Raw genomic sequence first — 55,910 nt, forward strand, 5'->3', positions numbered from 1 at the left:
TGCAACGCCCATGCGCGCCGGGCCAAGCTGCAACGCCCGTGCGCGCCGGGAGCCCCGTAGAGCCGGGTTCTACCCGGCTGCCGTTCGCCCGGATGCATGCACCCTGCCCCCCGCCCGGGCAGACCCCGGCGCTACGGTCGCAGGTGTTTGTAGAGGGTGGTGCGCGATACGCCCAACTGGCGCGCGGCCGCGCTGACGTTGCCGTGGTGGGTCGCCACCGCCTCGCGCATGGCCTGGATGCTGTGGGCGCGCAGCGTGCGGTCGCCCGCCGGATGGATATCTGCCTCCACGCGCAGGCTGGCGCGTGCCGCCAGCGGCGCGCGCAGGTACTGCACATGCACCGCAGTGTCCTCGTCCAGGCGTACCCGGTACGGCGCGCCCGCCTGCAGCAGACGACGCCGCTGGTGCACGCTGGCGCCGGCAAACAGACCCTCCAGCGTCAGCAGCGGCAACGGGCCGCGCCGGGGCAGCCCGAACAGACGCCGTGCCACGCGGTTGGCGGCCCGGATCCGTCCATCCTCCTGTACGGCCAACAGCCCCTGCAGCGGCGAATGCAACCAGCGTGCGTCGTGCTGCACGGCCAGCAGATGGCAGGCGCGCTGTGCCTGCATCAGCCGGTTCTCGGCCGACAACGCTGCCTGGCGGAAGTAACCATGCAGCAGCTCCGCGTCGCGCTCGCCGGTCCCGGTGATGTCCAGCGCGCCCAGCACTTCGCCGTCGAGTCCGTGCAACGGCACGCTCAGACAGAACACGGCGGCAAAGCGGTCCAGATAGTGTTCATTGCCGCGCACCAGCGCCGGCGCATCCTCGGCCAGGCTGCATGACGGCGCGGTGGTGCCGATGTCGCACTCGCGAAGCTGGCGCCCCACCTGGATGGGCCGCAGGACCGGCACGTCGGCCAGGCCATGCTCGCGCTGGGCGATCACCCTGCCCTCGGCATTGACGCAGAACAGTGTCCACTGCCGTCCGCCGAACGCGGCCCAGAGACGATCCAGCTCCTCGCGCACGCAGCGCGCCAGGCGGCGATCGGCCGGGGCATCCAGGCGCCCGGCGTGGCGGGCCAGCGGCGCGTAATGCGGTTCCTGCCGCGGCTGTACGCCTGCCAGCCGCGAGCGCTCCCAGGAACGCTGGAGCGGCGGTGCCAGCAGGGCGCCGGCCAGTGCACCGCCGTCTGCGAAGCGCTGGCGCGCCGCCGCCAATGCCTGCTGCTGTTCCCGCTGCATGCCGCCCATCGGTCGATCTCCTACCCGGACCGTGAGCGTACACCCGCCACGCTGACTGACACCGCCGTCGCGGCCCCTGGCGGCCGCGACGGACCGTTTCATCCACCGAGGGTCAGGATCGGCTTGAGCGTGATGCCGCGGGTGCTGTCTTCGGCGGCCTGATTGATCTGATCCAGGGGATAGAACCTCACCAGCCTGTCGAACGGAAACCGCCCCTGCTGGTACAGCTGCACCAGTTGCGGGATGAACACTTTCGGCACGCTGTCGCCCTCCACGATGCCGCGGATGCTGCGGCCGCCGAGCAGCAGATTGTTGACGTCGAACTCGGCCTTGGTGCCCAGCTTGGGCGCGCCCACCACCCCGATCACGCCGAGGCTGCCGAGTGCCTCGATGCCCTGCGCGAGCACCTCGGGACGGCCGGTGGATTCGAGCGCGAAGTCGGCGCCACCGCCGGTGATCGCACGCACGGCCTCGACCACGTCCACCTCGCGGCTGTTGATGACATGGGTGGCGCCCAGTTCCGTGGCCAGCGCCAGCCGCGAAGGCACCACATCGATGGCGATGATGGTGGTCGCGCCGGCAACGCGCGCGGCCATCACCGCACTCAGGCCCACCGCCCCGGCACCGAAGCTGGCGAAGCTGCTGCCCGCGCCGACCCGGAGCGAATTGATCACCGCGCCGGCACCGGTCTGGATGCCGCAGCCCAGCGGCCCGAGCAGTTCGATCGGTGCATCGTCGGGCACCTTGATCGCATTGTTCTCGCGGCTCAATGCATAGGTGGCAAACGAGGACTGCGCGAAGAAGTGGTCGTGCAGCGGGTTGCCGTCGGGATCCTGGATCGCGGTGCTGCCATCCAGCGCACCGCCGCCGAAGTTCAGGCCGAAGAAGTCGCGGCAGTACGCGCCGTGGCCGCCACTGCACGGATTGCAGTGGCCACACGCGCCGTAGGTCAGCACCACGTGGTCGCCAACCTTGAGCTCCTTGACCCCGGGGCCCAGCGCTTCGACCACGCCCGCTCCTTCATGGCCGAGCACGGCCGGCAGCGGTACCGGGTAGTACTGGTCACGCACGATCAGGTCGGTATGACACAGGCCGGTGGCGACCACGCGGACCAGCACCTCGTCGTCCTGCGGCCCGCGGATGCGCGCCTTCTCGATCGTGAAAGGCTGTTCTTTTTCGCGCACCACGGCCACGGTGATGTCGCGCAGTTCTGCTGTTGCGGTCATGACATTGTCCTCGTTCAGATCGGATAGGCGGGCGCTTCGCCCTTGACGGTCAGCCACTGCCACTGGGTGAACTCGTCGATGTTGGACGGCCCGCCGATGCTGGTGCCGTTGCCGGACGCACCGACGCCACCGAACGGATTGATCACCTCATCGTTCACGGTCTGGTCGTTGATGTGCAGCAGGCCGGTACGCAGCCGTTCGCCCAGCTTCAGCGCGCGGCCGACGTTGCTCGACAGAACCGCCATCGACAGGCCGTACTCGCTGTCGTTGGCCAGCTCCACCGCTTCCTCGTCGGTATCGAACGGCACCACCACCGCCACCGGCGCGAAGATCTCCTCGTGGAACGCCGGGTTGTCGCGGCCCACATCGCTGAGGACAGTCGGTTCGAAGAACAGGTCGCGGTAACCGCCACCGGTGGCCAGCGTGGCGCCGGCCGCCTGCGCCTCGGCGACCACGCGCGCGGCATGGTCGCGCTGCTGCGCGCTGATCAGCGGCCCGATCGCCACGTCGCCGGTGGCCGGATCGCCCACCTTCAGCGAGCGTGCCTTGGCCACCAGCTTATCCAGGAACCGGGCATGGATGCTGCGCTGGACCAGCACCCGTCCGGTGGCCATGCAGATCTGTCCCTGGTGCAGGTACACGCCCCAGGCGGTGTTGGCGATGGCCAGGTCGATGTCGGCATCGTCGAGCACGATCAGCGAGTTCTTGCCGCCCAGCTCCAGCGACACTTTCTTCAGATGCCGGCCGGCCGCTTCGCCGACCTTGCGCCCGGCGCCGGTGGACCCGGTGAACTGGATCATGGCGATGTTGGGATCGCGGGTCAGCGCCGCACCGGCCGCACCATCCCCGGGCAGTACATGCAGCAGGCCCGCCGGCAATCCGGCCAGTTCGAACAGCCGCGCAATCACGAAGCCGCCGCAGACCGCCGTGCGCGGGTCGGGTTTGAGGACCACCGCATTGCCCAGCGCGAGGGCCGGCGCCACCGCGCGCATCGCCAGGTACAACGGAAAATTGAACGGCGCGATCACGCCCACCACGCCGAGCGGGCGGCGGCGGGCCAGGTTCAGCCGGCCCGGTTCGGACGGCAGCACCTCGCCGATGCTGCGCGAGGGCAGCGCGGCCGCTTCGTGCAGCGCCTTGACGTTGACCTTGGCCTCGAAGCCGGCTTTCAGCCGGGTCGATCCGCTTTCGCGGACCAGCCAGTCCACAATCGCGTCGGTGTGCTGCTCGGCCAGCTGCGCGGCGCGCCGCAGGACCTGCGCACGCGTCTCATACGGGGCGCTGGCCCAGTCACGCTGCGCCTGGGCCGCGGTGGCGGCGGCGGCGGCAATGCCGGCCGGGTCGGTCATTCCGATCGATCCCAGGGGGGCTCCGGTGGCCGGTTCGATCACGTCCTGGGTGCTGGCACCGGCACGCCAGGTGCCGTCGAACAGCGTGCCGGACCACAGGGAGGTGGGCAGGAACTGCGGTGTATCGCTCATCTGTTGACTCCTTTTGACGAAGAACGACCCCAGGGCCGCCTTCTGCACATGGTTCACCCAGGCATTGGATACCCGCCATCGCGTACTGCCTATCGGCCATCGGCGGGAAATCGGCAACCCACTGCCTGCAAAGGGATTTCCAGCATGCACACTGTCCAGTCAATGGACAGTGGTGTCGTTGCCGACGCGCGCACCACACGCCCCCCGCCGGGCCGGGGCCGTACAATCGCCTGCCCAGCCAGCGACACCGCCCGCCATGAACGATGACTCCTTCACCGACGCCACCGCCCCGGACGGCCCCGACGTCATCGCCGAAACCCGCACCTGGCTGGAGCAGATCGTCATCGGCCTGAACCTGTGCCCCTTCGCCAAGGCCGTGTACGTGAAGAACCAGGTGCGCTTCGTGCTCAGCGACGCAACCACGCCCGAGGCGCTGGTCGAGCAGCTGGCCGAGGAACTGGTGCTGCTGCGCGATACGCCCGCCGAGCAGATCGACACCACGCTGATCGTGCACCCGGACGTCCTCACCGACTTCCTGGACTACAACGACTTCCTCGACAACGCCGATGCGGCCATCGAGGCGCTCGATCTGCAGGGCATCCTGCAGGTGGCCAGTTTCCATCCGCAGTACCAGTTCGCCGGTGTCGCCCCGGATGATGTGAGCAACTACACCAACCGCGCGCCCTACCCGACCCTGCACCTGCTCCGCGAGGACAGCGTGGAGCGTGCAGTGGCGGCGTTCCCCGATCCGGACGTGATCGTCGAGCGCAACATCGAGACCCTCGACAAGCTCGGCGTGGAAGGCTGGACCCGCCTGCTCGGGCGCAAGGACACTCCGCCGTGCCACTGACCCCGGCAATTGCCGATTGGCCTGCACTGCCGCTGCGCGACCGCGTGGTGGTGGTGACCGGTGGCGCGCAGGGGGTAGGCCGCGGCATCGCGCAGGCCGTGCTCGGGGCTGGCGGCAGCGTGATGATCGCCGACCTCGACGCCGACGCCGGCAAGGCCTGCCTGAAGGAATGGGCGCTGCCCGGACGCGCCGCGTTCCAACGCACCGACGTTGCCCGCGAGCGCAGCGTGCAGGCGCTGATCAACGCCACGCTCAAACGCTTCGGCCGCCTCGACGGGCTGGTCAACAATGCCGGCATCGCCAGCGCGCATGGCACGCCGTTGGACGCGATGACGCTCACCGAGTGGCAGCGCCGGCTGTCCAGCCTGCATGGCGCGTTCCTGTGCAGCAAGCATGCGCTGCCCGCGCTGCGCGCGTCGTCGACGGATACGCAGACCGGCGCCATCATCAACATTGCGTCCACCCGCGCCTGGCAGTCCGAGGCGGACAGCGAGGCCTATGCGGCCGCCAAAGGTGGGCTGGTCGCCTTCACCCATGCGCTGGCCATCAGTGAAGGCCCGCAGGTGCGCGTGAACAGCATCAGCCCCGGCTGGATCACCACCGAAGCGTGGCAGGCACCGGCCCGACGCCGTGCGCCCAAGCTGTCGCGCCGGGACCATGCCCAGCACGCGGTCGGCCGCGTCGGCCAACCCGACGACATCGGTGCGTTGGCCGTGTTTCTGCTGTCATCACTGTCCGGCTTCATCACCGGACAGGACCACATCGTCGATGGCGGCATGACCCGGACCATGCTTTACACGTAAGGCCCGGCACATCACGGTTACGCCATGCCGTTGTGCCGCAGCAACGCCGCCACATCCGGCGCGCGCCCGCGGAAGGCGGCGAAATTCTCCGCCGCGCTGCGGCTGCCACCGCGCGACAGCACTTCCTCAAGGAACCGCCGGCCGGTTTCGGCGGTCCGGTCCGGCGCTTCCTCGAAGGCGGCATACGCATCGGCGCTGAGCACTTCGGCCCACTTGTAACTGTAATAGCCGGCCGCATACCCGCCGGCGAAGATGTGGCTGAACTGATGCGGGAAGCGGCTCCATGCGGGCGGCCGGTTGACGGCCACTTCGTCGCGCACCCGCTCCAGCAGCGCGATGACGCTGTCCTGGGTGGGATCGAACTCGCTGTGCAGCTGCATGTCGAACAGCGCGAATTCCAACTGGCGCACAGTGAACATGCCGCTCTGGAAATTGCGCGCGGCCAGCATGCGGTCGAACAACGCGCGCGGCAGCGGCTCGCCCGTGTCGACGTGCGCGGTCATCGCCTGCACCCGGTTCCATTCCCAGCAGAAGTTCTCCATGAACTGGCTGGGCAGTTCCACCGCATCCCACTCCACGCCGTTGATGCCGGCCACGGCAAGCTCATCGACGCGGGTCAGCAACTGGTGCAGCCCGTGGCCCATTTCGTGGAACAGCGTGGTGACATCGCTGTGGGTGAAGGTCGCCGGGCGGCCATCACTGCCACGGCCGAAGTTGCAGACCAGGTACACCAGCGGTGTCTGCACCCCGGCCGCGGTCGCGCGCCGGTTGCGGCAGTCGTCCATCCACGCCCCACCCCGCTTGCCTTCGCGGGCGTACAGGTCCAGGTAGAACTGCCCGACGAGTGCGCCCTGCGCATCCACCAGGCGGAAGAAGCGCACATCCGGGTGCCATACCGGCGCGCTGTCGGGCAGCACCTGCAGGCCATACAGCTCGTGGATGAGGTTGAACAACCCCTCCAGCACGGTCGGCTCGGTGAAGTACGGTTTCACCTCCTGCTCGGAGTAGCTGTAGCGCGCCTGTTTGAGCTTCTCGCCGACGTAGGCGAGGTCCCACGCCTGCAGCGTGTCCAGCTGCAGTTCGTCGCGTGCAAAGGCCTCCAGCTCGGCGCGGTCGCGCTGCGCGTAGGGCTTGGCACGGGCAGCCAGGTCACGCAGGAAGCCCAGTACCTGCGGGGCATCCTGCGCCATCTTGGTGGCGATGGAGTACTCGGCGTAATTGGGGAAGCCAAGCAGCGCGGCCAGCTCGGCGCGAAGCGCCAGGATGCGTGCGATGTTGGCGCTGTTGTCGAGCGCGGCATCGCCGAATTCGGAGGCCCGTTCGGCATTGGCGCGGTACAGCGTTTCACGCAGTGGACGATGATCGGCGTAGGTCTGCACCGGCAGGTAGCACGGCATCTGCAGCGTCAACTTCCACCCGGACAGCCCGACCTTCTCCGCCGCTTCGCGCGCGGCGGACACCACGTCGGCGGGCAGACCCGCCAGTGCGATGCGGTCTTCCACGTGCAGCGACCACGCGTCGGTGGCATCCAGCACATTCTGCGAGAAGGTCGCCGACAAGGCCGCCAGTTCCTCCTGGATCGCGCTGAAACGCGACTTGCCGGCGTCGTCCAGCTCTGCGCCACCGAGGCGGAAATCACGCAGCGCGTTGTCCAGCACCTTGCGCCGGGCCGGCGCGTACTGCGCCGCTTCCGGTGCCTCGGCCAACGCGCGGTACTGCGCATACAGCGCCAGGTTCTGGCTCATCGCGCTGCCAAAACGCGTCACCTTGGGCAGGTTGGCGTTGTAGGCCTCACGCAGCGCCGGGGTATTGACCACCCCCTGCAGGTGGGTCACCTGGCCCCAGGCGCGCCACAGCCGATCGGTGGCGTCGTCAAGCGGCTCCACGAACGTTGCCCAGGTCACGGGGGTGACGGTCTCGGCCACCTTCACGGCAGCCTCGGCCTCGGCCAGCAGCGCCTCGACGGCCGGACCGACATGGTCGGGCTGGATCGCGTCGAAGCGCGGCAGGCCGGAAAAATCGAGCAGGGGATTGGTGGGGGTCACGGGCATCTCCAGACAACAGGGCCGCACGCGCGGCATCACCCTCGATATGGCACTGCTCCGCTCCGCGCACAAGGGGCGCTAGCCAACGTTCCTGCCTGGCCGGCGCTGCCGCCCGGTGGCTGGATCAGTACAGCGTTTCCAGCGCGGCGTGCGGCAGGGGCGCCAACCCCTGGCCGTTCACGGCGGCCGCAACCCACGCATCGGGCTCATCCACCTCGATGCCCTGACGCGGATACCACTCGGGGTTGTAGTAGCTGTGCGCATAACGTTCGCCGCTGTCGCACAGAATGGTCACGATCGATCCGCTGCGGCCAGCCTGGCGCATCCATTCGGCAGCCTGCAGAACGCCGATGAAGTTGGTGCCGGTCGAGCCGCCGACACGGCGGCCCAACTGCCGGCTGACATGCCGCATCGCGGCCAGGCTCAGCGCATCGGGCACCTTCACCATCGCATCCACGCTGGTCGGAATGAAGCTGGACTCCACCCGTGGCCGGCCGATCCCCTCCACCCGCGAGCCCCCGCTGCAGGTCAGCTCGCGCCACGGCTGCCCGGCCAGAGCCGCGCAGTAGCCGTCGTAGAACACCGACACTTCCGGGTCCGCACAGAGGATGCGGGTGTCATGGCGACGGTAGCTCACGTAGCGTCCCAGCGTGGCGGCGGTGCCGCCCGTACCGGGGCTGCACACGATCCACTCCGGAACCGGATGCGGCTCTTCGGCCATCTGCTTGAAAATGGATTCGGCGATGTTGTTGTTGGCGCGCCAGTCGGTGGCGCGCTCGGCGTAGGTGAACTGGTCCATGAAATGGCCGCCGGTGTCGCGGGCGAGCTTTTCCGAATCGCAGTTCAGGTCGCAGGCGCGTTCCACCAGGTGGCAGCTGCCACCCTGGAACTCGATCGCGGCAATCTTCTCCGGCGAGGTCGTGGCCGGAATCACCGCGATGAAGGGCAGACCCAGCAGACGGGCAAAGTAGGCCTCGGACACAGCGGTGGAGCCGCTGGACGCCTCGATCACCGGGCGGCCCTCGCGCAGCCAGCCGTTGGTCAGCGCGTACAGGAACAGCGAGCGTGCCAGCCGGTGCTTCAGGCTGCCGGTGGGGTGGCTGGATTCGTCCTTGAAGTACAGGTCGATGCCGGCGTACCCGGGCAGGTCCATCGGAATCAGATGGGTATCGGCCGACCGGTTGAAATCGGCTTCGATCTTGCGGATGGCGGCGGCCACCCATTCACGCTGCGACATGACGAAAGCTGCACAAGGAGACGCCCCATTCTACCGTCGCGGCCCGACCACGCGGGCGCCGTTAGAATGGGGGGTCTCGCCGCCGCGCGCGGCCTCCCCCAGAGGAAACCCCATGACCCTTGCCCCGTTGCCGTCCCCGCCCGGCGTTGCCGCCCAGCCGCCGGTCGAAACCAGCGGTTTCGTGTTCAACCACACCATGCTGCGCGTGAAGGACATCACCGCGTCGCTGGACTTCTACACCCGCGTGCTCGGCTTCCGCCTGATCGACCAGCGCGACTTCGCCGAGGCCGCGTTCAGCCTGTACTTCCTGGCCCTGCTGCCGGAGGGCACGCAGATTCCCGAAGGTGACGCTGCCCGCCGCCTGTGGATGGCCGGCATTCCCGGCGTGCTGGAACTGACCCACAACCACGGCACGGAAATCCAGGACGGCCCGGTCTACCACGACGGCAACAGCGACCCGCGCGGCTTCGGCCACATCTGCGTGTCGGTGCCGGACATCCAGGCCGCGTGCAAGCGCTTCGACGACCTGCAGGTGCCGTACCAGAAGCGCCTGGAGGACGGCCGCATGAAGCACCTGGCCTTCATCAAGGACCCGGACGGCTACTGGGTGGAGATCATCTCCAACACCCCGGTCGCCTGATCCAGCCGCGATTCACGCACGCGCCGGCCACCCCGGCGCGTGCGTGGCACCGCCTAGGGCTGGCCCTGGAATTCAAAGGCCGCGTGGAACGGCGCCTTGGGCGGCACGAAGACGGTGGTGCCGGCGAATCCGGCCTCGATGCAGCGCGCGACTGCACCGTCGCCCTCGCGCCAGGTCCGCACCACCCTGCCCTGCGCGTCCAACTGCAGCACCACGGTGAATGCAGCCAGCGTCTCCGGTGCGGGCGTAGGCAGGCAGCGTGCGAAGCCATCGCCCCCCACCCGGCTCATGCCATCGATCATGGCGGCATAGGCCACCGGCTCCAGACTGCCCTCATCGCTGTGCGCCAACGCGCGCACCTGGTCGTATCCGGTTCCCACGGCCGACTGGGCCAGCAGCATCCACCACAGCATCGTCATTTCTCCCCGCCATGCCACGATGGCGCCAGTGCGCAGCCTAGGGCAGCGCGGGCGCGGGCGGAAGCGTGCGCGCCACGGTAGTGCAGCCAGCCGCCCCCGGTGGTATATCTGCCGGCCTGTCCATCCAAAGGGAGTCGGCATGGAAACCATGCAACTGCATCGCGGCCGCCTGATCGATCATCTACAGCTCGTGGTCCGCGACCTCGCCGCCAGCCGTCGCTTCTACCAGGCGGTGTTCGACACGATCGGCATTCCCATCGCCGGCGAAGGCGACACGTATTTCTGGGCCGACGAACTGTTCATCTCCACCGCCGACAGCGAAGCCGCGGCCGGTGAACTGACCGGCCGCCACCACCTGGCCTTCCAGGCACGCGATCGCGCCACCGTGGATGCCTTCCACGTCGCCGCGCTGGCGGCCGGCGGCAAGGACAACGGCGCGCCCGGCGAACGGCCGTACCACCCGGGCTACTACGGCGCGTTCGTGATCGATCCGGATGGCAACAACATCGAAGTCGTGTACCACGGCGAAGCGACCTACAGCGCCGATTCGGTGAAAGTCACCTTCTGACCTGCGCGCCCGCTGCCGCGCTGAACGCTTCAGCGTCGGAGCGGCCGCGTCTCATGGGATGAGACCGCTGCTGCCTACCGTGTCGGCATGGAAACGATACGCAAGCTGGCGATCCTGGCCGATGCCGCCAAGTACGACGCCTCCTGTGCCTCCAGTGGCGCAGGCAGGCGCGACTCGCGCACGTCCGGCGGCATCGGCAGCACCGAAGGTGCCGGCATCTGCCACAGCTACACGCCGGATGGCCGCTGCGTCTCGCTGCTGAAGATCCTGCTCACCAACTTCTGCATCTACGACTGCGCGTACTGCGTGAACCGTGTGTCCAGCAACGTGCCGCGCGCACGCTTCAGCGTGGCTGAAGTGGTGGCGTTGACGATGGACTTCTACAAGCGCAACTACATCGAAGGCCTGTTCCTCTCCAGCGGCATCATCCGCAATGCCGACTACACGATGGAACAGATGGTGGAGGTGGCACGCGTGCTGCGCGAGGAGCACCGCTTTGCCGGCTACATCCACCTCAAGACCATTCCCGAGGCGTCGCCGGAACTGCTGGCCGCGGCCGGCCGGCATGCCGACCGCCTGTCGATCAACATCGAGCTGCCGACCGAAACCGGACTGGCCAGTTTCGCCCCGGAAAAATCACTCCCGTCCATCCGCGGGGCAATGGGCGAACTGCGCTGGCGCATCGACGAAGCCAAGCAGGCCAAGGCCGACAGCGATGCCGGCAGCGCCACGGTGTCGTCGCCGCTTGCGGCCACGCCGCTCAAGCGTGCCGGGGCCAGGCGCGCCCGCCCACCGCGCTTCGCCCCGGCCGGGCAGAGCACGCAGATGATCGTCGGTGCCGACGGTGCCAGCGACCAGCAGATTCTCAGCGCTGCCGACAACCTGTATGGCAACTACCGGATGCGCCGGGTGTACTACTCCGCCTTCAGCCCGATTCCCGATGCCAGCCGCCTGCTGCCGCTGCAGGCACCACCACTGGCCCGCGAACACCGCCTGTACCAGGCCGACTGGCTGCTGCGCTTCTACGGCTACGCGGTGGAGGAGATCACCGACACCACCCAGGGCGGCATGCTGGATCTGGATATCGACCCCAAGATGGCCTGGGCGATCCGCCACCCCGAGCGCTTCCCGGTCGATCTCAACGTGGCCTCCAAGGACATGCTGCTGCGCGTGCCCGGGCTGGGCGTACGCAACGTGAAACGGGTGCTGATGGCACGGCGTCACGGCCGCCTGCGTGTGGCCGACGTGGCGCGTCTGCGCGCGCCGATGCGCACGCTGCTGCCGTTCGTTCAACTGGCCGACCATCACCCGCGACGCGCACTGGACAACCCGGCCGCCCTGCGCGCGCGCCTGGCACCGCCGCCGCGGCAGGCGTCGCTGTTCCCCGACGCGGCCACGCAGTGAGATGACGCGCTGGAGTGCGCGGGTGGATCCGGTGTGGTCGCTGCCGGCCTGGCGCGACACCGCGCGGCGGGCACTGCAGCACCGCGTTGCACCGGCACAGCTCGACTGGCTGGAGGCCGGCGAGGCCTCGCTGCTGGATGCGCCGGCGGTGGCCAGCCTGCCCGCGCCGGCCGCCGACAGCGCCGCCATTGCCGTGCCGCAGGCGTTCGTCGACCTGGCGTCCACCTGCCTGTGCCACCGCGACCCGCAGCGGCTCCCGCTGCTGTACCGCATGCTGTGGCGCATCGTGCACGGCGAGCGCGGGCTGCTCACCAACCCGGCCGACCCGGATGTGCTCCGCGCGATGGCGCTGGCCCAGGCGGTGCGCCGCGACAGCCACAAGATGAAGGCCTTCGTGCGCTTTCGCGAAGTGCCGGGCGAAGACAATGCGTTCATTGCCTGGTTCGAACCGGAGCACCACATCGTGGACCGCGTTGCGCCGTTTTTCGCGCGACGCTTCGCCGGTATGCGCTGGGCGATCCTGACCCCGGCACGCAGCGTGCAGTGGGATGGCCACGTACTCGCCTTCGGCCCCGGCGCACGGCAGCAGGATGCACCGCGCGAGGATGCGCGCGAAGCGCTGTGGCGTACCTACTACGCCAACATCTTCAACCCGGCCCGGCTCAACACGCGGATGATGCAGCAGGAGATGCCGGCGCGGTACTGGAAGCATCTGCCCGAAGCGGCGCTGCTGCCCGGCCTGGTGCGCGACGCCGGCGACCGGGTGCAGGAAATGCATGACCGCCAGGCGCAGGCGCCGACACGCCGCATCCCGCAGCGGGCCCCGGCGGCACCCTCCGCGCCAACCGGCCTGGAGGGGCTGCGCGAGGCGGCCACGCATTGTCGACGCTGCCCGCTATGGGAGCCGGCCACCCGGACCGTGTTCGGTCAGGGCCCCGCGAACGCCCGGATCATGCTGGTGGGCGAGCAGCCCGGGGACGCCGAAGACCTGAGCGGGCATCCGTTCGTGGGGCCGGCCGGTCAGCTGCTCGACCGCGCGCTGCGCGAGGTGGGCATCGACCGCCGCACGCTGTACCTGACCAACGCGGTCAAGCATTTCCGTTTCGAGCGGCGCGGCAAGCGGCGCATCCACACCCCTCCGCAGGTCACGCACATCACCGCCTGCCGCGACTGGCTGATGGGCGAGATCGAGAACGTCCGCCCCCAGGTGATCGTGTGCCTGGGCGCGACCGCAGCAAGCGCCGTATTCGATGCCGGCTTCACACTGAAGGAGCACCGCGGCCGCTGGCATTCATTGGACGATGGCACGCGCGCCTTCGCCACGGTGCACCCGGCGTGGGTGCTGCGACAGGGCGAGGGAGAGGCGCGGGAGGCGGCCTATCGGCTGTTGCTGGAGGACCTGCAAGGGTTGGTCGACGACCATCCCGCCCGGTGACGCGCCCGGAGCGATGCCGGCCAGCGGTCGGCACCTTCCCGCGTGGCTGCCCGCTGGCGTCAGTGCGCCGCCATGTAGATGTCCTGCAGCACCGCCTTCTCCAGCTCCAGTTCGCTGAGCAGGTTCTTGACGATGTCGCCCAGGCTCAGGATGCCGACCAGCCTGGCGTCTTCGGTCACCATCAGATGGCGGTGCCGCGAGTAGGTCATCAACGCCATCGCCTGCTTCAGCGTTGCATCCGGCGCGATGCCTTCCAGACCTGCCGACGGCAACGTCGCGATGACCCGGCGCCCCGCCTGCGGGCCGTCATCGGCCAGGCAGCGCACGATGTCCTTCTCGGAAATGATCCTTACCGGTGCATCGTCCTTCATCACCACCAGGGCGGCGATCTTGTGCGCGCTCATCTTGTGTGCGGCGGCACCGATGGTGTCGTCCACGTCGATGGTGACGATGGTCTGTTTCTTGGACTGCAGGAGTTCGCGGACGTTCATTCTTGTTTCCTGTTGCAGGTTACTGAAGTCGAGAGATGCGCCTGGTTGCAGCGAGGGAGGCGGCGTGTGCGCCCGGTCCTCGGTCATTCGATTCTACGGCCGCACGTTGGCCCGGGAGTTTGCATATCCGGGACAGTTCGTCGCTGAAAACGACTGACGACCCGAGAATGGCACCGCCGGGAAAACCGTCGCTGAATGCCATCGTCGGCCACCGCTAAAGTTCACCCCACCGCGACCGGGGGGATGGGTGGGCCGGCGGACAAAGTGACTTCCGGCATGTCGATCCGGTGACCGCCGGCACCTGCCCCGGTTGGGCCCGCTTTCTACAGTGGCGCTGTCTTCTTCAGATGGATGCCCGGCATGACCCGCTCCCTGTTCTTCCGCGGCCTGATCGCCGCCCTGCTGTCACTGACGTGCCTGGCCAGCGCCTCGGCGGCTCCTTCCGCCACACTGCCGTTGCAGGTGTCCGCCGAGCGCGCCACCACGATGGATGTCTGGGTCCCGGCAGAGGTCCGCGGCGTGGTGCTGTTCTCCAGCGGCCACGGCGCATGGCCGGCACGCTATGACGCGTTGCTGCAATCCTGGTCGGACGCAGGCTTTGCCGTGGTGGCACCGCTGCACGTCGATTCGGTCAGGCACCCGGACCGGGCGCAGTTCTCCCTGCAGCAGGGCTTCAGCGAACGCCTCGTGGACATGCATGCGGCCAGCGCCTATGCCGCGGCGCGCTGGCCGCAGGTGCCGGTGGTGGCTGCCGGCCACAGCCTGGGGACGTTGATTTCGGCGATACTCGGGGGCGCGCTCGCCGACCTTGGCCCCCTGCGCGATCCCACCGTGGTGGCGGTGCTGGGCTACTCCTCGCCGGGCCGTATTCCGGGCCTGATCGGCCCGGATGCCTATGCCACACTGGCGGTGCCACTGCTGCTGATCACCGGCGACCAGGACCGGGTGCCGGGCTTCGTCACCGATCCGGTGGATCACCTGTATCCGGTGCAGACCGCACCGGCGGGCGACAAGACCGCGCTGGTGCTGTCAGGCGGCGACCACAATCTGATCGGCGCACAGGACGGCGCCCAGGTGCTTCGTGCCCGCGCCCTCGGCACCGCGTTCCTGCAGTCCCGGGTACTGGCCGACGATCAGGCGACGCAGCTGCTGGCGGCGCCGCCGCGCGACGGCGAGCAGTGGCTGCGCCGCTGAGTCGCGTCGTCGGCGGGCCACCACAGTCGACCGCTTATTCCACCGTTACGCTCTTGGCCAGATTGCGCGGCTTGTCCACGTCGGTGCCGCGCGCCAGCGCGGTGTGGTACGCCAGCAACTGCACCGGCAGGGTATGCACGATCGGGCTGAGCACACCGGCATGGCGCGGCGTGCGGATCACGTGCACGCCTTCGGACTCGACGAAGTTGCTGTCCTGGTCGGCGAACACGAACAGCTCGCCACCGCGGGCGCGCACTTCCTGCATGTTGGATTTGACCTTCTCCAGCAGGCTGTCGTTCGGCGCGATCACCACCACCGGCATATCTTCGTCCACCAGCGCCAGCGGCCCGTGCTTGAGCTCGCCCGCCGGATAGGCCTCGGCGTGGATGTAGGAGATTTCCTTGAGCTTGAGCGCGCCTTCGAGCGCGATCGGATAGTGCAGGCCACGGCCCAGGAACAGCGCATTGGGCTTGCGCGCGAAGCGCTCGGCCCAGGCCGCGATCTGCGGCTCCAGGTTCAACGCATGCTGCACGCTGCCCGGCAGGAAACGCAGCTGTTCGAGGTAGTCCGCTTCCTGCGCGGCATCCACGCGACCGTGCAGCTTGCCCAGCACCACGGTCAGCTGGAACAGCGCCGCCAACTGGGTGGTGAAGGCCTTGGTCGAGGCCACGCCGATCTCGGCGCCGGCGCGGGTATAGCAGACCAGTTCGCTGGCACGCGGAATCGCGCTTTCCGGCACGTTGCAGATCGACAGCGTATGCAGGTGCCCCAGCGACTTGGCGTACTTGAGCGCCTCCATCGTGTCCAGCGTTTCGCCGGACTGGGAAATGGTGACGATCAGGTGCTTGGGATTGGCGTACGCGGCGCGGTAACGGTACTCACTGGCGATCTCCACGCTGCACGGCAGGCCGGAGATGGCCTCGATCCAGTAGCGCGCCGTCAGGCCGGCGTAGTAGCTGGTGCCGCAGGCAATGATCTGCACGCCTTCGATGCCCGACAGCACGGCCTCGGCGTTCTTGCCGAACAGCTCGGCCGGGAAACCACCGGCGTCGATCGCCGCCTCGATGGTGTCGCCCAATGCACGCGGCTGCTCGTGGATTTCCTTCTGCATGAAGTGACGGTACGGGCCGAGTTCCAGCGAGGCCAGCGACACGTCCGACAGGTGCACCTCGCGCACGACCGGCTGGTCGCGGTCGTCGTACACCTGCACGCCATCGCGGCGGATATCGGCGGTGTCACCTTCTTCCAGGAAGATCACCCGGCGCGTGGCCGAGATGACCGCCGACACGTCGGAGGCGACGAAGTTCTCGTCCTCCCCCAGGCCAACCAGCAGCGGGCAGCCCATGCGTGCACATACGAAGTGCTCCGGCTCGGCGCGGCTCATCACCGCCAGCGCGTAGGCACCGGTCAGTTCCTTGACCGTGCGCTGCAACGCCGACAGCAGGGTGTCGCCGTCCTTGAGGTGATGGTGCATCAGGTGTGCGATGACTTCGGTATCGGTCTGCGACTCGAAGGTGTAACCCAGCGCGATCAGTTTCTCGCGCTGTGCTTCATGATTTTCGATGATGCCGTTGTGGACCAGCGCCACCCCGTGGCTGATGTGCGGATGCGCGTTGGCTTCGGTCACCCCGCCGTGCGTGGCCCACCGGGTGTGGCCGATGCCCAGCATGGCATCGAAGCCCTCGCTGGCTGCGGCCTTCTCCATCTCCGCCACGCGCCCGGTGCGGCGCACGCGGCGTACGTCCGGCTGGGCGCCGCGACCGTCGATGACGGCAATGCCGGAGGAATCGTAGCCGCGGTACTCCAGCCGCTTCAGTCCCTCGATGAGTACCGGTACCACGTCGCGATTGGCGATCGCTCCCACAATGCCGCACATATGATTCTGATCCCTGCCGTTGAGCCTCGCATTCTAGCGTGGCGTCCGCGTCCGCCACGCCGCTGTCCGCTTAACGAAAGTGTCCGCGCCGGTGTCCGCGGACAGGCGGACAGCCCGACCAGAAGTTCAAGCCATTGTTTTTATTGGGTTAAAAGTTGGCACGGAGTCTGCTCTCTCTTGGGCAACCCAACCGCGAACGAGCCCGATGATCCGCGACACTTCCGCCCAGGACCAGACTCTCTCCGTTGCCGGCACCCCTGCCCCCTGGAAGCGCTGGCTGTGGCCGGGGCTGGCCGCACTGGTGGTGCTGCTGGCCATCGGCTTTGCCGCACGGGCCTGGCTGGGTGCCAGCCGCTCCTTCGACAGCGCGCGGGTGCGCATCGCCGAGGTCAAGCGCGGCGACCTGGTCCGTGACATCGCCGCCGACGGCCGTGTGATCGCCGCCAACAGCCCGGTGCTGTACGCGATCTCGGCCGGTACGGTGAACCTGAAGGTGGTCGCCGGCGACGTGGTCAAGAAGGGCCAGGAACTGGCCGTGATCGACAGCCCCGAACTGCGCAGCAAACTGGCCCAGGAACAGGCCACGCTGGCCGGCCTGGAAGCCGAAGCCAGCCGCGCCACGCTCGACGCCACCCTGGCCCGCGCCAAGGCCCGCAAGGAAACCGACCAGGCCGCCATCGAGCGCCAGGCCGCCGACCGCGACCTGCAGCGCTACCAGCGCGGTTTTGACGGCGGCGCGGTGCCGCAGATCGACCTGGCCAAGGCCAACGACACCCTCAAGAAGGCCGACATCCAGCTGGCCAACGCGCAGACCGATGCGCGCCTGCAGAGCCAGGGCGCCGACCTCGACGCCCGCAACAAGCACCTGCTGGCCGAACGCCAGAAGGCGGTGGTGGCCGAAGTCCAGCGGCAGGTCGATGCCCTGACCCTCCGCGCACCGTTCGATGGCCAGGTCGGCCAGGTCCAGGCGACCCAGCACACCAATGTGATTGCCAATGCCCCGATCCTGGGCGTGGTCGACCTGTCGCGCTTCGAGATCGAGATCAAGGTGCCGGAGAGCTTCGCCCGCGACCTGGCGATCGGCATCCCGGCGCAGCTGACCAGCGGCAACGGCCAGCCGTTCCCGGGCGAGATCAGCGCGGTGTCGCCGGAGGTGGTGGCCGGCGAAGTCAACGCCCGCATCCGTTTCTCCGACAAGCAGCCGCAGGGTCTGCGCCAGAGCCAGCGGATGCAGGCGCGGGTGATGCTCGATACCCGCCGCAACGTGGTCAAGGTGGAACGCGGCCCGTTCGTCGAACAGGGCAACGGCAATGCCTACGTCATGGACGGCAGCACCGCCGTCCGCCGCCCGGTCAAGCTCGGTGTGAGCAGCCTGGGTGAAGTGGAAGTCCTCTCTGGCCTGCAGCCCGGCGATCGCGTCGTGGTGTCCGGCAGCGATCTGTTCGGCGATGCCGAAAAGGTCTCCATCAACTGATTCCCCAACACACGCCATCCTCAACGAACCGCAAAGGAAAACAGTCATGCTCGAGATGCGCTCGGTCGCCAAAGTGTTCCGCACCGAACAGGTGGAAACCCATGCCCTGCGGTCGCTGGACCTGCACGTCCGCGAAGGCGAGTTTGTCGCCGTGACCGGGCCCTCTGGGTCGGGCAAGACCACGTTCCTCAACATCGCTGGCCTGCTGGAGACCTTCACCAGCGGCACCTACCTGCTCGACGGCCAGGACGTGAGCACGCTGGGCGATGACGCGCGCAGCCGCCTGCGCAACCAGAAGATCGGCTTCATCTTCCAGGGCTTCAACCTGATCTCCGACCTCAACCTGTTCGACAACGTGGACGTGCCGCTGCGCTACCGCGGCATGCCGGCCGCCGAGCGCAGGCAGCGCATCGAGCATGCCCTGACGCAGGTGGGTCTGGGCTCGCGCATGAAGCACTACCCGGCCGAACTGTCCGGCGGCCAGCAGCAGCGTGCGGCCATCGCGCGCGCGCTGGCCGGCAGCCCCCGCCTGCTGCTGGCCGACGAACCGACCGGCAACCTCGACAGCCAGATGGCACGCGGCGTGATGGAGCTGCTGGAAGAGATCAATGCAGCCGGCACCACCATCGTCATGGTGACCCACGACCCCGAGCTGGCCGCGCGCGCGCAGCGCAACGTGCACATCGTGGACGGCCAGGCCACCGATCTGCTGCGGGATCCGGTGCTGGCCACCCCGCGCGTCGCCGTCGCTACCGCCAACGACTGAGGCCACCATGCTCGCCTACTACTTCCGACTGGCACTGCGCAGCTTCCGGCGCAACCGCGTGCTGACCGCGCTCATGGTGCTCGCCATCGCGCTCGGCATCGGCGCCTCGATGACCACGTTGACGGTGTTCCATGTCCTGTCCGGCGACCCGATTCCGCACAAGAGCGACCGCCTGTTCTCGGTGCAGGTCGATCCGCGGACGATGCTGGGCTACCAGCCCGGCGAAGAGCCCGAAGACCAGATGACGCGCTTCGATGCCGAAGCACTGCTGCGCGAACGCCAGGCCAAGCACCAGGCGGTGATGACCGGCGGCGGGGTCACGATCGAACCGGACAAGGCCGCGCTGCGTCCCTTCGATACCGATGCGCGCTACACCTCCAACGACTTCTTTGCGATGTTTGACACGCCCTTCCTGTATGGCCGCGCATGGTCGGCCAATGAGGATGAGGGCCGTGGCCGCGTGGCGGTGATTTCCCGCACGCTCAACCAGAAGCTGTTCGACGGGGCCGACAGCATCGGCAGGACAATCCGCATGGATGCCACGGCCTTCACCGTGGTCGGCGTGCTCGACGAATGGAATCCGAACCCGCATTTCTACGATCTGGAGACCGGCCGGTATGGCGGCAGCGAAGACGTCTATCTGCCGTTCTCCACGGCGATGGATCTCAAGCTCGGTCGCAACGGCAACATGAACTGCTGGGGCAACTCCAATGGCGATGAGACCGGGATCAATGCGCCGTGCACGTGGCTGCAGTACTGGGTCGAGCTGCCCTCGGCCGGTGATGCCGATGACTACCGGGCCTACCTGAACAACTATTCCGCGCAGCAGAAGGCCGCCGGTCGCTTCCAGCGCCCGCCGAACGTCCGCCTGCGCAACGTCATGGAATGGCTGGACTACAAGCAGGTGGTCCCCAGCGATGTGCGGCTGCAGCTTTGGCTTGCGATGGGCTTCCTGCTGGTCTGCCTGATCAATACCGTCGGCCTGCTGCTGGCCAAGTTCCTGCGTCGCAGCGGCGAGATCGGCGTGCGCCGTGCTCTGGGTGCCAGCCGCGCGCAGATCTTCCTGCAGTCGCTGGTCGAAGCCGGCACGGTTGGCCTGGCCGGCGGTGTGCTCGGCCTCGGGCTGGCCGCGCTCGGCCTATATGCGGTACGCCAGCAGCCGGTGGAGTACGCCAAGCTGGCCACGCTGGATGGACAGATGCTGCTGCTGACCTTCGCGCTGACCCTGGTGGCCAGCCTGCTGGCCGGCTTCCTGCCTGCGCTGCGCGCCATGCAGGTCGCCCCCGCCATCCAACTCAAAACGCAGTAAGGATCCGGAGCACATGATGGATATCCGCCCCATTCTCACCACACTGCGCCGGCACAAGACCGCCGCCGCCCTGATCGTGCTGGAGATCGCGCTGACCTGCGCGATTGTCTGCAACGCGCTGTTCCTGATCGGGCAACGCATCGAGACCATCAACCAACCCAGCGGCATCGCCGAGGATGAACTGGTGGAAGTGCGCCTCGGCGGCATCGGCAAGCAGGTCAACGTCGAGGCGCGTACCCGCGAAGACCTGGCCGCGCTGCAGAGCGTGCCGGGCGTCAAGAGCGTAGTGGCCATCAACCAGCTGCCGTTCCGGAACAACTCCTGGAACACCAGCCTGTCGCGCGTTCCCGACCAGGAGCGCCCCACGCTCAACGCGTCGCAGTACTTTGCCCGGGAAGGGACGGTCGACACGCTCGGCCTGGAACTGATCGCCGGCACCGATTTCCAGCCCGGCGAGTATCGCGAGTACCAGGACGTGGTCAGCGATCCGACCACAGAAACCACGGGCAGCTCGGTGATTCTGACCAAGTCTGCCGCCGACAAGCTGTATCCGGATGGCGATGCGCTCGGCAAGACGATCTACAGCGGCCGCTCCCCGCTGCGCGTTACCGGCGTGGTCAAGGAGCTGGGCCGCCCGACCCGGGTCAACGGCGATACGCATGACTCGATGCTGCTGCCGGTGCGCATGTCCTACGACATGGGCTTCTACCTGATCCGCGTCACCGACCCGGCACGACGCGACGAAGTGATCAAGGCTGCCGTCGCCGCACTGGAACGGGTCGATTCAAGCCGACTGGTGCGGGCCAAGGTCACCTATCAGGAGCAGCGCGAAAAGTATTTCGCCAACGACCGTGCGATGGTGGGCCTGCTCATCACCGTGTGCGTCGCGCTGCTGGTGGTGACCGCCCTGGGCATCGTCGGTCTGGCCAGCTTCTGGGTGCAGCAGCGCACCAAGCAGATCGGCATCCGTCGTGCCCTGGGCGCGACCCGCAGCCAGATCCTGCGCTACTTCCAGACGGAGAACTTCCTGCTGGCCACGGTGGGCATCGTGCTCGGCATGCTGATGGCCTACACGATCAATCTGTACCTGATGAACAACTACGAGCTGCCGCGCATGCCCCTCAGCTACCTGCCGATCGGCGCGGTGCTGCTGTGGCTGCTGGGCCAGATCGCCGTCTTCGGCCCGGCACGCCGCGCCGCCGCCGTTCCTCCTGCCGTTGCCACCCGGAGTGCCTGAGATGCGCCAGACCCGAATCGCGCCCCTGCTGCTGAGCCTTCTGCTGGCCAGCGCCCCGGCGGTGGCCGCCGCCCAGACCGAGACCGCGCGCCTGGAGTGGCGCGATACCGACCACCATCTGGTGGTGGATGCCAGCAACGGCATCGTGCGCGTCACCACCACCGAACCGGATGGCTACTTCGGCGTCCGCAGCGGCGACCGGATTCTGCGTGTGGACGGCAGGCCGGTGCGGCGGATCGACGATGTGAGCGAGGTGCTGGCCCGCAGCAGCCGCACCCGGTTGCCGGTGACGGTGCTGCGCCGCGGCAGCGAGGCCACCGTGGAGGTCAATACCGCCGCGTGGCGCAACGTGGTGCCTGTCGATGCGCCGGCACCGCCGGCACCGCCTCCGCCGCCCAGCCCGCGCGGCTGAGGTGGCCCGCGCCGGGCCGTCTGCACGTTGGCCCGGCGCTCCGGTACTCTTGATCCCACTTACCGGCCCCCGATGACGCATGCCTTCGATTCTGATCATTGACGACAACGCCAGCGTCGGCACCGCGCTGGAGGTGCTGTTCTCCCTGCACGACATCGATGCGCTGCATGCGCTGTCGCCCGAGGCCGGGTTGGCCCTGCTGGAACAGCAGCCGGTCGACCTGGTGATCCAGGACATGAACTTCACCGAGGACACCACCTCCGGTGAGGAAGGCGAAGCGCTGTTCGAGCAGATACGCGCCCGCCATCCGGATCTGCCGGTGATCCTGCTCACTGCCTGGACGCACCTCAGCAGTGCGGTGGACCTGGTCAAGGCCGGCGCGGCCGACTACCTGGCCAAGCCGTGGGACGACCGCAAGCTGCTGACCACGGTCAACAATCTGCTGGAGCTGTCCGAGACCCGGCGCGAGCTGGACCGCCGCCGCGAGCGTGAACTGCGCGACCGCTCGGCGCTGGAAGCCCGTTATGACCTGCGCGGAGCGGTGGTAGCCGACCCGGCCAGCGAGCGCGTGGTCAATCTGGCCTGCCAGGTGGCCCGCTCGGCACTGCCGGTGCTGATCACCGGCCCGAACGGCGCCGGCAAAGAGAAGATTGCCGAGATCATCCAGGCCAATTCGCTGGTCGCCAAGGGCCCGTTCGTCGCGCTCAACTGCGGCGCGATTCCGTCCGAGCTGATCGAGGCCGAACTGTTCGGTGCCGAAGCGGGTGCCTACACCGGCGCCAACAAAGCGCGTGAAGGCAAGTTCGAGGCCGCCGACGGCGGCACGTTGTTCCTGGACGAGATCGGCAACCTGTCACTGGGCGGGCAGATGAAGCTGCTGCGCGTGCTTGAGACCGGGCGCTTCGAGCGACTGGGCTCCAACCGCGAACGCCAGGTCAAGGTGCGTGTGATCAGCGCCACCAACGCCGACCTGCCGGCCATGATCCGCGACGGCCAGTTCCGCGAGGATCTGTACTACCGCCTCAATACCGTCGAGCTGGCGCTGCCGCCGTTGGCCGAGCGACCCGGCGACATCCTGCCCCTGGCCGAGCGTTTCCTGGACAGTGGCAAGCCGTTGTCCACGGCGGCAGCCACCGCGCTGCAGCGGCACGGCTGGCCGGGCAACGTGCGTGAGCTGCGCAACGTGCTGCAACGCGCCGGCCTGCTGGCAATGGGCCCACGTATCGAGGTGGGTGATCTCAATCTGCCACGCGCCGCAGCGCCCCGCGCCGCCAGTCCAACGGTGGATCCGGATCGCAGCCGGATCGAAGCGGCATTGGCCCACAACCACGGCATCATCGCCCAGACCGCTGCCGAACTCGGGCTCAGCCGCCAGGCGCTGTACCGGCGCATGGACCGTTACGGCATCCCGCGCGAATGAAGCGGCGCTCATTCACCTTACGGCTGTTCCTGCGCCTGCTGCCGGTGCTTGCCCTGGCTGCCGCATTCCCGTGGTACCTGGCGTTCTGGCTGGACCACGGCTGGGCGGTCACCGCGATTTCCATCGTGGTGCTGTTGTCGCTGATGTGGTGGAGCCTGCGCCGCGCGACCGCACCGGTGCGTTCGCTGCTGCGCGCGCTGTCCGGCACCACCAGCAGCTACCGCGACGGCGAGTACAACTTCAGCGTGTACTGGCCCGGCAACGACGAGCTGGGGGACCTGGTGCAGGCGCACCGCGACCTGGGCGACGTGCTGCGTGAGCAGCGCCAGGGCCTGGTCCAGCGCGAGCTGCTGCTGGACACGATGGTGCAGAACACCCCCGTATCGATGCTGCTGCTGGCCAATGGCGGCGACGGCGTGCAGCGCGTGGTGTTCTCCAACCTGGCCGCACGCAAGCTGCTGCACCACGGCTGGAAACTGGAAGGCCAGCGCATGCAGGACGTGCTGGAGACCATGCCGGTGGAACTGCGCGACGCCATCCAGCGTGGCGGCGACAGCCTGTTTGCGGTCCGCGAAGAGGAAGGCGACGAGGACGACGAGCAGGTCTATCACCTGTCGCGGCGCAACTTCCATCTCAACGGCCGTCCGCACGATCTTCTGCTGATCCGCCTGCTCACCGCCGAGCTGCGCCGGCAGGAGGTGCAGACCTGGAAGAAGGTGATCCGCGTCATCAGCCACGAGCTCAACAACTCGCTGGCACCGATCGCCTCGTTGGCGCACTCCGGCGGCGAACTGGTCCGGCGTGGCAAGACCGAACGGCTGGAAGAAGTGTTCGCCACCATCGAAGAGCGCGCCCGGCATCTGGAGGGGTTCATCCGGGGCTACGCACGCTTCGCCAAGCTGCCGCAACCGCAGTTGCAGAACGTGCAGTGGCTGCAGTTCCTGACCAGCCTCCAGCACCAGATTCCGTTCCGCATGGAGGCCATTGCCGACGATCTGCACAGCCGGGTGGACATCGCCCAGTTGGGCCAGGCACTGCTCAACCTGCTCAAGAACGCGCACGAAGCCTGCAGCGAAGCCGAACCGCCCAACGACGATGTCGAGCTGCGGCTGACCCGCCTGCCGCAGTGGGTGCGGCTGGAAGTCCTGGACCGCGGCAAGGGCATGAACGAGGCGGTGCTGCAGAACGCGCTGATGCCGTTCTACTCGACCAAGCGCAACGGCACCGGCCTGGGCCTGGCGCTCACGCGCGAGATCGTCGAGGCACACGGCGGCCGCATCTCGCTGCAGAACCGCCGCGAAGGCGGTCTGTGCGTGGCGGTTTTCCTGCCGGTGTAATCGCCGGCAGGGGGAGACGCGCGTTGGGCGTCGCGCCTTACCGCTTCACGGGCCGCTTCCATCCATCAATGGTCTCCTGGCGCGCACGCGCCACGGTCAGCTTGCCCTCGGGCGCGGTCCGGGTGATCACCGAACCGGCCGCGATGGTCGCGCCCTGTCCGATCTCCACCGGCGCCACCAGCGAACTGTTGGAGCCGATGAAGGCGTGGTCGCCGATGGTGGTCTGCGACTTGTTCACCCCATCGTAGTTGCAGGTGATGGTGCCGGCACCGATGTTGACCTTGCTGCCGATCACCGCATCGCCCAGATAGGTGAGGTGGTTGGCCTTGCTGCCCGCGCCCAGCACCACCTTCTTGGTCTCCACGAAATTGCCCACGTGCGTGCCTTCGGCGAGCACCGTGCCGGGACGCAGGCGCGCGAACGGGCCGATGTCGGCCGCGCCCTCGCTGACCACCCCGTCCAGGTCGCAATGCGGTTTGACCACGGTGCCGGCTGCGAGCGTGACGTCCTTGAGCCGGGTGAACGCGCCGATGCTGACGCCGTCACCCAGCACCACGTCGCCTTCCAGGATCACGTTGACGTCGATCTGCACATCGCTGCCCACGCGCACCGTGCCACGGATGTCCAGGCGCGCCGGGTCCAGCACGCGTGCGCCCTGCGCGCACAGCGCACGCACCGCGCGCAGCTGCCAGGCACGTTCGAGCTGGGACAGCTGCCACGGGTCGTTGGCGCCTTCGGCCTCCTGCGCGTCGTGCACGAACGCCATCTCCGCCGGGGTGTAGTCGCCGGCGGCCGCTGCGAACACGTCGGTGAGGTAGTACTCGCCCTGCGCGTTGGCGTTGGAGAGCTGGGACAGCCACCGACGCAGCGCGGTCGACTCGGCGGTGATGATGCCGGTATTGATGGTGCGGATGGCGCGCTGCTCGTCGTTGGCGTCCTTCTGTTCGACGATCGCGGCGACCTTGCCTTCGGCGTTGCGCACGATGCGGCCATACCCGGTGGGATTGGCGACTTCAGCCACCAGCACCGCCAGCCGTCCAGGCTGGGACAGCAGATGGCGCAGGGTGTCGGCACGGATCAGCGGCACGTCGCCGTACAGCACCAGCACCGTGGCGGCGTCGGGCACGTCGGGCATCGCCTGCAACACCGCATGTCCGGTACCGAGTTGTCGGGACTGCTCGGCCCAGCGCAGGTCGGGCTGGTCGGCGAATGCACGCTGCACGGCCTCACCGCCGTGCCCGTAGACGACATGGATGGCGGCCGGCTGCAGGTCACGCGCCGCCTCGATCACGTGGGCGAGCATCGGTTGCCCGGCAATCGGCTGCAGCACTTTGGGCAGCGCCGACTTCATGCGCTTGCCGGCACCGGCGGCCAGGATGATCACGTGCAGGGGCTGGGTCATGGTCGATCGCGTTCCAGGGAATCGTAGAAGCGAATTCTAGTGCCACGCTCGTTAACATGTGGACTCCTTCCGCGCGGAACACTCCGTGAGCCTGATCCGCCAGGGCAGCAGCTATCTCGCCATCGGCCTGCTCCAGCTGGCACTGGACTGGGCGCTGTTCGTGGGCGCCACCGCGCTGGGCGTGCCCGCGGTACCGGGCAATCTGATCGGCCGCGTCGGCGGGATGCTGCTCGGCTTCTGGCTCAATGGCCGCTACACCTTTGCCGAGCAGGGTCGCCAGCGGCTCGGCTGGCGCCGCTTCGCGCGCTTCCTGGCCGTCTGGCTGCTGCTGACGGCGATCAGTACGGTGCTGGTGGCGCTGGTGGCCACCCACCTGGGCCTGCACAACGCGTGGCTGGCCAAGCCGCTGGTCGAAGCGGCACTGGCGGCGGTGTCCTTCGTGCTGCTGCGGCACGTGGTCTACCGCTGACAAAAAAAAACGCCGGCAAGCCGGCGTTCTCCCTTCGCAGCGGGCGCCGTCGCGCCCTACCGCTTAGTGCTTCAGATTCTTGCGCAGGCGCTCGAGGGCCTGCAGCTGGGCGGTGACTTCGGCCAGACGCTGCTGGGCTTCGGCCACTTCCATCGCTTCGCCACGGTTGGCCAGGATGCGCTCGGCTTCTTCCTTGGCCTTGCGGACCGAGGCTTCGTCGATGTCCTGTGCGCGGATCGCGGTGTCGGCCAGCACGGTCACCACCTGCGGCTGCACTTCGAGGATGCCGCCGGAGATGGCGAAATCCAACTGCTCGCCGCTCGGCGTGGTCACCACCACCTTGCCCGGCTTGAGGCGCGTGATCAGCGGGGCGTGCTTGGGCGCGATGCCCAGTTCGCCCAGCTCACCGGTGGCCACGACCAGGGTAGCCTCGCCACGGAAGATTTCCTGCTCGGCGCTGACGATGTCGCAACGGATGGTGCTCATGAAACTCTCTTCGCTAGGGGGCGGGTTGAACCCACCGCAGGTTTTCCGCAGCGGTGGGCCTGGGCCCACCCCGTGTCACGGTCGGAACGGGCCATGCCCGTTCCTGCCGCATCAGGCCTTCTCGGCCATCTTCTTGGCCTTCTCGACCGCTTCTTCGATGCTGCCGACCATGTAGAACGCCTGTTCCGGCAGGTGGTCGTATTCGCCATCGACGATGGCCTTGAAGCCACGGATGGTGTCCTTCAGCGACACGTACTTGCCCGGCGAACCGGTGAACACTTCGGCCACGTGGAACGGCTGGCTGAAGAAGCGCTCGATCTTGCGGGCGCGCGACACGGCCTGCTTGTCTTCTTCGGACAGTTCGTCCATGCCCAGGATCGCGATGATGTCCTTCAGTTCCTTGTACTTCTGCAGGGTCTGCTGGACGCGCTGGGCGGTGTCGTAGTGCTCGTGGCCGATGACCAGCGGGTCCATCTGGCGGCTGGTGGAGTCCAGCGGATCGACGGCCGGGTAGATACCCAGCGAGGCGATCGAACGCGACAGGGTCACGGTCGAGTCCAGGTGGGCGAAGGTGGTCGCCGGCGACGGGTCGGTCAAGTCATCCGCGGGCACGTACACGGCCTGGATCGAGGTGATCGAACCGTTCTTGGTCGAGGTGATGCGCTCCTGCAGGACGCCCATTTCCTCGGCCAGGGTCGGCTGGTAGCCCACGGCCGACGGCATACGACCCAGCAGTGCCGACACTTCGGTACCGGCCAGGGTGTAGCGGTAGATGTTGTCGACGAACAGCAGCACGTCCTTGCCCTTGCCGTTTTCGTCCTTCTCGTCGCGGAAGTACTCGGCCATCGTCAGGCCGGTCAGCGCAACGCGCAGACGGTTGCCCGGCGGCTCGTTCATCTGGCCGTACACCATCGCGACCTTGTCCAGGACGTTGGAGTCCTTCATCTCGTGGTAGAAGTCGTTGCCCTCACGGGTACGCTCGCCCACGCCGGCAAACACGGACAGACCGCTGTGCGCCTTGGCGATGTTGTTGATCAGTTCCATCATGTTGACGGTCTTGCCGACGCCGGCGCCGCCGAACAGGCCGACCTTGCCGCCCTTGGCGAACGGGCACATCAGGTCGATGACCTTGATGCCGGTTTCCAGCAGCTCGGTGGCCGGGGACTGGTCTTCGTACGACGGGGCCTCGCGGTGGATTTCCCAGCTGTCGCTGGCGGCCACCGGGCCGGCTTCGTCGATCGGACGGCCCAGCACGTCCATGATGCGGCCCAGGGTGCCTGCACCGACCGGCACCGAGATGGCGCGTTCGGTGTTGGTGGCCACCAGGTTGCGCTTCAGGCCGTCGGTGGAGCCCAGCGCGATGCAGCGGACCACGCCGTCACCCAGCTGCTGCTGCACTTCCAGCGTGATTTCGGTGTTGTCCACCTTCAGCGCGTGGTACACCTTCGGCACCGACTCGCGGGGGAATTCCACGTCGACGACGGCGCCGATGATCTGAACGATCTTGCCCTGACTCATTGCTGCATCCTCTAAATTAAATGCTTTGACTGCGCGCGTCAGACTGCTGCCGCGCCGCCGACGATTTCCGAAATTTCCTGGGTGATCGCTGCCTGGCGCGCCTTGTTGTAGACGAGCTGCAGGGTTCCGATCAGCTTGTTCGCGTTGTCGCTGGCCGACTTCATCGCGACCATGCGTGCCGCATGCTCGGAGGCCACGTTTTCCAGTACAGCCTGGTACACCAGCGATTCGACGTAACGCGTCATCACGTGCTCCAGCACGGTCGCGGCGTCGGGTTCGTACAGGTAGTCCCAGTCGTGGTGCGCGACCTGCTTTTCAGCGGCCGGCAACGGCAGCAGCTGGTCGAAGCTGGCCTTCTGGGTCATCGTGTTGATGAAGCGGTTGTAGACCAGGTACACGCGGTCGACCTTGCCCTCGGTGAATGCATCAAGCATCACCTTGATCACGCCGATCAGCTGTTCCAGGTGCGGCACGTCGCCCATGTGGGTGACGGTACCCACCATGTTGACCTTGACCCGGCGGAAGAAGGTGGATGCCTTCTGGCCGATGGTCACCACGTCGATCTCGGCGCCCTTGTCCTGCCACTCGCGGACTTCGCCGAGCATTTTGCGGAACAGGTTGTTGTTCAGGCCGCCGGCCAGGCCGCGGTCGGAAGAGACCACGATGTAGCCAACGCGCTTCACGTCATCGCGCTGGACCAGGAACGGATGCTGGTAGTCGGTGCTGGCCTGCGCCAGGTGGCCGATCACCTGCTTCATCGCCTGCGCGTACGGACGCGACGTCTTCATCCGCTCCTGCGCCTTGCGGATTTTGGAAGCCGAGACCATTTCGAGCGCGCGCGTCACCTTGCGGGTGTTCTGCACGCTCTTGATCTTGGTTTTGATTTCGCGTCCGCTTGCCATCTTTGATTCCCGTAGAGCGGGGCTCAGCCCCGCTGCATTCAACGGTGAGGCGGGGTTGAGCCCCGCCGCACGTGCGTCTTACCAGCTGCCGGTGGTCTTGAACTCGGCGATGCCCTTCTTGAAGGCCGCTTCGATGTCATTGTCCCAACCGCCGGTGGCGTTGACCTTGCCGACCAGCTCGCCCTGGGTGTTGGCGAAGTGCGCGTGCAGGCCTTCTTCGAACGCCAGCAGCTTGTTGACCGGCACGTCGTCGAGGTAACCCTCGTTGACGGCGTAGATCGACAGCGCCTGGTTGGCGATCGACATCGGGGCGTACTGCTTCTGCTTCATCAGCTCGGTGACGCGCTGACCGCGCTCCAGCTGCTTGCGGGTGGCTTCATCCAGGTCCGAGGCGAACTGCGCGAAGGCTGCGAGCTCACGGTACTGGGCCAGCGAGATACGGATGCCGCCGGACAGCTTCTTGATGATCTTGGTCTGGGCCGCACCACCGACGCGCGACACCGAGATACCGGCGTTCACGGCCGGGCGGATGCCCGAGTTGAACAGATCGGTTTCCAGGAAGATCTGGCCGTCGGTGATCGAGATCACGTTGGTCGGCACGAACGCCGACACGTCACCCGCCTGGGTTTCAATGATCGGCAGCGCGGTCAGCGAGCCGGTCTTGCCCTTGACGGCACCGTTGGTGAACTTCTCCACGTACTCTTCGGAGACGCGGGCGGCGCGCTCGAGCAGGCGGGAGTGCAGGTAGAACACGTCGCCCGGGTAGGCTTCACGGCCCGGCGGACGCTTCAGCAGCAGCGAGATCTGGCGGTAGGCCACGGCCTGCTTGGACAGATCGTCGTACACGATCAGCGCATCTTCGCCGCGGTCCATGAAGTACTCACCCATGGTGCAGCCCGAGTAGGCGCTGATGTACTGCATGGCGGCCGATTCGGACGCGGTGGCGGCCACGACCACGGTGTGGGCCAGGGCGCCGTTCTCTTCCAGCTTGCGCACGATGTTGGCCACGGTCGAGGCCTTCTGGCCGATCGCGACGTACACGCACTTGATGCCGGTGTCCTTCTGGTTGATCACCGCATCGATGGCCAGGGCGGTCTTGCCGGTCTGGCGGTCACCGATGACCAGCTCGCGCTGGCCGCGGCCGATCGGAATCATCGAGTCGACGGACTTGTAACCGGTCTGCACCGGCTGGTCGACCGACTTGCGCCAGATCACGCCCGGGGCGACGCGTTCCACCGGTGCGGTGGCCTGCGCGGCGATCGGACCCTTGCCGTCGATCGGCTCACCGAGCGCGTTCACGACGCGGCCCAGCAGTTCCGGACCGACCGGCACTTCCAGGATGCGGCCGGTGGTCTTGGCGACATCGCCTTCGCGCAGATGCTCGTAGCCGCCCAGCACCACGGCGCCGACCGAGTCGCGCTCCAGGTTCAGGGCCAGGGCGAAGGTGTTGTTCGGCAGTTCGATCATTTCGCCCTGCATCACGTCGGCCAGACCGAAGATGCGCACGATGCCGTCGGACACGCTGGTCACGGTGCCTTCGTTGCGCGATTCCGCGGCCAGCTTGACCTTCTCGATGCGGTTCTTGATCAGTTCGCTGATTTCGGAGGGGTTGAGCGTGGTTGCCATCGTCAAGTCCTAGTGCCGGCGGTCACGCCGGACGTTAAATGAATTCAGTTAGCGAGCGCGGTCTGCAGGCGCGACAGCTTGCCCTTGAGCGAGCCATCGATCACCACGTCGCCGGCATCGATCACGGCACCACCGATCAGCGACGCATCGACGGCGGTCGACACCTCCACTTCGCGGCCGAAGCGCTTGCGCAGCGCGGCCTTGATGGCGTCCAGTTCCGATGCGGACAGTTCAGTGGCGGACGTCACCGTGGCCTTGACCACGTGTTCCGCTTCGGCGCGCAGCTGGTCGTACATGCCGGCGATTTCCGGCAGCAGCGGCAGGCGATGCGCCTCGGCCAGGATGGCGAGGAAGCGACCGAAGGTCTCGCCGGCCGATTCCGGCGCCAGCAACGCGACGGCGTCGTCGCGCTCCAGCTCCGGGTTCGACAGCAGGGCCGCCACGCGCGGGTCGGCAGCTACGTGGGCGGAGAACGCAAGCGCGTCCGACCACGGCGCGAACGTGCCTTCGTCGCGCGCGGTCGCGAACGCGGCGCGGGCATACGGGCGTGCAAGCGTGAGGGCCTGGCTCATCGATCAGATCTCCGATGCCAGCTCGTCGAGCAGCGCCTTGTGGGCGTTGGCGTCGATTTCGCGCTTGAGCAGCTTTTCGGCACCGCTCACGGCCAGCGCGGACACCTGCTTGCGCAGATCTTCACGGGCACGGTTGGCGGCAGCTTCGATCTCGGCGTGGGCCAGTTCTTTCTGGCGGTTGGCTTCGACGATGGCTTCGTTCTTGGCAGCATCAACGATCTGGTTGGCGCGGGCATGGGCCTGATCGATGATCTCGTTGGCCTTGGTGCGCGCATCCTTCAGGGCATCGTTGACCTTTTCCTGCGCCTGGGCCAGATCTTTCTGGCTGCGGTCGGCAGCGGCGAGGCCTTCAGCGATCTTCTGCTGACGCTCTTCGATGGCGTTCATCAACGGCGGCCAGATCTTGGTCGCGATGATCCAGATCAGACCGGCAAACGCCAGTCCCTGGGCAACGAGGGTAAAACCGATATCCATGGGGTTCGCTCAATCGGGGGTGACGGGGTGGATGGGCCGCCTGGGCGGCGCATCCGATCCTTCATCCGCGATCAGGCGCACAAGGCGCCTGATCGTTTCGCTGTTGCTGGATTAACCAGCAACCTGCGGCAGGCGTGCAACGAACTCGCCGATCATCGGGTTGGCGAAGGCCAGCAGCAGGCCGACGGCGACCGAGATGATGAACGCGGCGTCGATCAGGCCGGCGGTGATGAACATGCGGACCTGCAGAACCGGAATCAGTTCCGGCTGACGGGCAGCCGATTCCAGGAACTTACCGGCCATGATGGCCAGACCGAGACCGGCACCCAGCGCGGCCAGGCCGATCATGATGCCGACGGCGAGGACGGTGGAGCTCTGGACTTGGGCGAGGTTGGTCAGGACGGCGAAGTACATGGTTTTCTCCTGGAACTTTGAATAGCTAAGGGTTTAGAAACAAACGGATGAAGGGTGAAGCGGAACTCAGTGAGCGTCTTCCGACAGGCTCAGGTACACGATGGACAACATCATGAAGATGAACGCCTGCAGCGGAATCACCAGCAGGTGGAACAGCATCCAGCCCAGGCCGAATGCACCGCCCGCGATTGCACCGGCGATACCGGCACCGCCCAGCACCCAGATCAGCAGGAAGACGATCTCGCCGCCGAACATGTTGCCGAACAGTCGCATCGCCAGCGAAATCGGCTTGCTCAGCCACTCGACGATGTTGAGGATCAGGTTGAACGGCAGCATCCACTTGCCGAACGGCGCGGTCAGGAATTCCTTGGTGAAGCCGCCCAGACCCTTGGAGCGCAGGCCGAAGAACAGCATCAGGAAGAACACGCTGATCGACATGCCGAGGGTGGCATTGACGTCGGCGGTCGGGACCGGCTTCCAGAACGCGTAATCATGCGGATGGGCAGCGCCCATCTGGCCTGCCGCCCACTCGGTGAAGGCGTTCATCGGGAAACCGATGAAGTCGGCCGGGATCATCTTGATGAGGTTCATCAGGAGGATCCAGAAGAAGATCGTGATCGCGATCGGGGTCACCAGCTTGCTGGTGCCGTGGTAGGTGTCCTTGGCCTGGCGGTCAACGAACTCCAGGCAGATCTCGACGAACGCCTGCCACTTGCCCGGAACGCCGGCGGTCGCCTTGCGCGTGGCCAGCCAGAAGCCGAACACCATGACCAGGCCCATCAGGAGCGAGGTGGCGAGAGTATCCAGATGCAACGCCCACGGGCTGTCACGCATCACCACAAGATTCTGCAGGTGATGTTGGATGTAGGAGGTGGGAGTTAGCGCCTCGCCTGCCATGTGTCCGGAACCTTGAGTTAAATAAATTGGATCAGCGCCTGGCCAGAGCCAGGACCTGGAACATCAACCCGACGGCGATACCGGCCAACAGCGCCAATGCAGGCAGCTTGAAGACCAGGAACCCCACCATCAGGACGCCGAATACGAGCACCCACTTTGCCACGACTGCCAGGATCAGGCGGGTCATCGCCGAGCCTGCCGCCTGCACGCCGCCACCCAGCGCCATCCGCGCCGCCACCCAACCGGCCGCCGAGACCGCCACGCCGGAGACCAGCGCCCCCAGGGCTGCCTTCGGGCCACCCCACAGAAGCAGGGCCAGAGCCAGGACAGCCACTGCAGCGAGCGGGTAAACCGCTGCGCGCAGCATCAGTCGCCGACCCGCGTCAACGGAGTTCAGCACGTGAATGTCCTGCATGGTTGTGAGTAGGAAAGGCCGAGGCCGCAAGCAACCGCCTCGTCGAGCCGCCAAATTATAGCAATGGGACAATTTGAGAGACAACCGGTCCCTGTTCATCCCGGATGTGAGCAACCCGTTGGACGCGCCCAGAGGCCTGTTCCACCGACGGTCCAATCCCGTCAGGACAGGGGTGGACGATGATGCGATGCAGCATATTGAACTTTGGTCGCACCCCACGGTCTGATCGATCAGCCTGCTCCTGAATCCTCGTCGGCGTCCCGCGAGCAGGCCAGTACCGGGTGACCCCGAAGCCCTCTCGGGGTCACCCTTTTTTTTGCGGCGGTGGCGCCGGCGCCCGCCTCTTGTCCTGCCCTGACCCGCGCCATAACGCCATTGGACCACGGTACCGGCCACCGCGCCGGACCGGGGGTCATTCCGCGCGCATGAACGGTACACACAGCGTCCACCATACGTTCACGAATGGTGGACGCCGGTCTGGGCAGAGTGATGTCACATCAATGAATCACTGCAAGGACACACACCGATGCGCCTGATGCTTTCCCTCCTCGCCCTGCCACTGGCCGTGGCTGCGATCACCCATGCCGAGACCGCCAGTGCCGCCGAGGGCGACGACCGCTTCGCGCTGCGCCTGGGCGCGATGAACATCGATTCGGACAACACGCTCCGCGGCAGTACCACGGTGGCGGGCCAGGACGTGGGCTTCGATGAGGACTTCAAGCTTGGCGGCAAGGAATGGGAACCGCGCGTGGACGGGATGTTCCGCATCAGCGACCGCCAGCGCCTGCTGTTCAACTACTTCAAGTACGACAAGGATCGCCGCGAAACGCTGGATGACGGCATCAGCTTCGGCGGCGTCAATGTCCCGGCAGGCAGCTTCGTCAAGGGCGAGCTGAAGTATCAGGTGGCCAGCCTGGTGTACGACTATTCGGTCGTGGACACCGACACGTTCGACCTGGGCCTGCAGATCGGTGCCGAATACGCCAAGGTCAGCACCAAGGCCTACGCCGACGTGGGCGATCTGTACCAGGGCCGCTTCCTGGATGAGAAGACCGACGGCGTGGCCCCGGTGGTCGGCGCACGCCTGAGCTTCACCCCGTCGGAAAAGTGGATGATCACCTTCCAGGGCCAGTACCTGAACACCGACTGGGGCAACTTCGACGACTACAAGGGCGACCTGAGCCGCGCCAATGCCATCGTCGATTACCGCCTCACCCAGAACTTCGGCCTCTTCGCCGGCTACGACTGGTTCAAGCTCGACGCCGACAAGAAGGGCAGCGACGGCACCATCGGCCTGAAGCAGGAATTCAAGGGCCCGGTGGCCGGTATCAGCGTCACCTTCTGACCTGCAACAACGGCTCTCCAAACGCGGCAACAGGGTGACCTGTTGTCGCGTTTTCGTTTGGGCGCGGCAAAAGCGCGCGACGTCAAAGGCACGGCGCCCACGGCGTACGGGGGGAGTGCACCGGGCAGCCCATGCCAGGACACGCCGTAAACCCGTCCGTGGGGGCTCGATGGCGGCATCCATGCCGCCAACGGTCCTGGCATGGGCCGCCCGGCGCGCGTCCACGTGACAACGGAGGCGCCACGCAGTTGAAGTTGACGTTGCTGTTGAACAGAAAAACCCGGCTTTCGCCGGGTTTTTCCATTGAACACGCATCACCACCAACAGATGGCGGGCGCTTACTTCTTCTTGGGCATGTACAGATCGGTGATCGTGCCGTCGTAGATTTCCGCGGCCATCGCCACCGATTCGCTCAGCGTCGGATGCGCGTGGATGGTGTGGCCGATGTCTTCGGCCTCCGCACCCATCTCGATCGCCAGACCGATTTCGGCCAGCAGGTCACCGGCGTGCACACCGACGATCGCGCCGCCGATGATGCGGTGGGTCTCTTCGTCGAAGATCAGCTTGGTGAAGCCTTCGGTACGGCCGATGCCGATCGCGCGGCCGCTGGCGGCCCACGGGAACTTGGCCACGCCGACCTTCAACCCCTTGGCCTTCGCCTCGGTCTCGGTCACGCCGACCCACGCGATTTCCGGATTGGTGTAGGCCACCGACGGAATCACCCGCGCCACCCACTCCTTCTTCTCGCCTGCGGCCACTTCCGCCGCCAGCTTGCCTTCGTGCGTGGCCTTGTGGGCCAGCATCGGGTTGCCCACGATGTCGCCGATGGCGAAGATGTGCGGCACGTTGGTGCGCATCTGACGGTCGGCGGGAATGAAACCGCGCTCGGTCACCTGCACGCCGGCCTTCTCGGCATCGATCTTCTTTCCGTTCGGGGAGCGGCCCACCGCCACCAGCACGCGGTCGAAGGTGGTGGCCTCCAGGCCCGGCTTTTCGCCTTCCACGGCGGCCTCGAAGGACACGGTGATGCCGGCCTTGTCCGCCTTGACGTCGGTCGCCTTGGTCTTCAGGTGCACCATGATGCCCTGCTTCTTCAGGCGGTCGGCCAGCGGCTTGACCAGGTCCTTGTCGGCGCCCGGCATCAGCTGGTCCATGAACTCGACCACGGTCACTTCGCTGCCCAGCGCACCGTATACGGTGGCCATTTCCAGGCCGATGATGCCGCCACCGACCACCAGCAGCTTGCCCGGCACCTCGGCCAGTTCCAGCGCATCGGTGGAGTCCATGACGCGCTTGTCGTCCCACGGGAAGTTCGGCAGCTTCACTGCCTGCGAGCCGGCGGCGATGATGCACTGCTCGAAGAGCAGCAGCTGGGTCTTGCCGTCGTCGCCGACGATCTCCAGCTCATTGGCCGACACGAACTTCGCCAGGCCCTGCACCGTGCGCACCTTGCGCTGCTTGGCCATGCCGGCCAGGCCCTTGGTCAGCTGCGTGACCACTTTTTCCTTGTAGCCGCGCAGCTTGTCCAGGGTGATGGTCGGCTTGCCGAATTCAACGCCGAAATCACCGGCATGGGCGACTTCATCGATCACTGCGGCGGCATGCAGCAGCGCCTTGGAGGGAATGCAGCCCACGTTGAGGCAGACGCCACCGAGGCTGGCGTAACGCTCGACCAGCACGGTGTCCACACCCAGGTCGGCCGAACGGAAGGCTGCGGTGTAACCGCCCGGGCCTGCGCCCAGCACCACCATCCTGCACTCGATGTCGGCCGGCTTGCCCGAGGACAGCGCCGGCTGCGGCGCGGCCGGTTCGGCCGGGGCGCGGTGCGAGGGGGTCACCGGCGGCTTGCTGGCCGGTGCAGCCGGGGCGGGTGCCGCAGCGGCAGCCGGGGCAGCCGGGGCAGCCGCGCCTTGGGCCTCCAGCACGACCACCACGTCGCCTTCGGACAGCGAGTCACCCAGCTTGACCTTGATTTCCTTGACCACGCCAGCGGCCGAGGACGGCACTTCCAGCGTGGCCTTGTCCGATTCCAGCGTGACCAGGCCCTGGTCCTTCTTCACTGTGTCGCCCACCGCGACCAGCAGTTCGATTACCGGCACATCGCTGTAATCGCCGATGTCGGGAACCTTGATTTCAATAGCGGCCATTCGTGTTCTCCTGGTGCTCAGCCGGCGTTGCCGCCGAGCAGTTGCTGCAGTTCGTCGAGCGACTCGTCCAGATCCTGCCAGCGACGGTCGAGCTTCTTTTCCTTGGTGTCGCTGGCTTCGATCAGCAGCGCCACCTGTTTCATGATCACTTTGCCGGCGCCGCACTCCGGCCGCGTGCCGCTGTAACGTTCGCCATCGACCATGAAGGACAGCACTTCGCCATCCAGCACGGGCGCCTTGCGGTCGGCGGGGACGCCGGCGTTGAGCGCGGCCTTCCAGCTGCGCATCAGGCGCTGCGCCAGCGCCGCCGGGATCCGCACCTGGTACTGGTCCGGCTCCTGGTCCACGCGCAGCTCCAGGCCCCCCTGGCGCGCACTGTTGTTCCAGTTGTACACGCGCTTGTCGGCGCGGCTGAAGCGCAGGGTCCATTCCTGCTCATCGGTGCCGGGCAGCAGCGCCACGCCAGTCTCGACACCGCTCTTGGGCAGGGTCACCAGCGACAGCGCGGGCTGCGCCTTGCCATCGAACAGGGTTTCCACCGCCTGGCCGTAGTTGCCTACGGCCGGCGGCCAGCCACGACCGAGGTCGATGCTGCAGCCGGCAGCGCCTGCCTGTGCCGCCGGCAGGAGCGCCAGCAGCGCCATCGCATGGAGCCGGACTCTGCCCGGCTGCGATGCCAGGCCTTGCCTCACAGCAGCACGCGCCGCATGTCGGCCAGCACCTGCGACAGGTAGGTGGTGAAGCGTGCGGCCAGCGCACCGTCGATGACGCGGTGGTCATAGCTCAGCGACAGCGGCAGCATCAGCTTCGGCGCGAATTCCTTGCCGTTCCAGACCGGCTGGATCGACGACTTGGACACGCCCAGGATGGCCACTTCCGGCGCATTGACGATCGGGGTGAACGCCGTGCCGCCGATACCGCCCAGCGAGCTGATCGAGAAGCAGCCACCGCTCATGTCGGCCGGGCCCAGCTTGCCGTCGCGAGCCTTCTTGGCCAGTTCGCCGGATTCCTGCGCGATCTGCACCACACCCTTCTTGTCCACATCGCGGATCACCGGCACCACCAACCCGCTCGGGGTGTCGGCGGCGAAACCGATGTTGAAGTACTTCTTCAGGGTCAGATTCTCGCCGCTCGCATCCAGCGAGGCGTTGAACTCGGGGAACTTCTTCAGTGCCGCGGCGCTGGCCTTGACCAGGAAGGCGAGCATGGTCAGCTTGATGCCGGCCTTCTCGTTTTCCTTGTTCAGCGCCACGCGCAGGGCTTCCAGCTCGGTGATGTCGGCCTGCTCGAACTGGGTGACGTGCGGAATCATCGCCCAGTTGCGCGCCAGGTTGGCGCCGGAAATCTTCTTGATGCGCGACAGCGGCTGGACCTCGACCTCACCAAACTTGGCAAAGTCGACCTTCGGCCAGGGCAGCAGGTTCAGCCCGCCGCCGGCGGCAACGGTGCCGCCGGCCGCCGGCACGCCGCCGGTCAGCGCGGACTTGACGAACTTCTGCACGTCGCCCTTGGTGATGCGGCCACCCTTCTCGGTACCGGTCAGCTGGTTCAGATCGACGCCCAGCTCACGGGCGAACACGCGCACCGCCGGGGAGGCGTACGGGACCTTCTGCGGCAGCACGCTGTCGGCGCTGAACTGCACCGGCGGGCTGCTCGGGGCGCCGGCCGACGGCGCGGCGGCGGCCGGGGCGGGCTGGGTCGGCTTGGACGCGGCCTGCTCGATCTCGCGCGCGGCCAGCTTGTCCGGCTGCGCCGGGGCGGCGACCGGCTCGACCTTGGTCGCGGTCTCGGCAGCGGCCGGTGCGGCAGCGGCAGCAGCAGCGGCCGGCTTGGCCTCGGCCTCGCCTTCGGCCACTTCGATCAGGGCCACGACCTTGCCCTCGGAGAGGTTGTCGCCGACCTTGACCTTGATTTCCTTGACCACGCCAGCCACCGAGGACGGCACTTCCATCGTGGCCTTGTCCGACTCCAGCGTCACCAGACCCTGGTCCTTCTTGACGGTATCACCAACGGCGACAAGCACCTCGATTACCGGGATATCGCTGTAGTCACCGATATCGGGGACAAGTGCTTCCTTGATTTCGGCCATGGGGATAACTCCGGCAATCTGGTGTAGGGAATCCTCTATTGTGGGGGCAGGAGGCGCTAGCGCCAACCTGCTTGTGCCAATTTCAATGCCCCTGTCCCGGGACAGGCTGTTTCAGCGCGCGTTACATGCACGGCCGCCGCCCGTGGCCGCGTGACCAGTCGGTGCCGTATTGTCCGCCTTGTCCCCCGCGTCCCTGCCGGCAGAGGCCGCCCTCAACCGGTCAACGCCGCGGCCAACGGCGCCCACGCCACCTGCAGGCGCGGCAGCGGCCAGGCCGCGTTGGCCGGGCTGGTCGACGGCAGCGACCACACCGGCAATGCCTGCGCCCGCGCCGACAGCGACGGGGCGATATGCCGCAGGAACGCACGGTGCGCCGTGCCACCGTTGCAGCAGATCGCGCGCAGGGCCGGCAGCGTGTCAATCAGGTCCGGCAGTGCATTGGCCTCTTCACTGCCGCGCACGATCGACGCATCCAGGCTGCCGGCGCGCTCGCAGCGGCCGATCACGTCCCACACGCCCACGCCTGCGGCCAGCAGCGCCTCCATGCGCGCGGCGTAGGGCAGCGTCGCATCGACATCGCACAACGCCGCCATCAGCGGCCAGAACCGGTTGCGCGGATGCGCGTAGTACTGCGCCGCCTGCAACGAGGCGATGCCGGGCATGGAACCGAGCACCAGCACGCGCGCATGCGCATCGACCTGCGCAGGAAGCCCTTGGCACTGCATGGTGTTCATCACTCCACGTCCAACTGCATGAATGTCCAGCGTCGCATGATCACCCGTCTGCGCAGCGGTTCCGCGCTGTTCGCTGAACGGAACAAACCAATTTTTAACGCGCGTCGGATGCGATTCATGTTTCGGGGACTACGTTTGGCCCACCCCGGAACAAGGGGTCCAGAACAAAAAAACACCGAGGAGATTCCCCCATGCGCTCCATCCGCACCCTGACCCTGGCAACCCTGACCGCGCTGGCCTTCGCACCGGCCGCATTCGCGCAGGACACCACCACCACTGACACCGCTTCGGGCAAGCATTTTGCCGTGGTCGGCGGCGTCTCGCTGCTGCAGCCGAAGAACGACCCGCTCGACGGTGTGCGCAAGGTGGATGGCGGCCCGGCCCCCACGCTGAGCTTCAGCTACTACATCAACGACAACTGGGCCGTGGAACTGTGGGGCGCCGCCGACAAGTTCGACCACCGCGTGCGCGGTACCGATGGCGCGCGTCTGGGCACCGTCGAGCAGCAGCCGATCGCGCTGAGCGGCCAGTATCACTTCGGCCAGGCCGACAACGTGTTCCGTCCGTTCGTGGGCGTGGGCTACTACGAGTCCAATTTCAGCAATGAGAAGCTGGCCAGCGATGTCGGCCACATCGGCCTGGAAACCGCCAAGGGCGCCATTGGCACCGTCGGCGTGGACATGAACATCAACAGCACCTGGTTTGCCCGCGCCGATGCCCGCTACATGCATTCGCGTCCGGAACTGACCGTCAACGGCGACGGCACCGGCGACAAGGCCAAGCTGGACCCGTGGACCGTGGGCTTCGGCATCGGCGCCCGCTTCTAAGCGCCACCCCGCATCCAGGTACGTTCGCGACGGGCCCCTCAACGGGGCCCGTTGTCGTTTCCGGACCGTGCACTTTCATCGGGTCTTGTCCGCGCGTGATCGACACTGCCGGCACGGACCCATCCGGGTCCACCCCGGGGAAGCGATGAGCGATACCTTCGACGTACTGGTGGTGGGCGGCGGCATCAACGGCGCCGGTATCGCCCGCGATGCCGCCGGGCGCGGGCTGTCGGTCTGCCTGTGCGAGCAGGACGATCTCGCCGCGCATACCTCCAGCGCCAGTACCAAGCTCGTCCACGGCGGCCTGCGCTACCTGCGCAACGGCGAGTTCGCCCTGGTGCGCAAGGCGCTCAACGAACGCGAAACCGTCCGCCGGCTGGCGCCGCATCTGGTCCGCCCCACCACGTTCGTGCTGCCGCATGCCTCGCTGCTGCGACCGGCCTGGGTACTGCGCGCCGGCTTGTGGCTCTACGACCACCTTGGCCAGGCCAACGCCCATTTCCCGCCGTCGCGACGCCTGCGGCTGGCCACCGATCCGGCCGGCGCAGCGCTGCAGCCGCAGTACCGTACCGGTTTCAGCTACGCCGATGCGCGCGTGGACGATGCGCGATTGGTGGTCCTCAATGCGGTGGATGCGCACGAACGCGGCGCCCGGATCCGGGTACGCACGCGTTGCGAGCAGCTGATCCGCCACCGTGACCACTGGTGGGCAGTGCTGCGCGACGCCAACGGCGATGTGCAGCGCGTGCGCACGCAGTGCGTGGTCAATGCCGCCGGGCCGTGGGCAGGCCAGCTGCTGGAGCGTGCCGGCCTGGATGCACCGATCGGCCTGCGCCTGGTGCAGGGCAGCCACCTGGTCGTGCCACGCCTGTTCGCGCATGACAGCGCCTATGTGTTCCAGCAACCGGATCAGCGCATCGTGTTCGCCATCCCGTACGAGGACGACTTCACGCTGATCGGCACCACCGACACCGACTACGACGACGACCCCGCCCAGGTGCGTCCACGCGATGACGAACAGGCCTATCTGCTGGCGGCGGTCAACCGTTACCTGCGCGTCCCGGTGCGGGACGCGGACATCGTGTGGCGCTTCAGCGGGGTGCGCCCGCTGCTGGCGGACCATCACCGCGATGCGTCCAAGGTGACCCGCGACTATCGGCTGGACCTGGATACCGGCGGGGCGCCGCTGCTCAGCGTCCTGGGCGGCAAGCTCACCACCTATCGCGCCCTGGCCGAGGAAGCGCTGGACCGGCTCGGCCCCCACCTGCCCCACGCCGGGCCGGCGTGGACCGCACACGGCGCGGTCTTGCCCGGCGGCGATGGCGGTGATGGCGCGGCGGTCGCCGCATGCCTGCAGCAGTCCCATCCGCAGCTGCCGGCGGCCCTGCTGCAGCGTCTGGCCAGCAGTTATGGCACCCGCGCCACACGCCTGCTGGGCGGTGCGCAGTCGCTGGATGCGCTGGGCCACGACCACGGCGGCGGGCTGTATCAGCGCGAGCTGGACTATCTGGTCGCGCACGAGTGGGCGCGGACCGCCGATGATGTGTTGTGGCGACGCACGCACCTCGGGCTCCGCATGCAGCCAGCCCAGTGCGAGGCATTGGCCGCGCACCTGCAGGCCCGCGCGGCGATGGCGTAGGCTGGGCGGGTCGCTGCGACATGCGCAGGGTTGCCAGGGAGTCAGTGATGGACAAGCAGTACGTGCTCGCGATCGACCAGGGCACCACCAGTTCGCGCGCGATCCTGTTCGACCGCGACGGCCGCATGGCCGGGAGCGCCCAACGCGAGTTCACCCAGCTGTTCCCCGAACCGGGCTGGGTGGAGCACGATCCACGCGAGATCCTCACCAGCGTCTACACCACGATCACCGAGCTGTTGAACCGCCAGCAGGTCGAGCCGCGCCACATCACCGCCATCGGCATCACCAACCAGCGCGAAACCACCGTGGTGTGGGACAAGGCCACCGGGCAACCGATCCACAATGCGGTCGTGTGGCAGTCGCGGCAGAGCCACCCGCTGTGCGAACGACTCAAAGCCGACGGCCATGAGCCGTTGATCCGGCAGCGCACCGGTCTGGTGATCGACGCGTACTTCTCGGCCACCAAGATCCGCTGGATCCTCGACCATGTTCCCGGTGCGCAGGCGCGGGCCGAGCGCGGCGAACTGCTGTTCGGCACCATCGACACCTGGCTGGTCTGGAACCTCAGCGGCGGTCAGGCGCATGTCACTGATCCGAGCAATGCCGCACGCACCCTGCTGTTCGATATCCACGCGCGGCGCTGGGATGATGCACTGCTGGCGCTGTTCAACATTCCACGCGCGATGCTGCCCGAGGTCCGCAGCTCCAGCGAGGTCTACGCGACCACGCGGTCGCAGTTCTTCTTCGATCAGCACATTCCCATTGCCGGCATCGCCGGCGACCAGCAGGCCGCGCTGTTCGGCCAGGCATGCTTCGAGCCGGGCATGGCCAAGAACACCTATGGCACCGGCTGTTTCATGCTGATGAACACCGGCGACAAGGCCGTGGAATCGCACAATGGCCTGCTGACCACGTTGGCCTGGGGCATCGACGGCCGGGTGGAGTACGCCCTGGAAGGCTCGATCTTCGTCGCCGGGTCGGTGGTGCAGTGGCTGCGCGACGGATTGCGCATGTTCGGCAAGTCCAGCGACTGCCAGGCGTATGCAGAGCGCGCCGAGGACAACGGCGGCGTGTACCTGGTGCCGGCCTTTGTCGGGCTGGGCGCGCCGTACTGGCGCAGCGATGTGCGCGGGGCGATGTTCGGGCTGACCCGTGGCACCACCAAGGAACATTTCATCCGCGCGGCGGTGGAGTCGATGGCCTACCAGACCCGCGACGTGCTGGCCGCGATGCAGGCCGATGCCGGCATCGAGCTGAAGGAGCTGCGCGCCGACGGCGGTGCGATCGCCAACGACTTCATGGCGCAGTTCCAGAGCGACCTGCTTGGCGTGCCGGTGCTTCGCCCGCAGGTGGCCGAAACCACCGCGCTGGGCGCGGCCTATCTGGCCGGGCTGGCGACCGGCTTCTGGACCAGCCGCGCGCAGATCGCCGAACAATGGGCCGTGGACCGCCGTTTCCAACCGCAGATGGCGGCGGCGCGCCGCGAGGCGCTGTATGCCGGCTGGCAGCAGGCCGTGGAAGCGACGATGGGCTTCCGGGTCACATCACCGGCGTAATGCCGGCCGCCGGCCGGCATTGCGTCCCCATCGCCATCAGAACGCCGGCAGCACCGCGCCCTTGTATTTCTCGGCGATGAAGGCCTTCACGTCGGGGCTGGTCAGCGCCTTGGCCAGCTGCTGCACGCGGGCATCGTCCTTGTTGTCCGGGCGCGCGACCAGGAAGTTCACGTACGGCGAATCCCGGCTCTCGATCGCCAGCGCGTCCTCGGTCGGATTGAGCCCGGCATCCAGCGCGTAATTGGTGTTGATCAGGGCCAGATCGACCTGGTCGAGCACGCGCGGCAGCATCGCCGAATCCAGCTCGCGGAACTTGAGCTGCTTGGGGTTGGCGATGATGTCACGCTGGGTGGCCAGCGCATTGGTCGGGTCCTTGAGGGTGATCAGGCCGGCCTTGTGCAGCAGGATGAGCGCGCGGCTGTTGTTGCTTGGGTCATTGGGAATCACCACGTCCGCACCGGTGGGCACCTCATTGAGCGTCTTGAAGCGGCGCGAGTAGGCGCCGAACGGCTCGATGTGCACGCCGATCACTTTGACCAGATCGGTCTTGCGGTCGCGGTTGTAGGCATCCAGATACGGCTCGGTCTGGAAGTAGTTGACGTCCACCTGCTTCTGCACGAGCTGGTCGTTGGGCTGCACGTAATCGTTGAACACGCGCACGTCCAGTTCCAGCCCTTCCTTGGCCAGGATCGGCTTGACCTGGGCCAGGATCTCGGCATGCGGAACGGCCGTGGCGGCGACCACCAGCTTCTTCGTGTCGTTGCCGGACTTACCGCAGGCGGCCAGGGCCAGCGACGCGGCCAGCAGCGGGAGCAACAGGTACTTTTTCATGGGGGGACAATCCGGGGGGGGGCTGCGACAGCCTTCAACGATACCGCAGGCACCGCCCCCCCGGGTACCGGGGCCACATGACGGTGGGGCATGAGCGGCGGCCGCAGCAGGCGGGTGCGGCGACCGCAGGCGTTGCTACTCGTAGTTGCTCAGCGCCAGCGCCAGCAGCGCCTTGGCCTGTTCGCGCAGCACGGTCGGCTCGATGATCTCGGCATCCGACCCGTAGTGGAGCACGTCCATCAGCAGCTCGCGGGAAACGCTGTACGGCACCTTCAGTTCATAGCGGCCGTCCGGCAGGAACCGGCCCTGCTGCCTGGAATGCCAGTGTTCGTCGGCCACCCAGCGCGCCGCCTTGGCGCTGAACACGATGGTGGCCCAGCCCTTGGGCGCGCCGGAAAAGATGCCGTAGCTCGCGCCGAGCTGTTCGTCCAGCTCGCTGTCGTCCACGTCGCGGGCCACGGTGTCGACCACCCGCGCCTTGTAGATGCGGTCCACCGCAAAACTGCGCAGTCCCTCGCGCCCGTGGTCCCAGGCATCCAGGTACCAGTTGTCGCGATAGTGGGTCATGCGCTGCGGGGAGACGGTGCGCTTGGTGGCCTCGTCAGTGGAGCGGGCACGGTACTCGAACGCCAGCTGCTTGCGCTCCAGCACCGCCGACGCCACCGCACGGAAGCTGGCCTCGTCGAATTTACGGCCGCGGTGCGGAATTACCCGCACCCGGTCCACCGGCCAGGTCGAGACCCCGGCCTGGGCAGCCAGCAGGCCTTCGATGCGTTGCTGCAGCGGCGCAAGCACGGAGGACAACACGCCACCGCCAGTACGCGCCAACAAGTGCTGGGAGGCCAGCAGCGCGTGCAGCTCCTCCGAGCTGAGCCACAGCCCCGGCAGCTCGAAGCGGTCGCTTTCATCGGCCTGGTAGCGGAAGCCGGCCTCGCCGTCGCCCTCCACCGGGGCCATCAGCGCGTCGCGCAGGAAGGCCAGGTCGCGATACACCGTGGCGCGGGAACACGCCAGTTTCTCCTGCAGCGTCGCCACCGTCACCGGGTAGCGGGCGGACTTGAGCAGGCGATGCAGGGCATTGATGCGTTCATATCGGTCCATGAGCCGATTATGTCCGAGTCGCCGTCGTTGTGGCGGCATCGGCGGCATCTTCGGCTATCGTGGTGCCCCCTGCCCGGCCGTCCCCGCCATGTCCTCGCCCCTCGTGCGCCTGTTCCCCGCCGCCCTGCTCGTCATGCTGCTGGGGGCATGCGAGCGCAGCGCCGAGCCGGCCACCCCTGGCCCATCACTGGCCGCGCCGGTGCCGGCCGCCGATCCGGCCGGTGAGGTGCTTGCCGCCAGCCGCCGGTTCGGCCAGCTGCGCAGCTTCCAGGCCCACATGCAGATGCAGGGGCCGCGTCCGCTCGAGGCGCGGATGGACTTCGTCGCACCGGACCGTTACCGGCTGACCACCGGGGAGGGCGCGCAGACCATCATTGGCGACACCTTCTTCCTGCAGCGCGATGGCGAGGTCCGCCAGGTTCCGGTGCCGCCGGGGCTGCTGGCACAGTGGCGCAATCCGCTGCCGCCCGATCTGGCACCGGCGCAACTGCAGGTGGAAGCGCTGGGCAGCGACCGCATCGACGGTCAGGTCGCGCGCAGGTTCCGCGTCCGCCATGCCACCGCGGCGCCGGACGGCATGCTGTACTGGATCAACGCGCAGGGGCTGCCCGTGCGCATCCGTCGGCAGGGACAGACCCAGGGACAGGCCTTCGACATCACGGTGTCGTACGCGCGCTTCGACGATCCGACGCTGCGCGTCGATCTACCCTGAACAGGCGGAAAGGCCGAACGTCTGCTAAAGCCGGGGCACAGGCGCGGATGTCGCGCTGAACGCTTCAAGTATCATCACCGGCCTGTCCCTCCCCCCTGTCCGATCCGGAGAACCGTTGATGTCCCTGCGCGTCTCGTTGCTTGTTCCCCTGCTGCTCTGCGCCCCGGTGGCCTGGGCGGAAGACGTTTCCGAGCTGGCCGCGATGACCTCGCCCTGGAGCGGCAGCGGCGGCGAACTGGGCTTTGCCTCGGCCCGCGGCAACAGCAACACCGAGAGCGCCAACGGTCGCCTGCGCCTGCGTTACACCGATGACGACTGGGTGCACAGCATGGACCTGTTCGGCCTGCGCTCGCGCTCGGAGTACACCGAAACCAACGATGACGGCAGCACCGTGCGCCGCCGCAACACCACCGCGAACCGCTATACCGGCAGCGCCGGCAGCGCGCTGCAGCTGGGCGAACACCGCCAGCTCACCGCCACTGTGCGTTACGAGCGCGACGATTTCGCCACCTACGACCGCCAGAGCTCGTTCGGTCTCGGTTACGGTACCCGCGTGGTGGACAGCGACCGCTTCTACATCGACGCGCAGATCGGCCCCGGTGTGCGCCGCACGCACAATACCGAGGACGATGAGACCCGCACCGGCCTGATCGGCCGCGGCCTGTTCGACGTCAAGTACACGCTGACCCCCAATACCGACCTGGTCAACACGCTGCTGGTCGAATCGGGCTCGTACAACACCTTCGGCCAGAACGATTTCGGCGTGTCGGTCAGCATGAACGAGCACCTGGCGTTGAAAGCCGGCTGGCAGGCCCGTTACAACAGCGACGTCGCCGAAGACAAGCGCAAGACCGACACGTTGACCACCATGAACGTGGTCTACAAGTTCAAGTAAGGGTACGCGCCGTCGCATTCGCGCTGACGCTCCACGGTTCGCTGCGCGAATCGTGGGCCCCTTCCCCCCCGGACCCCCACGGCTTCGCGGCCGCCCCCTGAGTCAGGGGGCTCCACACCGGAGGAGTGGTCGGCCTTGCACCTCAGACGGCGAGCAATTCGCCGGCGCCCCCGTCGAGCAGCCCCTGCGCCACTGCTTTTCCCAAGGCATCCGGGTCCGCTCCGGACCCCCGCGCCTCGGCGCGGATCAGGCGGCCGTCGGCCACGCCACCGACCAGCCCCTGCAGGAACAGGTCTTCTCCCTCCCACTGCGCGAAGCCGGCCACCGGCACATGGCAGCTGCCGTGCAGCGCACGGTTCATCGCGCGCTCGGCCTCCACGCAGGCGCGGGTGCGGGCATCATCCAGTGCGGCGAACAGCGCCATCACCTGCGCATCCTCGCCATTGCATTCCACCGTGACCGCGCCCTGCGCCGGGGCCGGCAGCCATGCCGGCGCGGCCAGCCGGGACACGATCCGCTCGCCCAGGCCCAACCGCTCCAGCCCGGCCACGGCCAGCACGATCGCGTCGTAACCGCCGTTGTCGAGCTTGGCCAGCCGGGTATTGACGTTGCCGCGCAGGTCCAGCAGCTCCAGGTCCGGACGCAGCGCGCGCAGCTGCGCCTGGCGGCGCAGCGAGGAGGTCCCCACGCGCGCGCCGATCGGCAGCGCATCGAGCGAGGCGTACAGATTGGAAATGAAGCCGTCGGCCGGATCGTGGCGGGTCAGCATCGCCGGCAGCGCGAACGGTGCGTCCAGCTCCATCGGTACGTCCTTGAGCGAATGCACCGCGCAGTCGGCCTCACCGCGCAGCATCGCCAGTTCCAGCTCCTTGAGGAACAGGCCCTTGCCGCCGATGGCGGCCAGCGAGCGGTCGAGCACCTCGTCGCCACGCGTGCTCATCGGCACCAGCACCACGTCCAGGCCAGGATGCGCCTGGCGCAGGCGATCGGCGACATGTTCGCTCTGCCACAGGGCAAGCGGGCTCTTTCGGGTGGCGATGCGCAGGGTCTTCATGCCGCCATTATGTCAAAGCCGGCCACGCGTACCGACCCACGGCTGGTACGCCGCTGCTCCCTCACAGGTGCTTGAGGTCCTGCTTGATGCTGGCCACGCAGCGCCGGCTCACCTCCAGCGGCTGCTTGCCGTGGCGAAGCACGGCCTGCACCTGGCCGGCGCTGTTGCGCCGCAGCTCCATCAGTTCGTGCCGGGCAACCAGGCAGTTGCGGTGGATGCGCACGAACCGCGTGGTGAACTCCTCCTCCAGCGACTTCAGCGACTCCTCGATCAGGTCCTCGCCGCGTGCGTGGTGGACCACCACGTACTTTTCCTCGGCCTGCAGGTAGTGAATGTCGTCGATCGGGATCAGCCGCAGGCTGCCGCGCAGGCGCGCGCACAGCAGGGTGCGTGCCTGCTGGCTGGCGGCAACGGGTTGGCCACCGCGGCCCGCCAGGAAGGTCCGCGCGCGCTCCAGCGCGGCGGCCAGCCGCTCGGGACGCACCGGCTTCATCAGGTAATCAATGGCGGCCGCCTCGAACGCGGACAACGCGTGCGCGTCGTAGGCGGTGCAAAAGACTACCGCCGGACGCGGATCGAAGGTGGCCAGGTGACGGGCGGCCTCCAGCCCGTCCAGGCCCGGCATGGCGATGTCCAGCAGCACCAGGTCCGGTTGCAGATCGGCGCAGGCGTGCAGCGCCTGTTCGCCGTTCTCCGCCTCGGCCACGACCTCGACCCCGGCCTGGTCGGCCAGCAGTGACCGCAGCCGATCGCGGGCCAGCGGTTCGTCGTCGGCGATGACCACTTTCAAGACAGCATCCTCATGGAATCGGGACCGTGATGTCGCAAGCATAGTAGCCGTCGCTCCATCCTCCCGTCATCCGCGCGCCCGGCCCGAAACGCCAGGCCAGGCGGTGCGCGATGCTGCGCTGGGCGTGGCCGGCACCGTGCGCCAGCGGCAGGCTGCGCGCGCTGGGATCGGGAGCCGGGTTGTGCACGCGGATGTGCAGCTGCTGGTCCTTTACGCCCAGCCCGATGACGATCGTGCCCCCCGCCGGCAGCCGCGAGATGCCGTGCAGCACCGCGTTCTCCACCAGAGGCTGCAGCACCAGGCGCGGCATCGGCAGGTCCCACGGCAGCGGTTCCTCGCGCTGCCATTGCACCTGCAGGCGCTCGCCAAGGCGCAGCGATTCAATCGAGAGATAGCGCTCGGCCAGCTCGCATTCCTCGCGCAGGGTGGCATCGCCCTCGCCCGCCCCAAGCGCGGCCCGGAACAGATCGGACAGATCCAGCACCGCGCGTTCGGCCACCGCCGGATCGCGGCGCAGCAGGCCGGCGATGAGGTTCATGCTGTTGAAGAGAAAGTGCGGACGGATCCGCGCCTGCAACGCATCGGCCTGCGCGCGTGCGTTGGCCATCACCTGCGCGCTCCAGCGGTCGCTGACATAGAAATAGCGCAGGGCCAGCGCCACCATCAGCGCGGTGATCGCCGCGCTGCCCAGGGTGAAGCGCCAGAAGCCGACGCCGCTGGCAAAACTGCTTCCGCCCAGCGCGCTGTAAAGCCCATGCACGATGCCGGCGCAGGCACTGGCGATCACCGCAGTCATCGCCACCGCCAGCAGCGTGCCGGGTAACTCGGGAAGCCGCGACAACTGCTGCCGGGCGCTGCACAGGCAGACCGTGGTGGCCAACGCCAGCCACAGGGCAAAGCCACTGGCGCTGAGAAAGTCCGACACCAACCATTGCCGGCTGCCATCCGGCGCCAGGGCCACCACCAGCACCACCAGCTCGGCCAGCCCGAGCATCGCCGCCAGCCGCGGCAGGCGGCACAGGTCGGGCAGCCACGGCAGCTGGCGCGGGTCGCTCATCGGCTCAGGCGGCCTGGAACCGCGCGTCCAGCCAATCGCCCAGCGCCTGCAGCTCGTCGCCACAGACCTGGTGGGCCATCGGATAGGAATGCCATTCCAGCGGGAAGCCCAGCGCGGTGAGCGTCTGTGCGGTATGCGCGGCGATGGGCTGCGGAATGACCGGGTCCTGCGCGCCGTGCGCCATGAACACCGGGGGCCGGATGCCGTCCGGCGCACGCTGCGCGGCGGCCGTCTCCGGATCCGGCAGGTAGGTCGACAGCGCGATCAGGCCGGCCAGCGGGCGGGTCCGGCGCAAGGCGGCGCTGAGGATGATGGCGCCGCCCTGCGAGAAGCCGGCCAGCAGGATCCGTTCGGCCGGAATGCCGCGGGCGATTTCGTCCTCGATCAGGCCGTCCAGGGCCAGCACCGAGGTGTCCACGCCGGCGGCGTCGGCACGCGAGCGGAAGTCCATGCTGACGATGTCGTACCAGGCGCGCATCGGCACGCCGTTGTTGATCGTGATCGGCTGCACCGGTGCATGCGGAAACACGAAGCGGATCGCCGGCCAGTGCGGACGCAGCAGTTCGGGGACGATCGGCGCGAAATCATGGCCGTCAGCGCCCAGTCCATGCAGCCACAGCACCGCCCACTGCGGGTCGGTGCCGGTTTCGTTGATGACGGTTTCCAAGCGGTGCTGCATGCGGTGACTCCAGAACAGGGGCGCCGCATTATGCGCACAACTCACTGCGGCGCAGCGTTCTCCAGCGCGGCCCGACGCAGTTGCGCGGCGCGCACCAGCACCGGCGGCGGGGCCAGTTCCTCGGGAATGTCCATCAGGCCCCAGCGGTGCAGCAGGTCGCCGGCGCGGCGCCCAGAGGTCAGGGCCACTACCGGCACGGCCAGCACCATGCCGACCACCACCGGCGCCATCCATGCCGCCAGTGACGGCGACACCGCGTAGGCGAGCGCGCCCATGAACAGCCCGAAAACGCTCAGGCCACCGTAGCCGCGGATCAGCGCCGGCCAGGAGATCCCACCGTCGTCACGCTGCTGTGCATCCCAGCCCGAGTCCTTGCCGGCCAGTACTTCGGCCACGCCACGCGACTGCACGTACATCACCACCGGTGCCATCAGCGCGGCCAGCACGGTTTCCAGCAGCATCGAGATCAGCGCACGGAAGGCACCGCCGCATCCGCGCCGCTCCACCGGGTCCAGCAGCATGGCCAGGTACCCCAGCACCTTGGGCGACAGCAGCACGACCATCGTGAGGGCGAACATGCGCACCACTTTTTCTTCGTCCTGGTGCCGCCAGTACTGGCCGGGCGACAGATGCAGCAGCGCATTGAAATCGATGCCGCCCTGGAACAGCGGGATCGCGATGCCGATCAGCATCAGCATCGCCCACATCGGCGCGGTGAAATAGTGGCCGATGCCGATCATCATGTGCATGCGGCTGACCCAGTGCAGGCCCTTGGAGCCGACCACCTTGGCGTGCTGCAGGTTGCCCTGGCACCAGCGACGGTCGCGCACCAGCATGTCGGTCAGCGTGGGCGGGCCTTCCTCGTAGCTGCCCTTGAGGTAGGGCACCATGTGGGTGGCCCAGCCGCCACGGCGCATCAGCGCGGCCTCGACGAAATCGTGGCTGAGCACGTGCCCGCCGAACGGCTGGCGTCCCGGCAGCGGCGGCAGGCCGGCGTTCTCGGCAAAGGCCTCGGTGCGGATGATCGCGTTGTGGCCCCAGTAGTTGCTTTCCGCACCATGCCACCAGGCCACGCCGCGCCCGATCACCGGCCCGTACACGCGCCCGCCGAACTGCTGCATGCGTGCGAACAGGGTGCGCCCGCCGATCACCGCCGGCAGTGTCTGGATCAGGCCGACGTCCGGATTGTGTTCCATGCCGGCCACCAGGCGCACGATGGTGTCGCCGGTCATCAGGCTGTCGGCATCCAGGATCAGCATCTGCGGGTAGCCGCCACCGAAGCGGCGCACCCAGTCGGCGATGTTGCCGGCCTTGCGTCCGCTGTTGTCGCCGCGGCGACGGTAGAACAGCCGGTCGTGCCCCTGCACGGCATCGCGCAGTGCTTCAAACGCCTGTTCTTCGGCCGCACCGATGTCGTCGCGGCGGGTGTCGCTGAGCACGTAGAAATCGAACTGCGCCAGTTGCCCGGTCGCGGCAACCGACTCGTAGATCGCCTGCAGGCCAGCCAGCAGGCGGCGCGGATCTTCGTTGTAGGTGGGCATCAGCAGCGCGGTGCGGGTATGCACCTGCGGCAGCGGCTCATCCGGATCGATGCCCAGCTTGTAGCCGCGATCGAACACGGCGGTCAGAAAGCCGGCGACGGCCCCGGCAAAGGACAGCGCGATCCAGGCGAACAGGGCCACGAACAGGCACAGCAGGCAGGCCTCCAGCACGCTGACGCCGTTCACCGCGAGCACCTTCCACATCATGGTGGTGGCGGCGATGGTCATCGCTGCGGTGCCGCCGAGGATGTAGAAGCGGCGCAGCGCCATCAACCGCGGCGCGGTACGCTGGCGCGGCACCTGCAGGCGCCCTTCGCGGAACGACTGTTCGGGCATGGCCATCGGCGTTTCGACCGGCAGCACTGCCCGCCCGGCGTCCACAACGGCGTTGAGGGTCTGCGTGGTCATGCGCGGCGTCCCGTGGTGGGGCGTGCCAAGCCGGGCGAACCCGGTACCAGGTGGATCATCCCGATCCCGGCGCGCCCAGCGGCACGATTGCGTCCTGCCTGCGTGGACCGGCAACCGGTACGCAGCTGATGTCTGTCACTACCGGAACCCACGAACTCTCCAACAGGCTTGAGGCGAAAAATGCGGCTCAGTCTATGGGGCCAAATGTAAGCCGGGTGCGAAGGCCAATCCCCGTGATTTCTCCCCATTCAGCCAGCCGGCCCCGACACCGGGGTGGCTGATCGCGACATGAGGTCGCAGCCCTTGTGCCACGGGGTTTTCCCCATTCATCTTGTACACGGGCGTCATTCGCATCACCCGAACGGTCGATGACCATCGCAGCGCCATCCACCGGGGCCGTGTCGTTCCGTGCGCAGCCCGCGCGCGCCTCGTCTGCCCCGGCCAAGCGCGGGACCGGGCGCCGTGGCATGTCCAAGCGCTTCCTGACGGCCACGCCCGACGTGCGCTGTCCCGATCGGGCAGCGCGTGGGCAGCGGGGGGTATCAGCGCAGCTCGGGCTCGGGCGTGACCAGCGCGGCAGCGGCGATCGCCAGCGCGCGCGAGGCGGCCTGGGTCAACTGCTGCTGGGCCAGCAACTGCTGGGCCTGGGTCGCGACCGGGCACGGTGCGATCGGGCGATTGGCGGGGCCCGCGCCGTGGCGCGAGGAAGTACTCGACATGGTCTCCGTGTCCTGTGTCCTGCGGTCGTTCCCAACGGCATCCGCCGTGGGGAGTGCGCACCCTATCTGAAAATTCACCGCAATGTGTGACGGCCCGGTTGCGCCGGTTTTTCGACACGTCCGCGTCGATACACTGGCGTACTGGCATATACGAAAGCTATGATGAAATCGTTTACAACCTAGAAAATGGATATGGACTCCTTCAACACCTCGCAGTACAGCCCCAAGTGGCAGTTCCGTTTCAACTTCTTCGAGAAGCATGGCGCGCCCAACGCCCCGGGCTTCAAGGAAGCCCTGCAGAAGCTGCCGTTCGGCGAAAAAGTGAAGGTCAACTTCAACTTCTTCGCCCTGTTCTTCACCTGGATCTACCTGTTCATCCTCGGCCTGTGGCGCAAGGCGATCGTGGTCCTCGCCGTGACCGTGGCGCTGTATGTGGTGGCGATGATCCTGCCGGGCTTCATCGGCCGTACGTTGCTGGTGGTGTGGTCGCTGCTGGTCGCGATCACGACCAACTACGCGTATTACCTGGATCGCGTGAAGGGCAACACCAGCTGGAACCCCTTTGAAGGTCTGCGCTGGTAATCGGCGCCCTGCACTCCCCTTCGGGCCCGGTCATCGACCGGGCTTTTTTTTTGCGGCTCACCTCCCGCATCGCGGCCCGGCGCGCGCCGAACAGGATGCGGCTTTCCGGCACGCCGGGTCTGCAGGCGATCAGCGCGGCGGTCGGGTGACATCGCCGTCGGCCGAATCGGCCACGGACAGGGCCGGCACCACCTGGCCGTCTTCCTTGGTGAAATCGGTGCGCAGCGGCGGCAACAGCGCCAGGACCGCTTCGGATGGCCGCGCCAGGCAGACACCACGCTCCGTCTCGACGAAGGGACGGTTGATCAGGATCGGGTGCGCCAGCATCGCATCGAGCAGGTGGTCGTCATCCAGCCGCAGGTCATCCAGACCCAGCGCGGCGTAGGGCGGCACGTTCTGCCGCAGCGCCTGGCGCACCTCCAGGCCCGCGCGCCGGATCAGCGAGACCAGCCGCTCGCGCGTCGGCGGCGTCACCAGGTACTCGATCACCTCCGGCTCGATGCCGACATGGCGGATCAAGGCAAGAACGTTGCGCGAGGTGGCGCACGCAGGGTTGTGGAGAATTGTTGCCTTCATGGCGCGCTCCCGGCCGTCGGCGATGGTGCTGCAACGGCACCGGCGGCCACCGCCAGCGCGTGCATCGCCGCGACGTCCTTGCGTTCGCTGTAACGGCTGGTGAGGTACTCGGTGCGCCCCCGCACGAGCAGTGTGAACTTGACCAGCTCCTCCACCACATCGACCACGCGGTCGTAGTACGGCGAGGCACGCATCCGGCCCGCGTCGTCGAATTCCTGCCAGACCTTGGGCACCGACGACTGGTTCGGGATGGTGACCATGCGCATCCAGCGGCCCAGCACGCGCAGCGCGTTGACCACATTGAACGACTGCGAGCCGCCACAGACCTGCATGACCGCCAGCGTGCGACCCTGCGTCGGGCGCACGCTGCCCTCGGACAGCGGCAGCCAGTCGATCTGGTTCTTGAACACCGCGCTCATGCTGCCGTGGCGCTCCGGGCTGATCCAGACCTGCCCTTCGGACCACTGTGACCAGGCACGCAGCTGCTGCACCTGCGGATGGTCGGCCCCGACGGCATCGCACATCGGCAGCGCGTGCGGATCGAAGACCCGTACCTCGGCGCCGAAGTGCTGCAGCAGGTGCTCTACTTCGCGTGCGAGCAGCCGG

The 55,910-nt window shown here is 67.4% G+C and carries 54 protein-coding genes (1 of these 54 running past the window's edge); 22 read left to right on the plus strand and 32 right to left on the minus strand.

Annotated elements, in window-relative coordinates:
- Positions 1 to 131: 131 nt before the first annotated feature.
- From GDJ08_RS10065 to GDJ08_RS10075, 3 genes are all read right to left on the minus strand, one after another.
- The gene (locus GDJ08_RS10065) at positions 132 to 1,232 is read right to left on the minus strand and encodes a helix-turn-helix domain-containing protein (protein WP_136005210.1); all 1,101 of its coding nucleotides are present in this window, start codon (positions 1,230 to 1,232) and stop codon (positions 132 to 134) included.
- 89 nt (positions 1,233 to 1,321) lie between these two features.
- On the minus strand, positions 1,322 to 2,449 hold the full coding sequence (locus GDJ08_RS10070; protein ID WP_153164801.1) for an NAD(P)-dependent alcohol dehydrogenase: 1,128 nt from the start codon (positions 2,447 to 2,449) through the stop codon (positions 1,322 to 1,324).
- A gap of 14 nt (positions 2,450 to 2,463) precedes the next feature.
- Positions 2,464 to 3,930: a benzaldehyde dehydrogenase gene (locus GDJ08_RS10075; RefSeq protein ID WP_153164802.1), complete on the minus strand. Its 1,467-nt coding sequence runs from the start codon at positions 3,928 to 3,930 to the stop codon at positions 2,464 to 2,466.
- Positions 3,931 to 4,186: 256 nt separating this feature from the next.
- Between GDJ08_RS10075 and GDJ08_RS10080 the strand changes: the two genes are divergently transcribed.
- Together GDJ08_RS10080 and GDJ08_RS10085 are read left to right on the plus strand one after the other, a co-directional pair.
- Positions 4,187 to 4,780, plus strand: a complete 594-nt coding sequence (locus GDJ08_RS10080) for a DUF1415 domain-containing protein (RefSeq protein WP_017357237.1) — start codon at positions 4,187 to 4,189, stop codon at positions 4,778 to 4,780.
- A complete protein-coding gene (locus GDJ08_RS10085; protein WP_017357236.1) occupies positions 4,771 to 5,583 on the plus strand; it encodes an SDR family oxidoreductase in 813 nt (270 codons plus the stop codon). Before GDJ08_RS10080 ends, GDJ08_RS10085 begins: the two co-directional genes overlap by 10 nt.
- Before the next feature lie 17 nt (positions 5,584 to 5,600).
- Here the strand turns inward: GDJ08_RS10085 and GDJ08_RS10090 are convergent, their stop codons facing one another.
- Entirely contained in the window at positions 5,601 to 7,634 is a 2,034-nt protein-coding gene (locus tag GDJ08_RS10090) for a M3 family metallopeptidase (RefSeq protein WP_153164803.1), read from the minus strand.
- 118 nt (positions 7,635 to 7,752) lie between these two features.
- Positions 7,753 to 8,865, minus strand: a complete 1,113-nt coding sequence (locus tag GDJ08_RS10095) for a PLP-dependent cysteine synthase family protein (protein WP_153164804.1) — start codon at positions 8,863 to 8,865, stop codon at positions 7,753 to 7,755.
- A gap of 112 nt (positions 8,866 to 8,977) precedes the next feature.
- On the opposite strand from GDJ08_RS10095, the gene gloA reads away from it, so the two are divergent.
- Positions 8,978 to 9,505, plus strand: a complete 528-nt coding sequence (gloA, locus tag GDJ08_RS10100) for a lactoylglutathione lyase (protein WP_153164805.1) — start codon at positions 8,978 to 8,980, stop codon at positions 9,503 to 9,505.
- A 53-nt stretch (positions 9,506 to 9,558) separates the two neighbouring features.
- On the opposite strand, the gene GDJ08_RS10105 is transcribed toward gloA, so the two are convergent.
- Positions 9,559 to 9,924 carry a hypothetical protein gene (locus tag GDJ08_RS10105; protein WP_153164806.1) on the minus strand — a complete coding sequence of 122 codons (366 nt, stop codon included), beginning with the start codon at positions 9,922 to 9,924 and terminating at the stop codon, positions 9,559 to 9,561.
- Between the two features lie 139 nt (positions 9,925 to 10,063).
- Between GDJ08_RS10105 and GDJ08_RS10110 the strand changes: the two genes are divergently transcribed.
- The 3 genes from GDJ08_RS10110 (at position 10,064) to GDJ08_RS10120 (ending at position 13,331) form a co-directional block, all read left to right on the plus strand.
- Positions 10,064 to 10,492, plus strand: a complete 429-nt coding sequence (locus tag GDJ08_RS10110; RefSeq protein ID WP_017357231.1) for a VOC family protein — start codon at positions 10,064 to 10,066, stop codon at positions 10,490 to 10,492.
- An 87-nt stretch (positions 10,493 to 10,579) separates the two neighbouring features.
- Complete coding sequence (locus GDJ08_RS10115) at positions 10,580 to 11,896, plus strand: putative DNA modification/repair radical SAM protein (protein ID WP_153164807.1); 1,317 nt, start codon at positions 10,580 to 10,582, stop codon at positions 11,894 to 11,896.
- Between the two features lies 1 nt (position 11,897).
- Positions 11,898 to 13,331: a UdgX family uracil-DNA binding protein gene (locus tag GDJ08_RS10120; protein WP_153164808.1), complete on the plus strand. Its 1,434-nt coding sequence runs from the start codon at positions 11,898 to 11,900 to the stop codon at positions 13,329 to 13,331.
- A gap of 59 nt (positions 13,332 to 13,390) precedes the next feature.
- Here GDJ08_RS10120 and GDJ08_RS10125 read toward each other — a convergent pair whose 3' ends face one another.
- On the minus strand, positions 13,391 to 13,822 hold the full coding sequence (locus tag GDJ08_RS10125) for a CBS domain-containing protein (protein WP_017354865.1): 432 nt from the start codon (positions 13,820 to 13,822) through the stop codon (positions 13,391 to 13,393).
- A gap of 360 nt (positions 13,823 to 14,182) precedes the next feature.
- Here GDJ08_RS10125 and GDJ08_RS10130 point away from each other — a divergent pair, with 360 nt between their 5' ends.
- Positions 14,183 to 15,016, plus strand: coding sequence for a serine aminopeptidase domain-containing protein (locus GDJ08_RS10130; protein WP_017354866.1), 834 nt, complete (start codon positions 14,183 to 14,185; stop codon positions 15,014 to 15,016).
- A gap of 34 nt (positions 15,017 to 15,050) precedes the next feature.
- On the opposite strand, the gene glmS is transcribed toward GDJ08_RS10130, so the two are convergent.
- Positions 15,051 to 16,892, minus strand: coding sequence for a glutamine--fructose-6-phosphate transaminase (isomerizing) (gene glmS, locus GDJ08_RS10135; RefSeq protein WP_136005223.1), 1,842 nt, complete (start codon positions 16,890 to 16,892; stop codon positions 15,051 to 15,053).
- A 205-nt stretch (positions 16,893 to 17,097) separates the two neighbouring features.
- On the opposite strand from glmS, the gene GDJ08_RS10140 reads away from it, so the two are divergent.
- The 7 genes from GDJ08_RS10140 (at position 17,098) to GDJ08_RS10170 (ending at position 24,847) form a co-directional block, all read left to right on the plus strand.
- Entirely contained in the window at positions 17,098 to 18,366 is a 1,269-nt protein-coding gene (locus GDJ08_RS10140) for an efflux RND transporter periplasmic adaptor subunit (protein WP_017354868.1), read from the plus strand.
- A gap of 46 nt (positions 18,367 to 18,412) precedes the next feature.
- Positions 18,413 to 19,132, plus strand: coding sequence for an ABC transporter ATP-binding protein (locus GDJ08_RS10145; RefSeq protein ID WP_017354869.1), 720 nt, complete (start codon positions 18,413 to 18,415; stop codon positions 19,130 to 19,132).
- A gap of 7 nt (positions 19,133 to 19,139) precedes the next feature.
- Complete coding sequence (locus GDJ08_RS10150; RefSeq protein WP_136005227.1) at positions 19,140 to 20,441, plus strand: ABC transporter permease; 1,302 nt, start codon at positions 19,140 to 19,142, stop codon at positions 20,439 to 20,441.
- Positions 20,442 to 20,457: 16 nt separating this feature from the next.
- Entirely contained in the window at positions 20,458 to 21,678 is a 1,221-nt protein-coding gene (locus tag GDJ08_RS10155; protein ID WP_026070580.1) for an ABC transporter permease, read from the plus strand.
- 1 nt (position 21,679) lies between these two features.
- Positions 21,680 to 22,090 (plus strand): PDZ domain-containing protein, encoded by a 411-nt coding sequence (locus tag GDJ08_RS10160; protein ID WP_153164809.1) that lies wholly within the window; start codon positions 21,680 to 21,682, stop codon positions 22,088 to 22,090.
- A 79-nt stretch (positions 22,091 to 22,169) separates the two neighbouring features.
- On the plus strand, positions 22,170 to 23,510 hold the full coding sequence (locus tag GDJ08_RS10165; protein WP_017354873.1) for a sigma-54-dependent transcriptional regulator: 1,341 nt from the start codon (positions 22,170 to 22,172) through the stop codon (positions 23,508 to 23,510).
- Positions 23,507 to 24,847 (plus strand): sensor histidine kinase, encoded by a 1,341-nt coding sequence (locus GDJ08_RS10170; RefSeq protein ID WP_017354874.1) that lies wholly within the window; start codon positions 23,507 to 23,509, stop codon positions 24,845 to 24,847. The genes GDJ08_RS10165 and GDJ08_RS10170 overlap by 4 nt, the downstream gene beginning before the upstream one ends.
- Positions 24,848 to 24,884: 37 nt before the next feature.
- Here GDJ08_RS10170 and glmU read toward each other — a convergent pair whose 3' ends face one another.
- Positions 24,885 to 26,249, minus strand: coding sequence for a bifunctional UDP-N-acetylglucosamine diphosphorylase/glucosamine-1-phosphate N-acetyltransferase GlmU (gene glmU, locus GDJ08_RS10175; RefSeq protein ID WP_017354875.1), 1,365 nt, complete (start codon positions 26,247 to 26,249; stop codon positions 24,885 to 24,887).
- Between the two features lie 85 nt (positions 26,250 to 26,334).
- Between glmU and GDJ08_RS10180 the strand changes: the two genes are divergently transcribed.
- Positions 26,335 to 26,718, plus strand: a complete 384-nt coding sequence (locus tag GDJ08_RS10180; RefSeq protein WP_136005233.1) for a GtrA family protein — start codon at positions 26,335 to 26,337, stop codon at positions 26,716 to 26,718.
- A gap of 63 nt (positions 26,719 to 26,781) precedes the next feature.
- On the opposite strand, the gene GDJ08_RS10185 is transcribed toward GDJ08_RS10180, so the two are convergent.
- The 9 genes from GDJ08_RS10185 to GDJ08_RS10225 form a co-directional block, all read right to left on the minus strand.
- A complete protein-coding gene (locus GDJ08_RS10185) occupies positions 26,782 to 27,204 on the minus strand; it encodes a F0F1 ATP synthase subunit epsilon (RefSeq protein WP_017354877.1) in 423 nt (140 codons plus the stop codon).
- A 111-nt stretch (positions 27,205 to 27,315) separates the two neighbouring features.
- The gene (gene atpD, locus GDJ08_RS10190) at positions 27,316 to 28,722 is read right to left on the minus strand and encodes a F0F1 ATP synthase subunit beta (protein WP_017354878.1); all 1,407 of its coding nucleotides are present in this window, start codon (positions 28,720 to 28,722) and stop codon (positions 27,316 to 27,318) included.
- Between the two features lie 38 nt (positions 28,723 to 28,760).
- Positions 28,761 to 29,624 carry a F0F1 ATP synthase subunit gamma gene (atpG, locus tag GDJ08_RS10195; RefSeq protein ID WP_017354879.1) on the minus strand — a complete coding sequence of 288 codons (864 nt, stop codon included), beginning with the start codon at positions 29,622 to 29,624 and terminating at the stop codon, positions 28,761 to 28,763.
- 78 nt (positions 29,625 to 29,702) lie between these two features.
- Positions 29,703 to 31,250: a F0F1 ATP synthase subunit alpha gene (gene atpA / locus GDJ08_RS10200; RefSeq protein WP_017354880.1), complete on the minus strand. Its 1,548-nt coding sequence runs from the start codon at positions 31,248 to 31,250 to the stop codon at positions 29,703 to 29,705.
- A 44-nt stretch (positions 31,251 to 31,294) separates the two neighbouring features.
- Positions 31,295 to 31,822, minus strand: coding sequence for a F0F1 ATP synthase subunit delta (locus GDJ08_RS10205; protein WP_017354881.1), 528 nt, complete (start codon positions 31,820 to 31,822; stop codon positions 31,295 to 31,297).
- 3 nt (positions 31,823 to 31,825) lie between these two features.
- Positions 31,826 to 32,296 (minus strand): F0F1 ATP synthase subunit B, encoded by a 471-nt coding sequence (locus tag GDJ08_RS10210; RefSeq protein ID WP_017354882.1) that lies wholly within the window; start codon positions 32,294 to 32,296, stop codon positions 31,826 to 31,828.
- Positions 32,297 to 32,407: 111 nt separating this feature from the next.
- Complete coding sequence (gene atpE, locus GDJ08_RS10215; RefSeq protein WP_017354883.1) at positions 32,408 to 32,710, minus strand: F0F1 ATP synthase subunit C; 303 nt, start codon at positions 32,708 to 32,710, stop codon at positions 32,408 to 32,410.
- Positions 32,711 to 32,776: 66 nt separating this feature from the next.
- Positions 32,777 to 33,607: a F0F1 ATP synthase subunit A gene (gene atpB, locus GDJ08_RS10220; RefSeq protein WP_017354884.1), complete on the minus strand. Its 831-nt coding sequence runs from the start codon at positions 33,605 to 33,607 to the stop codon at positions 32,777 to 32,779.
- 31 nt (positions 33,608 to 33,638) lie between these two features.
- Positions 33,639 to 34,007 carry a hypothetical protein gene (locus GDJ08_RS10225; protein ID WP_026070583.1) on the minus strand — a complete coding sequence of 123 codons (369 nt, stop codon included), beginning with the start codon at positions 34,005 to 34,007 and terminating at the stop codon, positions 33,639 to 33,641.
- Between the two features lie 550 nt (positions 34,008 to 34,557).
- On the opposite strand from GDJ08_RS10225, the gene GDJ08_RS10230 reads away from it, so the two are divergent.
- Positions 34,558 to 35,367, plus strand: coding sequence for a hypothetical protein (locus GDJ08_RS10230; RefSeq protein WP_026070584.1), 810 nt, complete (start codon positions 34,558 to 34,560; stop codon positions 35,365 to 35,367).
- Between the two features lie 338 nt (positions 35,368 to 35,705).
- Here GDJ08_RS10230 and lpdA read toward each other — a convergent pair whose 3' ends face one another.
- The 4 genes from lpdA to GDJ08_RS10250 all read right to left on the minus strand — a co-directional run bounded on the left by lpdA (position 35,706) and on the right by GDJ08_RS10250 (position 40,337).
- On the minus strand, positions 35,706 to 37,514 hold the full coding sequence (lpdA, locus tag GDJ08_RS10235) for a dihydrolipoyl dehydrogenase (RefSeq protein WP_153164810.1): 1,809 nt from the start codon (positions 37,512 to 37,514) through the stop codon (positions 35,706 to 35,708).
- 17 nt (positions 37,515 to 37,531) lie between these two features.
- Positions 37,532 to 38,158: a hypothetical protein gene (locus GDJ08_RS10240; protein WP_153164811.1), complete on the minus strand. Its 627-nt coding sequence runs from the start codon at positions 38,156 to 38,158 to the stop codon at positions 37,532 to 37,534.
- A gap of 44 nt (positions 38,159 to 38,202) precedes the next feature.
- Positions 38,203 to 39,603, minus strand: a complete 1,401-nt coding sequence (gene aceF / locus GDJ08_RS10245; protein WP_153164812.1) for a dihydrolipoyllysine-residue acetyltransferase — start codon at positions 39,601 to 39,603, stop codon at positions 38,203 to 38,205.
- A 212-nt stretch (positions 39,604 to 39,815) separates the two neighbouring features.
- Complete coding sequence (locus GDJ08_RS10250; protein WP_153164813.1) at positions 39,816 to 40,337, minus strand: DNA-deoxyinosine glycosylase; 522 nt, start codon at positions 40,335 to 40,337, stop codon at positions 39,816 to 39,818.
- Positions 40,338 to 40,528: 191 nt separating this feature from the next.
- On the opposite strand from GDJ08_RS10250, the gene GDJ08_RS10255 reads away from it, so the two are divergent.
- The 3 genes from GDJ08_RS10255 to glpK all read left to right on the plus strand — a co-directional run bounded on the left by GDJ08_RS10255 (position 40,529) and on the right by glpK (position 44,359).
- Positions 40,529 to 41,164 carry an OmpW/AlkL family protein gene (locus GDJ08_RS10255; protein ID WP_017354786.1) on the plus strand — a complete coding sequence of 212 codons (636 nt, stop codon included), beginning with the start codon at positions 40,529 to 40,531 and terminating at the stop codon, positions 41,162 to 41,164.
- 145 nt (positions 41,165 to 41,309) lie between these two features.
- Positions 41,310 to 42,803, plus strand: coding sequence for a glycerol-3-phosphate dehydrogenase (gene glpD / locus GDJ08_RS10260; protein WP_017354787.1), 1,494 nt, complete (start codon positions 41,310 to 41,312; stop codon positions 42,801 to 42,803).
- A gap of 47 nt (positions 42,804 to 42,850) precedes the next feature.
- Positions 42,851 to 44,359, plus strand: a complete 1,509-nt coding sequence (gene glpK / locus GDJ08_RS10265; protein ID WP_153164814.1) for a glycerol kinase GlpK — start codon at positions 42,851 to 42,853, stop codon at positions 44,357 to 44,359.
- 36 nt (positions 44,360 to 44,395) lie between these two features.
- Here the strand turns inward: glpK and GDJ08_RS10270 are convergent, their stop codons facing one another.
- Positions 44,396 to 45,190 carry a MetQ/NlpA family ABC transporter substrate-binding protein gene (locus GDJ08_RS10270; protein WP_153164815.1) on the minus strand — a complete coding sequence of 265 codons (795 nt, stop codon included), beginning with the start codon at positions 45,188 to 45,190 and terminating at the stop codon, positions 44,396 to 44,398.
- A 135-nt stretch (positions 45,191 to 45,325) separates the two neighbouring features.
- Positions 45,326 to 46,291, minus strand: coding sequence for a helix-turn-helix transcriptional regulator (locus tag GDJ08_RS10275; RefSeq protein ID WP_017354790.1), 966 nt, complete (start codon positions 46,289 to 46,291; stop codon positions 45,326 to 45,328).
- Between the two features lie 88 nt (positions 46,292 to 46,379).
- Here GDJ08_RS10275 and GDJ08_RS10280 point away from each other — a divergent pair, with 88 nt between their 5' ends.
- Positions 46,380 to 47,003 carry a LolA family protein gene (locus tag GDJ08_RS10280; protein ID WP_136005252.1) on the plus strand — a complete coding sequence of 208 codons (624 nt, stop codon included), beginning with the start codon at positions 46,380 to 46,382 and terminating at the stop codon, positions 47,001 to 47,003.
- Positions 47,004 to 47,121: 118 nt separating this feature from the next.
- On the plus strand, positions 47,122 to 47,898 hold the full coding sequence (locus GDJ08_RS10285) for a DUF481 domain-containing protein (RefSeq protein WP_017354792.1): 777 nt from the start codon (positions 47,122 to 47,124) through the stop codon (positions 47,896 to 47,898).
- A gap of 142 nt (positions 47,899 to 48,040) precedes the next feature.
- Here GDJ08_RS10285 and hemC read toward each other — a convergent pair whose 3' ends face one another.
- The 6 genes from hemC to GDJ08_RS10315 form a co-directional block, all read right to left on the minus strand.
- On the minus strand, positions 48,041 to 48,952 hold the full coding sequence (gene hemC, locus GDJ08_RS10290) for a hydroxymethylbilane synthase (RefSeq protein WP_017354793.1): 912 nt from the start codon (positions 48,950 to 48,952) through the stop codon (positions 48,041 to 48,043).
- Positions 48,953 to 49,013: 61 nt separating this feature from the next.
- Positions 49,014 to 49,742 carry a LytR/AlgR family response regulator transcription factor gene (locus tag GDJ08_RS10295; RefSeq protein ID WP_017354794.1) on the minus strand — a complete coding sequence of 243 codons (729 nt, stop codon included), beginning with the start codon at positions 49,740 to 49,742 and terminating at the stop codon, positions 49,014 to 49,016.
- A 10-nt stretch (positions 49,743 to 49,752) separates the two neighbouring features.
- Positions 49,753 to 50,799, minus strand: coding sequence for a sensor histidine kinase (locus GDJ08_RS10300; protein ID WP_017354795.1), 1,047 nt, complete (start codon positions 50,797 to 50,799; stop codon positions 49,753 to 49,755).
- 4 nt (positions 50,800 to 50,803) lie between these two features.
- On the minus strand, positions 50,804 to 51,478 hold the full coding sequence (locus GDJ08_RS10305) for an alpha/beta hydrolase (RefSeq protein ID WP_153164816.1): 675 nt from the start codon (positions 51,476 to 51,478) through the stop codon (positions 50,804 to 50,806).
- A 41-nt stretch (positions 51,479 to 51,519) separates the two neighbouring features.
- Positions 51,520 to 53,427: a glucans biosynthesis glucosyltransferase MdoH gene (mdoH, locus tag GDJ08_RS10310; protein ID WP_017354797.1), complete on the minus strand. Its 1,908-nt coding sequence runs from the start codon at positions 53,425 to 53,427 to the stop codon at positions 51,520 to 51,522.
- A 542-nt stretch (positions 53,428 to 53,969) separates the two neighbouring features.
- Entirely contained in the window at positions 53,970 to 54,146 is a 177-nt protein-coding gene (locus GDJ08_RS10315) for a hypothetical protein (protein WP_153164817.1), read from the minus strand.
- Between the two features lie 192 nt (positions 54,147 to 54,338).
- On the opposite strand from GDJ08_RS10315, the gene GDJ08_RS10320 reads away from it, so the two are divergent.
- On the plus strand, positions 54,339 to 54,728 hold the full coding sequence (locus tag GDJ08_RS10320) for a DUF2628 domain-containing protein (protein ID WP_017354799.1): 390 nt from the start codon (positions 54,339 to 54,341) through the stop codon (positions 54,726 to 54,728).
- Positions 54,729 to 54,857: 129 nt separating this feature from the next.
- On the opposite strand, the gene arsC is transcribed toward GDJ08_RS10320, so the two are convergent.
- Positions 54,858 to 55,304, minus strand: a complete 447-nt coding sequence (arsC, locus tag GDJ08_RS10325) for an arsenate reductase (glutaredoxin) (RefSeq protein ID WP_153164818.1) — start codon at positions 55,302 to 55,304, stop codon at positions 54,858 to 54,860.
- Positions 55,301 to 55,910 carry the 3' portion of an arsenical resistance protein ArsH gene (arsH, locus tag GDJ08_RS10330; protein ID WP_153164819.1) on the minus strand. The gene runs 131 nt beyond the window's last position, so the window shows 610 of its 741 coding nt (coding positions 132-741); its start codon lies beyond the right edge, outside the window — the gene reads right to left on this strand; it ends in the stop codon at positions 55,301 to 55,303. The genes arsC and arsH overlap by 4 nt, the downstream gene beginning before the upstream one ends.

The sequence above is a fragment of the Stenotrophomonas nematodicola genome (genome assembly GCF_009467805.1).
In the GTDB taxonomy this organism is placed as follows: domain Bacteria; phylum Pseudomonadota; class Gammaproteobacteria; order Xanthomonadales; family Xanthomonadaceae; genus Stenotrophomonas; species Stenotrophomonas nematodicola.

Coding starts and splice junctions, on each gene's coding strand:
- GDJ08_RS10065 (WP_136005210.1), bottom strand. CDS start 1,232: ATGGGCGGCATGCAGCGGGAACAGCAGCAGGCATTGGCGGCGGCGCGC.
- GDJ08_RS10070 (WP_153164801.1), bottom strand. CDS start 2,449: ATGACCGCAACAGCAGAACTGCGCGACATCACCGTGGCCGTGGTGCGC.
- GDJ08_RS10075 (WP_153164802.1), bottom strand. CDS start 3,930: ATGAGCGATACACCGCAGTTCCTGCCCACCTCCCTGTGGTCCGGCACG.
- GDJ08_RS10080 (WP_017357237.1), top strand. CDS start 4,187: ATGAACGATGACTCCTTCACCGACGCCACCGCCCCGGACGGCCCCGAC.
- GDJ08_RS10090 (WP_153164803.1), bottom strand. CDS start 7,634: ATGCCCGTGACCCCCACCAATCCCCTGCTCGATTTTTCCGGCCTGCCG.
- GDJ08_RS10095 (WP_153164804.1), bottom strand. CDS start 8,865: ATGTCGCAGCGTGAATGGGTGGCCGCCGCCATCCGCAAGATCGAAGCC.
- gloA (WP_153164805.1), top strand. CDS start 8,978: ATGACCCTTGCCCCGTTGCCGTCCCCGCCCGGCGTTGCCGCCCAGCCG.
- GDJ08_RS10105 (WP_153164806.1), bottom strand. CDS start 9,924: ATGACGATGCTGTGGTGGATGCTGCTGGCCCAGTCGGCCGTGGGAACC.
- GDJ08_RS10110 (WP_017357231.1), top strand. CDS start 10,064: ATGGAAACCATGCAACTGCATCGCGGCCGCCTGATCGATCATCTACAG.
- GDJ08_RS10115 (WP_153164807.1), top strand. CDS start 10,580: ATGGAAACGATACGCAAGCTGGCGATCCTGGCCGATGCCGCCAAGTAC.
- GDJ08_RS10120 (WP_153164808.1), top strand. CDS start 11,898: ATGACGCGCTGGAGTGCGCGGGTGGATCCGGTGTGGTCGCTGCCGGCC.
- GDJ08_RS10125 (WP_017354865.1), bottom strand. CDS start 13,822: ATGAACGTCCGCGAACTCCTGCAGTCCAAGAAACAGACCATCGTCACC.
- GDJ08_RS10130 (WP_017354866.1), top strand. CDS start 14,183: ATGACCCGCTCCCTGTTCTTCCGCGGCCTGATCGCCGCCCTGCTGTCA.
- glmS (WP_136005223.1), bottom strand. CDS start 16,892: ATGTGCGGCATTGTGGGAGCGATCGCCAATCGCGACGTGGTACCGGTA.
- GDJ08_RS10140 (WP_017354868.1), top strand. CDS start 17,098: ATGATCCGCGACACTTCCGCCCAGGACCAGACTCTCTCCGTTGCCGGC.
- GDJ08_RS10145 (WP_017354869.1), top strand. CDS start 18,413: ATGCTCGAGATGCGCTCGGTCGCCAAAGTGTTCCGCACCGAACAGGTG.
- GDJ08_RS10150 (WP_136005227.1), top strand. CDS start 19,140: ATGCTCGCCTACTACTTCCGACTGGCACTGCGCAGCTTCCGGCGCAAC.
- GDJ08_RS10155 (WP_026070580.1), top strand. CDS start 20,458: ATGGATATCCGCCCCATTCTCACCACACTGCGCCGGCACAAGACCGCC.
- GDJ08_RS10160 (WP_153164809.1), top strand. CDS start 21,680: ATGCGCCAGACCCGAATCGCGCCCCTGCTGCTGAGCCTTCTGCTGGCC.
- GDJ08_RS10165 (WP_017354873.1), top strand. CDS start 22,170: ATGCCTTCGATTCTGATCATTGACGACAACGCCAGCGTCGGCACCGCG.
- GDJ08_RS10170 (WP_017354874.1), top strand. CDS start 23,507: ATGAAGCGGCGCTCATTCACCTTACGGCTGTTCCTGCGCCTGCTGCCG.
- glmU (WP_017354875.1), bottom strand. CDS start 26,249: ATGACCCAGCCCCTGCACGTGATCATCCTGGCCGCCGGTGCCGGCAAG.
- GDJ08_RS10185 (WP_017354877.1), bottom strand. CDS start 27,204: ATGAGCACCATCCGTTGCGACATCGTCAGCGCCGAGCAGGAAATCTTC.
- atpD (WP_017354878.1), bottom strand. CDS start 28,722: ATGAGTCAGGGCAAGATCGTTCAGATCATCGGCGCCGTCGTCGACGTG.
- atpG (WP_017354879.1), bottom strand. CDS start 29,624: ATGGCAAGCGGACGCGAAATCAAAACCAAGATCAAGAGCGTGCAGAAC.
- atpA (WP_017354880.1), bottom strand. CDS start 31,250: ATGGCAACCACGCTCAACCCCTCCGAAATCAGCGAACTGATCAAGAAC.
- GDJ08_RS10205 (WP_017354881.1), bottom strand. CDS start 31,822: ATGAGCCAGGCCCTCACGCTTGCACGCCCGTATGCCCGCGCCGCGTTC.
- GDJ08_RS10210 (WP_017354882.1), bottom strand. CDS start 32,296: ATGGATATCGGTTTTACCCTCGTTGCCCAGGGACTGGCGTTTGCCGGT.
- atpE (WP_017354883.1), bottom strand. CDS start 32,710: ATGTACTTCGCCGTCCTGACCAACCTCGCCCAAGTCCAGAGCTCCACC.
- atpB (WP_017354884.1), bottom strand. CDS start 33,607: ATGGCAGGCGAGGCGCTAACTCCCACCTCCTACATCCAACATCACCTG.
- GDJ08_RS10230 (WP_026070584.1), top strand. CDS start 34,558: ATGCTTTCCCTCCTCGCCCTGCCACTGGCCGTGGCTGCGATCACCCAT.
- lpdA (WP_153164810.1), bottom strand. CDS start 37,514: ATGGCCGCTATTGAAATCAAGGTTCCCGACATCGGCGATTACAGCGAT.
- GDJ08_RS10240 (WP_153164811.1), bottom strand. CDS start 38,158: ATGGCGCTGCTGGCGCTCCTGCCGGCGGCACAGGCAGGCGCTGCCGGC.
- aceF (WP_153164812.1), bottom strand. CDS start 39,603: ATGGCCGAAATCAAGGAAGCACTTGTCCCCGATATCGGTGACTACAGC.
- GDJ08_RS10250 (WP_153164813.1), bottom strand. CDS start 40,337: ATGAACACCATGCAGTGCCAAGGGCTTCCTGCGCAGGTCGATGCGCAT.
- GDJ08_RS10255 (WP_017354786.1), top strand. CDS start 40,529: ATGCGCTCCATCCGCACCCTGACCCTGGCAACCCTGACCGCGCTGGCC.
- glpD (WP_017354787.1), top strand. CDS start 41,310: ATGAGCGATACCTTCGACGTACTGGTGGTGGGCGGCGGCATCAACGGC.
- glpK (WP_153164814.1), top strand. CDS start 42,851: ATGGACAAGCAGTACGTGCTCGCGATCGACCAGGGCACCACCAGTTCG.
- GDJ08_RS10270 (WP_153164815.1), bottom strand. CDS start 45,190: ATGAAAAAGTACCTGTTGCTCCCGCTGCTGGCCGCGTCGCTGGCCCTG.
- GDJ08_RS10275 (WP_017354790.1), bottom strand. CDS start 46,291: ATGGACCGATATGAACGCATCAATGCCCTGCATCGCCTGCTCAAGTCC.
- GDJ08_RS10280 (WP_136005252.1), top strand. CDS start 46,380: ATGTCCTCGCCCCTCGTGCGCCTGTTCCCCGCCGCCCTGCTCGTCATG.
- GDJ08_RS10285 (WP_017354792.1), top strand. CDS start 47,122: ATGTCCCTGCGCGTCTCGTTGCTTGTTCCCCTGCTGCTCTGCGCCCCG.
- hemC (WP_017354793.1), bottom strand. CDS start 48,952: ATGAAGACCCTGCGCATCGCCACCCGAAAGAGCCCGCTTGCCCTGTGG.
- GDJ08_RS10300 (WP_017354795.1), bottom strand. CDS start 50,799: ATGAGCGACCCGCGCCAGCTGCCGTGGCTGCCCGACCTGTGCCGCCTG.
- GDJ08_RS10305 (WP_153164816.1), bottom strand. CDS start 51,478: ATGCAGCACCGCTTGGAAACCGTCATCAACGAAACCGGCACCGACCCG.
- mdoH (WP_017354797.1), bottom strand. CDS start 53,427: ATGACCACGCAGACCCTCAACGCCGTTGTGGACGCCGGGCGGGCAGTG.
- GDJ08_RS10315 (WP_153164817.1), bottom strand. CDS start 54,146: ATGTCGAGTACTTCCTCGCGCCACGGCGCGGGCCCCGCCAATCGCCCG.
- GDJ08_RS10320 (WP_017354799.1), top strand. CDS start 54,339: ATGGACTCCTTCAACACCTCGCAGTACAGCCCCAAGTGGCAGTTCCGT.
- arsC (WP_153164818.1), bottom strand. CDS start 55,304: ATGAAGGCAACAATTCTCCACAACCCTGCGTGCGCCACCTCGCGCAAC.